Origin of the sequence: Bradyrhizobium sp. AUGA SZCCT0158 (assembly GCF_018130065.1) — a bacterium.
Taxonomy (GTDB): Bacteria; Pseudomonadota; Alphaproteobacteria; order Rhizobiales; family Xanthobacteraceae; genus Bradyrhizobium.
This window is the reverse complement of record NZ_JAFCME010000013.1, coordinates 1-56,645: the sequence shown is the minus strand read 5'-3', so window position 1 is coordinate 56,645 and position 56,645 is coordinate 1. Positions and strand designations below refer to the sequence as shown.

Annotated in this window: 56 protein-coding genes and 1 pseudogene (1 of these 57 running past the window's edge); 24 read left to right on the top strand and 33 right to left on the bottom strand. The window is 63.2% G+C overall.

The annotated features are described in order from the left end of the window. A protein-coding gene (locus tag JQ574_RS19660) for a tripartite tricarboxylate transporter substrate binding protein (RefSeq protein WP_212204672.1) crosses the window boundary here: on the bottom strand, positions 1-297 show its 5' portion. It extends 678 nt beyond the left edge of the window; only the first 297 of its 975 coding nucleotides appear in the window; its start codon is at positions 295-297; its stop codon lies off the left edge, out of view. A gap of 181 nt (positions 298-478) precedes the next feature. Between JQ574_RS19660 and JQ574_RS19655 the strand changes: the two genes are divergently transcribed. Further along, complete coding sequence (locus JQ574_RS19655; protein WP_212204669.1) at positions 479-940, top strand: DUF488 family protein; 462 nt, start codon at positions 479-481, stop codon at positions 938-940. A gap of 110 nt (positions 941-1,050) precedes the next feature. Here JQ574_RS19655 and JQ574_RS19650 read toward each other — a convergent pair whose 3' ends face one another. The 6 genes from JQ574_RS19650 to JQ574_RS19625 form a co-directional block, all read right to left on the bottom strand. Further along, entirely contained in the window at positions 1,051-1,965 is a 915-nt protein-coding gene (locus JQ574_RS19650; RefSeq protein ID WP_212204666.1) for a PhzF family phenazine biosynthesis protein, read from the bottom strand. Positions 1,966-1,975: 10 nt separating this feature from the next. Beyond that, positions 1,976-3,283: an adenylate/guanylate cyclase domain-containing protein gene (locus JQ574_RS19645; protein ID WP_212383782.1), complete on the bottom strand. Its 1,308-nt coding sequence runs from the start codon at positions 3,281-3,283 to the stop codon at positions 1,976-1,978. Between the two features lie 112 nt (positions 3,284-3,395). Beyond that, the gene (locus JQ574_RS19640; protein ID WP_212204660.1) at positions 3,396-4,562 is read right to left on the bottom strand and encodes an ABC transporter permease; all 1,167 of its coding nucleotides are present in this window, start codon (positions 4,560-4,562) and stop codon (positions 3,396-3,398) included. After that, positions 4,559-5,503 carry an ABC transporter ATP-binding protein gene (locus JQ574_RS19635; protein ID WP_212204651.1) on the bottom strand — a complete coding sequence of 315 codons (945 nt, stop codon included), beginning with the start codon at positions 5,501-5,503 and terminating at the stop codon, positions 4,559-4,561. The genes JQ574_RS19640 and JQ574_RS19635 overlap by 4 nt, the downstream gene beginning before the upstream one ends. Continuing rightward, a complete protein-coding gene (locus tag JQ574_RS19630) occupies positions 5,500-6,285 on the bottom strand; it encodes an HlyD family secretion protein (protein ID WP_212204642.1) in 786 nt (261 codons plus the stop codon). The genes JQ574_RS19635 and JQ574_RS19630 overlap by 4 nt, the downstream gene beginning before the upstream one ends. Continuing rightward, on the bottom strand, positions 6,282-7,016 hold the full coding sequence (locus JQ574_RS19625; protein ID WP_212204640.1) for a TetR/AcrR family transcriptional regulator: 735 nt from the start codon (positions 7,014-7,016) through the stop codon (positions 6,282-6,284). Before JQ574_RS19625 ends, JQ574_RS19630 begins: the two co-directional genes overlap by 4 nt. Positions 7,017-7,429: 413 nt before the next feature. On the opposite strand from JQ574_RS19625, the gene JQ574_RS19620 reads away from it, so the two are divergent. Further along, a complete protein-coding gene (locus tag JQ574_RS19620; protein WP_212204636.1) occupies positions 7,430-8,419 on the top strand; it encodes a tripartite tricarboxylate transporter substrate binding protein in 990 nt (329 codons plus the stop codon). A 161-nt stretch (positions 8,420-8,580) separates the two neighbouring features. Here JQ574_RS19620 and JQ574_RS19615 read toward each other — a convergent pair whose 3' ends face one another. The 10 genes from JQ574_RS19615 to JQ574_RS19570 all read right to left on the bottom strand — a co-directional run bounded on the left by JQ574_RS19615 (position 8,581) and on the right by JQ574_RS19570 (position 16,721). Then, the gene (locus JQ574_RS19615; protein WP_212204635.1) at positions 8,581-8,991 is read right to left on the bottom strand and encodes a DUF2000 family protein; all 411 of its coding nucleotides are present in this window, start codon (positions 8,989-8,991) and stop codon (positions 8,581-8,583) included. A 155-nt stretch (positions 8,992-9,146) separates the two neighbouring features. After that, positions 9,147-9,536: a DUF4189 domain-containing protein gene (locus tag JQ574_RS19610; protein ID WP_409363368.1), complete on the bottom strand. Its 390-nt coding sequence runs from the start codon at positions 9,534-9,536 to the stop codon at positions 9,147-9,149. A 247-nt stretch (positions 9,537-9,783) separates the two neighbouring features. Beyond that, positions 9,784-11,388 carry an NTP transferase domain-containing protein gene (locus JQ574_RS19605; protein WP_212204631.1) on the bottom strand — a complete coding sequence of 535 codons (1,605 nt, stop codon included), beginning with the start codon at positions 11,386-11,388 and terminating at the stop codon, positions 9,784-9,786. Next, complete coding sequence (locus JQ574_RS19600; protein WP_212204621.1) at positions 11,385-12,089, bottom strand: XdhC family protein; 705 nt, start codon at positions 12,087-12,089, stop codon at positions 11,385-11,387. The genes JQ574_RS19605 and JQ574_RS19600 overlap by 4 nt, the downstream gene beginning before the upstream one ends. Further along, entirely contained in the window at positions 12,086-12,415 is a 330-nt protein-coding gene (locus JQ574_RS19595) for an XdhC family protein (RefSeq protein ID WP_212036957.1), read from the bottom strand. The genes JQ574_RS19600 and JQ574_RS19595 overlap by 4 nt, the downstream gene beginning before the upstream one ends. A gap of 13 nt (positions 12,416-12,428) precedes the next feature. Next, positions 12,429-13,634, bottom strand: coding sequence for a VWA domain-containing protein (locus JQ574_RS19590; RefSeq protein WP_212204619.1), 1,206 nt, complete (start codon positions 13,632-13,634; stop codon positions 12,429-12,431). 121 nt (positions 13,635-13,755) lie between these two features. Beyond that, entirely contained in the window at positions 13,756-14,661 is a 906-nt protein-coding gene (locus JQ574_RS19585) for a MoxR family ATPase (RefSeq protein ID WP_192734113.1), read from the bottom strand. Between the two features lie 37 nt (positions 14,662-14,698). Beyond that, the gene (locus tag JQ574_RS19580) at positions 14,699-15,502 is read right to left on the bottom strand and encodes a xanthine dehydrogenase family protein subunit M (RefSeq protein WP_212204617.1); all 804 of its coding nucleotides are present in this window, start codon (positions 15,500-15,502) and stop codon (positions 14,699-14,701) included. A gap of 65 nt (positions 15,503-15,567) precedes the next feature. After that, positions 15,568-16,053, bottom strand: coding sequence for a (2Fe-2S)-binding protein (locus tag JQ574_RS19575; protein ID WP_192734115.1), 486 nt, complete (start codon positions 16,051-16,053; stop codon positions 15,568-15,570). A gap of 221 nt (positions 16,054-16,274) precedes the next feature. After that, positions 16,275-16,721 carry a carbon monoxide dehydrogenase subunit G gene (locus JQ574_RS19570; RefSeq protein WP_212204615.1) on the bottom strand — a complete coding sequence of 149 codons (447 nt, stop codon included), beginning with the start codon at positions 16,719-16,721 and terminating at the stop codon, positions 16,275-16,277. Between the two features lie 247 nt (positions 16,722-16,968). Between JQ574_RS19570 and JQ574_RS19565 the strand changes: the two genes are divergently transcribed. From JQ574_RS19565 to JQ574_RS19555, 3 genes are all read left to right on the top strand, one after another. After that, positions 16,969-18,324, top strand: a complete 1,356-nt coding sequence (locus JQ574_RS19565; RefSeq protein WP_212204614.1) for a 3-carboxy-cis,cis-muconate cycloisomerase — start codon at positions 16,969-16,971, stop codon at positions 18,322-18,324. Positions 18,325-18,422: 98 nt separating this feature from the next. Further along, the gene (gene pcaD / locus JQ574_RS19560) at positions 18,423-19,205 is read left to right on the top strand and encodes a 3-oxoadipate enol-lactonase (protein ID WP_212204613.1); all 783 of its coding nucleotides are present in this window, start codon (positions 18,423-18,425) and stop codon (positions 19,203-19,205) included. A 94-nt stretch (positions 19,206-19,299) separates the two neighbouring features. Continuing rightward, positions 19,300-19,692 (top strand): carboxymuconolactone decarboxylase family protein, encoded by a 393-nt coding sequence (locus JQ574_RS19555; RefSeq protein ID WP_212204611.1) that lies wholly within the window; start codon positions 19,300-19,302, stop codon positions 19,690-19,692. Here JQ574_RS19555 and JQ574_RS19550 read toward each other — a convergent pair. After that, positions 19,672-20,181, bottom strand: coding sequence for a hypothetical protein (locus JQ574_RS19550; protein ID WP_212204608.1), 510 nt, complete (start codon positions 20,179-20,181; stop codon positions 19,672-19,674). The genes JQ574_RS19555 and JQ574_RS19550 overlap by 21 nt on opposite strands. Positions 20,182-20,515: 334 nt before the next feature. Next, complete coding sequence (locus JQ574_RS19545) at positions 20,516-20,677, bottom strand: hypothetical protein (protein ID WP_212204606.1); 162 nt, start codon at positions 20,675-20,677, stop codon at positions 20,516-20,518. A gap of 285 nt (positions 20,678-20,962) precedes the next feature. On the opposite strand from JQ574_RS19545, the gene JQ574_RS19540 reads away from it, so the two are divergent. From JQ574_RS19540 to JQ574_RS19510, 7 genes are all read left to right on the top strand, one after another. Then, a complete protein-coding gene (locus JQ574_RS19540) occupies positions 20,963-21,880 on the top strand; it encodes an ABC transporter permease subunit (protein WP_057853065.1) in 918 nt (305 codons plus the stop codon). Between the two features lie 35 nt (positions 21,881-21,915). Continuing rightward, a complete protein-coding gene (gene livM / locus JQ574_RS19535; protein ID WP_212205004.1) occupies positions 21,916-23,217 on the top strand; it encodes a high-affinity branched-chain amino acid ABC transporter permease LivM in 1,302 nt (433 codons plus the stop codon). Beyond that, on the top strand, positions 23,214-24,047 hold the full coding sequence (locus tag JQ574_RS19530) for an ABC transporter ATP-binding protein (protein ID WP_212204603.1): 834 nt from the start codon (positions 23,214-23,216) through the stop codon (positions 24,045-24,047). The genes livM and JQ574_RS19530 overlap by 4 nt, the downstream gene beginning before the upstream one ends. Continuing rightward, on the top strand, positions 24,044-24,793 hold the full coding sequence (locus JQ574_RS19525) for an ABC transporter ATP-binding protein (protein WP_212204599.1): 750 nt from the start codon (positions 24,044-24,046) through the stop codon (positions 24,791-24,793). The genes JQ574_RS19530 and JQ574_RS19525 overlap by 4 nt, the downstream gene beginning before the upstream one ends. A gap of 314 nt (positions 24,794-25,107) precedes the next feature. After that, on the top strand, positions 25,108-26,226 hold the full coding sequence (locus JQ574_RS19520) for a branched-chain amino acid ABC transporter substrate-binding protein (RefSeq protein ID WP_212204597.1): 1,119 nt from the start codon (positions 25,108-25,110) through the stop codon (positions 26,224-26,226). Positions 26,227-26,619: 393 nt separating this feature from the next. Continuing rightward, positions 26,620-32,823 carry a HAMP domain-containing protein gene (locus tag JQ574_RS19515; RefSeq protein ID WP_409363561.1) on the top strand — a complete coding sequence of 2,068 codons (6,204 nt, stop codon included), beginning with the start codon at positions 26,620-26,622 and terminating at the stop codon, positions 32,821-32,823. A 14-nt stretch (positions 32,824-32,837) separates the two neighbouring features. Further along, entirely contained in the window at positions 32,838-34,340 is a 1,503-nt protein-coding gene (locus tag JQ574_RS19510; RefSeq protein WP_212205002.1) for an HWE histidine kinase domain-containing protein, read from the top strand. Between the two features lie 15 nt (positions 34,341-34,355). Here the strand turns inward: JQ574_RS19510 and JQ574_RS19505 are convergent, their stop codons facing one another. Then, on the bottom strand, positions 34,356-34,757 hold the full coding sequence (locus JQ574_RS19505; protein ID WP_212204593.1) for a response regulator: 402 nt from the start codon (positions 34,755-34,757) through the stop codon (positions 34,356-34,358). Between the two features lie 366 nt (positions 34,758-35,123). Here JQ574_RS19505 and JQ574_RS19500 point away from each other — a divergent pair, with 366 nt between their 5' ends. Together JQ574_RS19500 and JQ574_RS19495 are read left to right on the top strand one after the other, a co-directional pair. Continuing rightward, entirely contained in the window at positions 35,124-37,904 is a 2,781-nt protein-coding gene (locus JQ574_RS19500; RefSeq protein WP_212204591.1) for a PAS domain S-box protein, read from the top strand. An 82-nt stretch (positions 37,905-37,986) separates the two neighbouring features. Continuing rightward, on the top strand, positions 37,987-38,982 hold the full coding sequence (locus JQ574_RS19495) for a P1 family peptidase (protein ID WP_212204589.1): 996 nt from the start codon (positions 37,987-37,989) through the stop codon (positions 38,980-38,982). A 93-nt stretch (positions 38,983-39,075) separates the two neighbouring features. Here the strand turns inward: JQ574_RS19495 and JQ574_RS19490 are convergent, their stop codons facing one another. After that, complete coding sequence (locus JQ574_RS19490) at positions 39,076-39,828, bottom strand: EF-hand domain-containing protein (RefSeq protein ID WP_212204587.1); 753 nt, start codon at positions 39,826-39,828, stop codon at positions 39,076-39,078. Positions 39,829-40,086: 258 nt separating this feature from the next. Between JQ574_RS19490 and rpe the strand changes: the two genes are divergently transcribed. Then, a complete protein-coding gene (rpe, locus tag JQ574_RS19485; protein ID WP_212383781.1) occupies positions 40,087-40,788 on the top strand; it encodes a ribulose-phosphate 3-epimerase in 702 nt (233 codons plus the stop codon). A gap of 5 nt (positions 40,789-40,793) precedes the next feature. On the opposite strand, the gene JQ574_RS19480 is transcribed toward rpe, so the two are convergent. The 3 genes from JQ574_RS19480 to JQ574_RS19470 are packed head-to-tail and all read right to left on the bottom strand — an operon-like array spanning position 40,794 to position 41,811. Beyond that, positions 40,794-41,348 carry a PH domain-containing protein gene (locus tag JQ574_RS19480; RefSeq protein ID WP_212204582.1) on the bottom strand — a complete coding sequence of 185 codons (555 nt, stop codon included), beginning with the start codon at positions 41,346-41,348 and terminating at the stop codon, positions 40,794-40,796. Next, on the bottom strand, positions 41,332-41,514 hold the full coding sequence (locus tag JQ574_RS19475) for a hypothetical protein (protein WP_212204580.1): 183 nt from the start codon (positions 41,512-41,514) through the stop codon (positions 41,332-41,334). Before JQ574_RS19475 ends, JQ574_RS19480 begins: the two co-directional genes overlap by 17 nt. Before the next feature lie 3 nt (positions 41,515-41,517). Continuing rightward, entirely contained in the window at positions 41,518-41,811 is a 294-nt protein-coding gene (locus JQ574_RS19470; RefSeq protein ID WP_192734137.1) for an antibiotic biosynthesis monooxygenase, read from the bottom strand. Between the two features lie 117 nt (positions 41,812-41,928). On the opposite strand from JQ574_RS19470, the gene JQ574_RS19465 reads away from it, so the two are divergent. From JQ574_RS19465 to JQ574_RS19455, 3 genes are all read left to right on the top strand, one after another. After that, positions 41,929-42,486 carry a hypothetical protein gene (locus JQ574_RS19465; protein ID WP_249119456.1) on the top strand — a complete coding sequence of 186 codons (558 nt, stop codon included), beginning with the start codon at positions 41,929-41,931 and terminating at the stop codon, positions 42,484-42,486. A gap of 149 nt (positions 42,487-42,635) precedes the next feature. Next, positions 42,636-43,091 (top strand): hypothetical protein, encoded by a 456-nt coding sequence (locus JQ574_RS19460; protein WP_212204578.1) that lies wholly within the window; start codon positions 42,636-42,638, stop codon positions 43,089-43,091. A gap of 621 nt (positions 43,092-43,712) precedes the next feature. Continuing rightward, a complete protein-coding gene (locus JQ574_RS19455; protein WP_212205046.1) occupies positions 43,713-43,889 on the top strand; it encodes a hypothetical protein in 177 nt (58 codons plus the stop codon). 28 nt (positions 43,890-43,917) lie between these two features. Here the strand turns inward: JQ574_RS19455 and JQ574_RS19450 are convergent, their stop codons facing one another. From JQ574_RS19450 to JQ574_RS19440, 3 genes are read right to left on the bottom strand one after another with little or no spacing between them, the layout of a single operon-like run. Further along, complete coding sequence (locus JQ574_RS19450; RefSeq protein ID WP_212204577.1) at positions 43,918-44,271, bottom strand: Atu4866 domain-containing protein; 354 nt, start codon at positions 44,269-44,271, stop codon at positions 43,918-43,920. A gap of 12 nt (positions 44,272-44,283) precedes the next feature. After that, entirely contained in the window at positions 44,284-44,760 is a 477-nt protein-coding gene (locus tag JQ574_RS19445) for a carboxymuconolactone decarboxylase family protein (protein ID WP_212204576.1), read from the bottom strand. 10 nt (positions 44,761-44,770) lie between these two features. Then, positions 44,771-45,496 (bottom strand): SDR family oxidoreductase, encoded by a 726-nt coding sequence (locus tag JQ574_RS19440; protein ID WP_212204575.1) that lies wholly within the window; start codon positions 45,494-45,496, stop codon positions 44,771-44,773. 121 nt (positions 45,497-45,617) lie between these two features. Here JQ574_RS19440 and JQ574_RS19435 point away from each other — a divergent pair, with 121 nt between their 5' ends. Continuing rightward, complete coding sequence (locus JQ574_RS19435) at positions 45,618-46,508, top strand: LysR family transcriptional regulator (RefSeq protein ID WP_212204574.1); 891 nt, start codon at positions 45,618-45,620, stop codon at positions 46,506-46,508. Positions 46,509-46,512: 4 nt separating this feature from the next. Here the strand turns inward: JQ574_RS19435 and JQ574_RS19430 are convergent. The 3 genes and pseudogenes from JQ574_RS19430 to JQ574_RS19420 all read right to left on the bottom strand — a co-directional run. Then, positions 46,513-46,821 (bottom strand): annotated as a pseudogene (locus JQ574_RS19430) (universal stress protein); the annotation flags it as partial. 48 nt (positions 46,822-46,869) lie between these two features. Continuing rightward, positions 46,870-47,610, bottom strand: a complete 741-nt coding sequence (locus tag JQ574_RS19425) for a metallophosphoesterase (RefSeq protein ID WP_212204571.1) — start codon at positions 47,608-47,610, stop codon at positions 46,870-46,872. 110 nt (positions 47,611-47,720) lie between these two features. Then, positions 47,721-48,317 carry a TetR family transcriptional regulator gene (locus JQ574_RS19420; RefSeq protein ID WP_212204567.1) on the bottom strand — a complete coding sequence of 199 codons (597 nt, stop codon included), beginning with the start codon at positions 48,315-48,317 and terminating at the stop codon, positions 47,721-47,723. 487 nt (positions 48,318-48,804) lie between these two features. On the opposite strand from JQ574_RS19420, the gene purB reads away from it, so the two are divergent. The 3 genes from purB (at position 48,805) to murI (ending at position 52,323) form a co-directional block, all read left to right on the top strand. Further along, on the top strand, positions 48,805-50,112 hold the full coding sequence (gene purB, locus JQ574_RS19415; protein WP_212204566.1) for an adenylosuccinate lyase: 1,308 nt from the start codon (positions 48,805-48,807) through the stop codon (positions 50,110-50,112). 41 nt (positions 50,113-50,153) lie between these two features. Then, positions 50,154-51,326, top strand: a complete 1,173-nt coding sequence (locus tag JQ574_RS19410) for a M20 aminoacylase family protein (protein ID WP_212204565.1) — start codon at positions 50,154-50,156, stop codon at positions 51,324-51,326. A gap of 208 nt (positions 51,327-51,534) precedes the next feature. Next, positions 51,535-52,323: a glutamate racemase gene (murI, locus tag JQ574_RS19405; protein WP_212204564.1), complete on the top strand. Its 789-nt coding sequence runs from the start codon at positions 51,535-51,537 to the stop codon at positions 52,321-52,323. A gap of 105 nt (positions 52,324-52,428) precedes the next feature. On the opposite strand, the gene JQ574_RS19400 is transcribed toward murI, so the two are convergent. Beyond that, positions 52,429-53,076, bottom strand: a complete 648-nt coding sequence (locus tag JQ574_RS19400) for a glutathione S-transferase family protein (protein ID WP_212204563.1) — start codon at positions 53,074-53,076, stop codon at positions 52,429-52,431. A gap of 412 nt (positions 53,077-53,488) precedes the next feature. Here JQ574_RS19400 and JQ574_RS19395 point away from each other — a divergent pair, with 412 nt between their 5' ends. Then, positions 53,489-54,094: a GrpB family protein gene (locus tag JQ574_RS19395; RefSeq protein WP_249119455.1), complete on the top strand. Its 606-nt coding sequence runs from the start codon at positions 53,489-53,491 to the stop codon at positions 54,092-54,094. A 750-nt stretch (positions 54,095-54,844) separates the two neighbouring features. Here the strand turns inward: JQ574_RS19395 and JQ574_RS19390 are convergent. Continuing rightward, positions 54,845-55,021 carry a hypothetical protein gene (locus JQ574_RS19390; RefSeq protein WP_212204562.1) on the bottom strand — a complete coding sequence of 59 codons (177 nt, stop codon included), beginning with the start codon at positions 55,019-55,021 and terminating at the stop codon, positions 54,845-54,847. Further along, on the bottom strand, positions 55,018-55,221 hold the full coding sequence (locus JQ574_RS19385; RefSeq protein ID WP_212204559.1) for a hypothetical protein: 204 nt from the start codon (positions 55,219-55,221) through the stop codon (positions 55,018-55,020). The genes JQ574_RS19390 and JQ574_RS19385 overlap by 4 nt, the downstream gene beginning before the upstream one ends. A gap of 350 nt (positions 55,222-55,571) precedes the next feature. On the opposite strand from JQ574_RS19385, the gene JQ574_RS19380 reads away from it, so the two are divergent. After that, positions 55,572-56,279: a Crp/Fnr family transcriptional regulator gene (locus JQ574_RS19380; protein WP_212204557.1), complete on the top strand. Its 708-nt coding sequence runs from the start codon at positions 55,572-55,574 to the stop codon at positions 56,277-56,279. The last annotated feature ends 366 nt before the right edge of the window (positions 56,280-56,645 follow it).

The window sequence follows — 56,645 nt, the reverse complement described above, 5'->3', positions numbered from 1 at the left end:
GTTGGAGAGCCCGCCGACGACAAGCGTATAGCCGTCCGGCTCGCTCTGGCTCGCGGCCTGTGTCCCGACGACGGTGCCGGCGCCGGGCTTGTTCTCGACCACGAAGCCCTGCCCCATGCGTTTCACAAGCACGTCGGCAATCTGCCGCCCGACCAGATCGTAGCTGCCGCCGGGACCGATCGGGACGATGATTTTCACGGGCCGGTCGGGATAGGTGCCCTGCGCCCGCGCCGCGCCGCCGCAAACCAGCAGCGCGACTGCGGCCATCCACGCCAGCGAGCGGCAAAATCCATGCATCGTATTTCCCCCGATATAACCGGCCATCAACAGGCGCTGTTTTCGCGACTATGCGATATGGCGCCCCCGGCGGCAACGCATCTGGCAGCCGGGCAGCTGCGGCATAACCTCCGCGGTTATGGAAATCCGTTGCGGGGTGACTTAGCCTGACGTCGGGACGTAACGGCGCCGGGACACCGACATGGCACGCAAGAATCGCCTCTTCACCATCGGTTATGAGCAGACGCCGGCGAAGGCCGTGCTCGATGAGCTGGAGAGCGCCGGCGTCAAGCTGCTGGTCGACGTGCGCGCGGTGGCCGCGTCGCGGCGGCCCGGCTTTTCCAAGAACCAGCTCGCGGCCGGCCTTGACGAGCGTGGCATTTCCTATCTGCATCTGAAGGGGCTGGGTACGCCGAAGACCGGCCGCGAGGCGGCGCGCAGCGGCAAGTTCGATCTATTGCACAAAATCTATTCCGCGCATCTGAAGACCACGCAGGCCAAGGAAGAACTCGACGAATTGTCGGCGCTGGTGAAGAAGTCCGGTCCGGTATGCATTCTCTGCTACGAGCGCGACCATCAGCAGTGCCACCGGCAATGGATCGCCGAGATCATCGAAGATCGCGACGGCGTGAAGGTGGAGAATCTGGCGGCCAAACAAGTATGACCTTAGCCGTCATTGCGAGGAGCGAAGCGACGAAGCAATCCATCCATCCGCATATGCCGCACTATGGATTGCTTCGCTCCGCTCGCAATGACGAAGCGATGCCCAATCTCTCACCCCTCGCCCGCCAGCCGGAACGTGCCTTCCATCATCTGCACGCTGGCGCCGCCGACATGGATCGACGAAATTGCGCCGTTTTGCTTGCGCACGCGCGTCAGCAACAGGCTCGGCCGCCCCATGTCGACGCCCTGGCCGATCGTTAGTTTCAATTCGCCATCTTTCAACGGATCGATGTCCGCGAGCAGCGCCGCGCAAGCGGCGGTGGCGCTGCCGGTGGCGGGATCCTCGGAAAGCCCGCTGGCGCCGGGATGAAACATCCGCGCCTGCAACTCGCAGGGTTTTTCGCCAGGCGGCACGTCGCGCGTATAGAAATAGACCGCATCGCTGCCATCGCACGGGAAGGTCTTTGCGAATCCCTCCGCATTCGGCCTCGCGCGGCGCAGCGCCTCGCGTGAGGTGAGTTCGACGGCGAGGAACGCCAGCCCGACCGAGATGATCTGCGGCGGATGCCGATCAACCTTCACGTCGCTCGCCGACAGCGACAGACAGGAAGCCGCCTGTTCGGCGCCAAGATGCGACATCCGCTTCAGCGGCTGCGGTGCCGTGAATTCGGTGCTGACGACCCTACCCTGCTCGGTCGCAATTTCGACCGGGACGAGGCCTGCCCCTTCCTCGAACAGCAGTCGCGCCGGCGGTTTTGCGGCCTGCGTCGCCAGCACGTAGGCGGTTCCGACATTGGGATGGCCGGCAAACGGAAGCTCGCGGTTCACGGTGAAGATACGAACCTGCGCGTCATTGGCGCCGTCGGCCGGCGGCAGCACGAAGGTGGTCTCGGAATAATTGAACTCGGTGGCGATCGCCTGCATCTGCGCCGTCGAAAGCCCGCCGGCGTCGAGCACCACGGCAAGCGGATTGCCACCGAAGGCGCGATCAGTAAACACGTCGACGGTGATGTAACGCCGTTGCATTGATATTCTCCTATGCCACTTTCCAGACCGTCACTGGCCGCTCATAGCCTCTGACCGGCACCTCGCCGAGCGCGACGGCATCGCGACATTCCTCTCCGAGCGCGTCGTGAACCGCCGCCGAGATCAGGAACTGCGAATTGAAATCCTTGTTCAGCGCCTCGAGCCGGCTTGCGAAATTCACAGTGTCGCCGATCACGGTGTATTCCTTGCGCCGCGGCGAGCCGATATTGCCGGCGACGACCTCGCCGACGTGAATGCCGATGCCGATGCGCAGCGGCCAGCTGGACGCCTGGTTGGCGCGTTCGTTCGCCTCAAGCATTTCGCGCGCGGCGGCCACGGCGCGGTGCGCGGCGTTACCCGCGTCGAACGGGGCGCCGAACAGGGCCAGGAAGCCGTCGCCCAGAAACTTGTTCACGATCCCGCCGTGGCGGTCGAGGATGTCGACCAGCACGGCAAACGCACCATCGAGGCGGTCCACCACTTCCTGCGGGGTGCGGGTGCTGGCGCCCGCGGTAAAACTGCGAAAATCGACGAACATGACCGCGACACGCCGGACTTCGCTGCCGGTCGCCGCACCCTCGGCCATCAACCGCTCGACCACCTGCGGCGAGACGTGCCGACCGAACAGGTTGGTGATGCGGTCGCGCGCGGTCGCGGCGAGAATGCTGGCTTCGAACTGCCGGCGCAATTGAACGCCGACTGCGCCCGCCAGCATCCCGCAAATCAGGATGATGACGCTGCGCACCGAGTGATAATACAGGTCCGGCGGCGGATCGGCGCTGCCGGCGCGATGGTAGAGCATCGCCATGGCCAGCAACTGGGCTGCGGCAACGAATCCGGTGAAGGTCGAAAGCCAGAAATCCAGCCGCAGCGTCGAGAGAATGACGAAGATGAAATAGGTCAGCGGCACCGCGAAGCCGAGCGCGTCCACCGGACCCATGCTGTCGATATGCATCGCCAAAGCAAGCGTCGGCATCGAGGTTTCGACCAGCGCACCGATATAGCGCCGGTACACCGGCAGGTCATGGTCCGTGCCAAGGTGCCGGGTGATGACAAAGTGGACCCAGAGTTCAAACAGAACGAACGGGACCAGGACGATGAAGAGCTCGCTCGGATCGAAGCGACCATGCCAGAGCTTCTGTATCGCATCGGGATCGAGGGCATGGACAATGAGAATCAGTACCCCGATCAGGACGGTGGTCCCGATCAGCGCCTTGATCCGGATCAGCTCGGTGCGCAGGATCTGCTGCGTCAGCGCGCGCTGAAAATCAGCCGACACCACCGGCTTCTCGCTTGTGTTGCCCCAGAAACCAAACATTTCCCCACCCTGTCATTCCGGGGCGATGCGCAGCATCGAACCCGGAATCTCGAGATTCCGGGTCTGGTGCTGGCGCACCATCCCGGAATGACGTCGCGTATCACATTCTGCATCAATCGAGCGTGCGACGGAAGCGGGTCACGGCGATCGTCATCGCCAAAAGCATCAGTGCAATGAGGGCAATGGTGTCGTACTGCAAATTCTGGATGGTCGCGCCCTTCAGCATGATGGCGCGGACGATGCGAACGAAATGCGTCAACGGCAGGCACTCGCCGATATATTGCGCCCATCTCGGCATGCCGGCGAACGGAAACATGAAGCCGGACAAGAGAATGCTGGGCAGGAAGAACATCATCGACAGCTGCATCGCCTGCAACTGGTTCTGCACGATGGTCGAGAAGGTGTAGCCGATCGCAAGATTGGTGGTGATGAACAGCGTCGTCAGCAGCGCAAGCGTGGCCAGGCTGCCGAGAATGGGTACGCCGAACAACAACACGCCGATGCCGATGATCAGCGTTGCCTGAACGAAGCCGACGATCACGTAAGGGATGATCTTTCCGAACATCACCTCGACCGGCTTGATCGGCATCGACAGCAGGCTCTCCATCGTGCCGCGCTCGATCTCACGGGTCACCGAAAGCGCCGTGAAGATCAGCATGGTCATGGTCAGGATGGTGCCGACCAGGCCCGGCACGATGTTGAGCCGCGAGGACGCCGCCGGGTTGTAGCGCGAATGGGCGCGGATCTCGAACGGCGTCGATGGCGGGTCGCCCGCCTGCAGATCGTGCGCCAAGGCGGTCTGCACGATGCCGTTGAGCGTGCCCAGCGCCGAGCCCGCCGCCACCGGATCGGTCGCATCGGCGGCGACCAGCAATGCCGGGTGATCGCCGCGCCGCACCGCGCGCTCAAAGCCGCGCGGGATTTCGACGCCGAACAGCACCTTGCCCGATTGCAGGAGATCGTCGAACTCGGCGACGCTGTGGACCTCATGCGTAAAGCGGAAATAGGCAGTGTTCTCCATCGCCTTGAGAATCGAGCGCGCCAGGTCGCTGTCTTCCTGCAGCAACACCGCGGTCGGGAGATGGCGCGGCGTGGTGTTGATCGCAAAGCCGAACAGCACGAGCTGCATCACCGGCAGCATCACGATCATCGCGAACGAAACGCGGTCGCGGCGGAGCTGGATGAATTCCTTCACCAGCATCGCATAGCTGCGCCACCAGAAACCGAATGACGGCTCCCGGACATTGCGGCGTGCGCTGTTTGTGTCGGTCGTAGTCATTGGAAATTGTCCTTTGAGCGGCTCATCAGATCGATGAACACGTCTTCCAGCGACGGATCTCCATGCTGCCAGTTCCACCCCCTGTTGTCCCTGTAGGGCGCGACGCTGGATTCGAGTGCGGCCTGGTCGCGGCCGGAAACGTGCAGGCTGGTGCCGAACGGCGCCACCATGTCGACGCCGGGCTTGCCTGACAGTTCAGCGGCAAGACCATTGAGATCGTCGCCCGTGACCGTCCAGGTCGACAGCGCCGATTGCGCGATCACCTCGTCGACCGTGCCATGCGCCAACAGATTGCCGTAGGCGATATAGGCGATCTCGTGACAGCGCTCGGCCTCGTCCATGTAGTGGGTGGAGACCAGCACCGTCAGGCCGTCGGCTGCGAGCGCATGGATCTCGTTCCAGAAATCGCGCCGCGCCTTGGGATCGACACCGGCGGTCGGCTCGTCCAGCAGCAGCAATTGCGGGTTGGGCAGCGTGCAGGCGCCGAGCGCCAGCCGCTGCTTCCAGCCGCCGGAAAGCTCGCCGGCAAGCTGTTCCTCGCGGCCGCTCAGGCCGATGCGCTGGATCATGTCGCGCGCCGCTTGCCGCGCGTTGGGCAGGCCATAGAGCCGCGCCACGAACTCCAGGTTTTCGCGTACCGAGAGATCCTGATACAGGCTGAAGCGCTGCGTCATGTAGCCGACCTGGCGCTTGATCTTGTCCGCCTCGCGGCGGATGTCGTAGCCGAGGCAGGTGCCCTCGCCGGAATCCGGCGTCAGCAGGCCGCAGAGCATGCGGATGGTCGTGGTCTTGCCGGAGCCGTTGGGGCCGAGGAAGCCATAGATCGAGCCGCGCTTGACCTGCATCGAGAGGTTTTGCACGACCGCTCGGCCGCCAAACGATTTCGACAGACCCTCGACATTGATGGCAACATCCGGCGCGGTCGATGGGGCTGAATTCATCGCTTGTCCGCCACCGGTATCGGCGCATTGACGAACACGCTGATCGGCTGGCCGACGCGCAGACTGGCCGGCTTGTTCGGTCGCGCCTGGATCAAATAGACGAGCTTGTTGCGTTCATCGAGGCTGTAGATGACCGGCGGGGTATATTCCGCCGTCGTCGCGATGAAGTAGATCTTTGCGGTGAGATCCGCCGCGCAATTGTCGCAGGTCACCTTGACCTCGTCGCCGATCGCAAGCTTCGGCAATTGCGTCTCCGGCACGAAGAAACGCAGCTTCATGTTGCCGGGCGGCATGATCGACAGCACCGGCCGCTGCGCCGGCACCATCTCGCCTTCGCGGAAATATATCTGCTGAACGGTGCCGGAGACCGGCGCGAAACCGTTGCGCCGGGCCAGCCGCGTCTGCGAAGTGTTGACGCGCGCCTCCGCCACGCGCAGCGCCGAGACCGCGGAGTCGAGATTGGCCTGGGTGCCCGAACCGGTCTTGCTTAGCGATGCCGCGCGGTCATAGGTCTGCTGAGCATTGGCCAGCGTCGCATTGTTCTGGTTGAGATCGGCCTTCTGCAGATCGTCATCGACCGAATAAATCTGCATGCCGGGTTTCACCTCGTCGCCCTCCCGCACGCTGAGCTTGGTCACGCGCCCGGATTCGTCGGGGCTGACGAAGATCATGTCGGCTTCGACCCAACCCTGAAAGCCGGGATCCTTGCGCTCCTTGCAGCCGGCCAGCACGGCGGCCAGCACGAGCGCGGCGAAAAGGCTCGTTATCCGCGACGAGGTCATGTCGTCCTCCGCTCGCCAAAAATCAGATCGAGATGAACGCGAAACATCTCGTTCGCATCGAGTGGCGCGTGTTTGCTGAACAGGCTTTGCCAGATGATCGCGACGATGGCGGGCGCTACCAGGATCTGCGGAAAGCGCGCCAAATCCTTCTGCTGGATTTCGCCCCTGATGACGCCGAGTTCGATCAGCGCGCGCATGCCGGCGATCCCCTTCGAGACCACTTCGCGGTAGTAGAAATCGGCGATTTCGGGGAATCGCGGCCCTTCGGCAACGATCAGGCGCACGATGTCGCCGCGCCGCGTCGTCACCACGTCATGGATGAACGCCCGGGCGAAATTCTCCACCATGTCGCGGATCGAGGCACCGGCCGGCGGCGGCCCCGCCGTAGCAAGACGGTTGACCACCGGAACGATCGCCGTCCTGATCAATTCCTCGAACAGCGCTTCCTTGTCCTTGAAGTGCAGATAGATCGTGCCCTTGGCGACGCCTGCCCGCTTGGCGACGTCGTCGAGCCTTGTGGCCGCAAAGCCTCGCGCGATGAATTCATCCATCGCCGCCTCGATAATGGCCTCGCGGCGCTCGGCGGCGCGTTCGGCCCGGTTCGAAGCGGGCTTTGAGGGCTCAACCTTCGCCGAGACCACCTTTGGCGTCCTGGCGTCGGCAGCCCGGCTCACAACCCGCTTTTTGGCGGGCTTGGTCGGGCGTGGGGTGTTGGGGCGTATTTTGCTCATGATTTATATATGACTGACTGGTCAGTCATTGTCAATCCCGCATTGAAGCCGTCATTTTCACGTCGCCGTGAGTCCCCCTCCGCCGTCATACCCCGCGCATGCGGGGTATCCAGTACGCCGCGGCTCCTCGGTTCTATCGCTGACGTCTCTGGAATACTGGATCACCCGCCTTCGCGGGTGACGACAACTGGATGTGCGTCCGCCTTCTCGCGGCACGACATGTCCGAATTTTTGGCAATCGATCATCCTCGATGAGAGCGCAGGGGATACCGGGTGCACGCTGCACCCGCAGGCTCGTGCGCTAATCACGCAAAGAAGCACACCACTACGCCGCTGCGCCAATCTGTCCCGCCTTTCGCGCATGGCGGAAGCCCGACGATGCGATACCCTCTCCGCCAATTCAGGGAGGAATCATGTCAACGAAATTCAATCGCCGCCACTTCATCGCTGCCGGTACCGCCGCCGCCGCGGCGCCGTTCCTGTTGCGCGGGGCGTCGGCGCAGGGCGCGTGGCCGTCGCGGCAAATCCGGATGGTCTGCAGCTACCCGGCGGGCGGGCAGACCGACCTGTTGGCGCGCGGCTTCGGCGATTACATCTCGAGGCAAGTGGGCAAGACCGTCGTCATCGAAAACAAGGCAGGCGCCTCCGGTTCGATCGGCGCCCAGGAAGTCGCGCGCGCGGAGCCGGATGGCCACACCATCCTGTGCTCGATCTCGACGACCTTCGTGATGAACCGGGTCATGATGAAGAACCCCGGCTATGACATGGACAAGGACCTGGCGCTCGTCAGCATCATCCCGGGCGCCGGGCTGCTGCTGGTCGCGAGCACGAAATCCGGCATCAAGACATTCGACGACTTCGTCGCTTTCGCGCGCAAGAGCGGCAAGATGAACTTCGGCACCTACAGCGCCGGCTCATCCCCGCACATCACCATCAATGAACTCAACAAGCAGTATGGTCTCAACATCGAGCCGATCCACTACCGGGGTGAAGCGCCGATGTGGACGGGCATCGCGGACGGCACCCTCGACGTCGCGATGGGCAGCTACACGGCCGCGCAATCCGTGCTGCAAAGCAACGCCGGCGTCGTGTTCGCGGTGCATTCTAAGAAGGTCGATGCGATCCCGCACGTCAAGACGCTGCCTGAACTCGGCGCGACCTCGAAATTCTTCACCGTGAGCGGCTTCTCGGGCTGGGCGGTGCCGAAGGCGACGCCGCAGCCGATCGTCGATCGGTTGTCCGAACTCTGCGTGGCGGCCAATAATGATCCGAAGGTGAAGGAAATTCTGTCTACCTTCGTGCTCGAACCGGCGATCGGCTTCAAGGAAAGCAACGCCTTGTATCAGCGCGAATTGCCGGTCTGGATCGAGGCCGGACAGGCGCTCGGTTTGCCGCCGGCCTGAATTGGCCGCAGCCATCTTGCCGGAACCGTGAAATCCGGCACAGATGGTCGGCCTCGTTTGGCGTACCCTAGCGGCCTGAGGTGAGGATGATCCTCTCCAAAGGACGCATGGGGCGGCGCCGGCGATTCCGCCTGGCAGCAACGCTCCAAGTTCGACGCTTCCTAGCTGTGAAACTTCAGCCCGTCGACGATCTTGTCGATCACCTTGCGCTCGGCGCGCATGGCGAGCCCCACGAGATTGAGTTCGGCGCGGATCACCGCTTTCACCACTTCGCGGTTGGCGGCGTCATGCGTGGTCTTGAACATGTCCTCGGTATAGACCGCAGGCGTCACGTCCCGTGCCAGCGCGCGTTCGAGCGCGCGCGACAGCGCGGCGCGATCGGCGCCATAGATCAGGATCGGCTGGCCGATCAGCGACAGATATTTGGTGCCAGAGCCGTCGCCATAGGGCTCACCGATGCATTCGGGAAACGAAGCGGCAATGCCGCCAGCCAGGAACGAGGCCACGTTGAGCTTCTGCCACGGTTCAAGATCGGTCCGGATCACGACCGCGATTTTAGTGTCGAATTGCATGACTACTCCGAGGTCATTCCGAGGCGTGCCGAAGACACGAACCCGGAATCTCGAGATTAATAATAACGGGATAGCAATATCGAGATTCTCCGATGTGCAATAGCACATCGTAGTTCGATGCTAACGCATCGCCCCGGAATGACGATGGTGAAAAACTACCCCTTGGCGTCGCAGGCCCAGGCGCGGATCACGCATTCCTTGCCGCCGAATTCGTAGCACTTCTTGGTCGCGGCGTTGAGCGAGCTCGAAATCTTCGGTTTCACGGCATAGCCATGGGCGCCGCAGGGCTTGGCCATGTCGATGGCGAACGCGGCGCAGGCGCGCTTCATGGTCACGGCGGTGCAGTCGCCCTTGCATTGCTTCAGCGCGGCGGCACGCGCGGTCTCTTCGGCGGGATAGTCATAGGCCTGGCCATAGGCGCCGCATTTGCCGACCGCCAACGCGCCGGCCGCCCAGCTTTCAGTGACGAAACGCGACGCGCCGATCACCAAAGTGAGCGCGAGAATAAACAGCGCGCGGCGCTGCGCGGCAGCGGTCGAAACGATCAAGATCCCCATCCCCAAGACAGCGGGCGGAATCTAGCCGGGAGGGAGTTGAGACTTGGTGAACGGAAGGTTGAATTCGGGGGGTGGGATAACAACCGATCTATCGGTTTGTCGTCCCGGCCTTGAGCCGGGACCCATACGCCGCGGCGGTTGTGATTGTAGGAGGTGTCGGCCACCTTGCTTCAGCCGATAGCACAACGCGGTATGGGTCCCGGCTCAAAGCCGGGACGACGTGGATAGGGTTCGGCTAGGACCTGCGCGCCGCTTCCAGCGCCTGAGGGGTGTCGATATCGAGAAACGCGCTTTCGCCCTCGACCGGGACTTCGGCCACAGCCTCGGCGTGCTTGGCGATGAGGTGGCGGGCGCCGACGTCGCCATCCAGCGTCATCAATTCGCGGAAGAAACGCCGCGACCACAGCACCGGATTGCCGCGCCGGCCGTCGCTGACCGGGACTGCGATCAGATGCCCCCGATCCGGCTCGAACGCCTCGATCAGCCGGTCGATCAGTTTGGCATCGATCAGCGGCATGTCGCCGAGGCACACCAGCGCGCCGTCGGCATTCGCGGGCACCGCCGCGATACCCGCTTTGACCGAGCTTGCAAGACCGCCGGCGAAATCCGGATTGCGCACGAATTTCACTCTCAAACCGGCCAGTGCCTGCTCGACCAGATCGGCCTGATGGCCGGTGACGACGATCACCTCCATCGCCTTCGAGGCCAGCGCGTGCTCGGTCACGGTCCGCACCAGCTTGTTGCCGTCGAGTTCGGCGAGTAGCTTGTTGGGTCCGCCCATCCGCGTCGAACGTCCCGCCGCCAGCACGATGGCCGCGACGTTGCGGCTGGCTTCGGTGTCGGCAACGGTGCGCGGCTGCGGTCTTGTGACGATTTCCATCAACAGGCCACCGACGCCCATGCCGGTGAGTTCGGCGCGCGTCACCTTCAGGCCTGCGAGCAGGCGCATGAGCACCCAGTCGAATCCGTTCTCGACCGGCGAGCGCGCGCAGCCCGGCGCGCCCAATACCGGCACGCCGCCGGCGCTGCCGATCAGCAGCAGATTGCCGGGATCGACCGGCATGCCGAAATGCTCGATCGCGCCGCCGATTTCAGTGATCGCGGCCGGGATCACGTCGCGGCGGTCCGCGATCGCGGATGCGCCGAAAACGATCACGAGTTCGGCGCCGAGACCGAGCAACTCCTTGATCGAGGCGGCGAGCACGGTCTCGTCATGCGGTACGCGCCGCTCGGCGATGATGCTGGCGCCCGCCGGCGCCAGGCGCTCGGCGGTGACGCGCAGCGTTTTCTCGATCACCTTCGGCGCCAGCCCCGGCAGCAGGGTCGAGACCACGCCGACGCGCTTGATGCTATAGGGCGCAATCCGCAGCGCGCCCTTGCCTGCGACGGCAACGGCGGCGTCGCGCAGTTTCGCTTCGACGCCGAATGGAATGAGCTTGACGGTCGCGATCATCTCGCCTTCGACCACCGGCTTGAAGGCGGCAAGGGTTGCAAAGGTAATGGCTTCATCGACGCCGTTGATGCGGTCGACCGCGGCGCGGTCGACCACCAGCACGCCGGCCTGGGCGGCGAACAGATTGGAACGGCCGGTAAAGGCACGCTCGACATTGACGCCCTCGCCCGCCACCGCCTGCGCGATGCTGGCGGCCGCGACGTCTTCGGAGACGTCACCGTCTTCCAACCGCACTACGACGATTTCCTTGACGCCGGCCCTGGCCAGCGCATCGACTTCGCCGGGACCAATGGTCGTGCCTTTCTTGAGCACCAAGGCGCCCTGGCGCAGCGTATGCACGGTGACGCCGCCAATCGCGTCGGCCGGACTGGCGGGGCCGAACTTCATGCCGCCTGCTCTTTTGCAGCTTCCTTCGGCAGCCGCAGCTCGGCGGTGATCTCGGCCATGATCGACACCGCGATCTCGGACGGCGACACTGCGCCGATGTTGAGCCCGATCGGCGCATGGATGCGCGCGATGTCGGTATCGGAGGCGCCCTGCGCCTTCAGCCGCTCGGCACGCTTGGCATGGGTCTTTCGCGAGCCGAGCGCGCCGATATAGAAGCAGTCGCGCGCAAAGGCGTGCAGCAGCGCCGGGTCGTCGATCTTGGGATCGTGCGTGACCGCGACGAACGCGGTGTAGTGATCGACATTGAGCGGCGGCAGCGCCACGTCCGGCCATTCGGCGATCAGCGGCACATCCGGAAAACGCTCGGGGCTGGCGAACGCCGTGCGCGGATCCACCACTGTGACGTCGTAATCCAGCGAGCGCGCCAGCGGCGCCAGCGCCTGGCTGATATGAACAGCGCCGACGATCACGAGCCGCGCGGTCGGCGCGTAGACGTTGAGGAACAGTTTCTTGCCGGCGGCCTCGATCATGCCGCTCTTGCCCATGCGCAATTGCTTTGAAAGCTCGCCGCGCAGGGGATCGGATGCGATGTCTTTTGCCTTGACGAGGCGCTGGTCGCCATTGGCGGTATCGGTGATCACGATCACCGGCCGCCGCGCGGCGCGCTCGATGTTCACTTCGGAAAGAGTTTGGAGCTTCACGACTGCGCTACCTTCTCGACGAAGACACGGATGGTGCCGCCGCAGCTTAGCCCGACATTCCAGGCGGTCTCGTCGGCCACGCCGAATTCCAGCATTTTAGGCTGGCCGCTCGCGATCACGTCGAGCGCCTCGGTGACGACAGCGCCTTCGACGCAGCCGCCTGACACCGAGCCCAGGAACGTGCCGTCGTCATTGATGACCAGGCTGGAGCCGGCCGGGCGCGGCGCCGAGCCCCAGGTTTCGACCACGGTCGCCAGCGCAACCCCATGACCGGCCTTTTGCCAGGCCTCGGCGGCCTGCAGGATGTCTTCGTCGCGATTGAGCATAGCGGGCCTCGTTTCAAGCTGCCGATCGGATCACGCTGCGATGATGGGGCGGAGGCGGCGCCGAAAGCGCCTCGATCAGCCCTTCCATTGAACTCAAATTATGCACCGGGCGGAATTCGTCAACGTGCGGCAGCATCATTTTGATGCCCTGCGCCTTGGCCTCGAACCCGCCATAGCGCAATAGCGGATTGAGCCAGATCAGGCGGCGGCAAGATCTATGCAGCCGGTCCATCTCGAACGCCAGCTTGTCGTCGGCCTCGCGCTCCAGCCCGTCCGAGATCAAGAGCACGATGGCGCCCTGCCCGAGCACGCGGCGACCCCACAATTTGTTGAACGAGTGCAGCGAGGTGGCAATGCGGGTGCCGCCGGCCCAGTCCTCGACCGAGGACGAGCAGCGCGCCAGCGCCTCGTCGGGATCGCGTGCCCGTAAGCTGCGCGTCACATTGGTCAGGCGGGTGCCGAACAGGAACACCGAGACGCGCTTGCGCGCATCCGTGATGGCATGGAGGAAATGCAGGAACAGGCGGGTGTATTCGCTCATCGACCCGGAGATATCGAGCAGCGCCACGATCGGCGCGGGCTTGTCGATCCGCCCGAGCTTTCGGATGTCGATGATCTCGCCGCCGGTGCGCAAGGAGCCGCGCAGCGTCCGGCGCATGTCGAGCTTGAGCCCGCGCGCGTCCGGCTGATAGCGGCGGGTGCGCAGCTCGGCTTGCGGCAATCGCATGTCCGCAATCGCGCGCGTCACTTCGGCGATCTCGGCCGCGCTCATCTGCGCAAAATCTTTCTTCTGCAGGATCTCCTTGTCGGAGACGGAGAGCCGCAGCTCCTGCTCCTGGGCCTGCGGGGCCTCCTCGCGCATCGAGGGTTGCGCCAAAGCCTCCTGCACACGCCGCGAGGCCGGCGGCGGCTTTTTCTTGGCATGGTCCGGCAGCGGCACCGAATCCAGCATCGACTTCCACTCTTCGGCGGCGCGGAAGAACAGGTCGAAGGCCTGCTTGAAAATCAGCGCATGTTCGTGACGCTTGACGAAGATCGCTTCCAGCGTGGCGTAGACATCGGCGCGATTGCCGATCTCGATCACCTGCAGCGCGTTGAGCGCATCGATGACCGCACCCGGCCCGACCGGAACCCCGGCCGCGCGCAGCGCGCGGGCAAAGCCGACGACGTTGTCGGCCATTTGGCCGGTGGGCGGGTTGAGGTGATCGATGGTTGTCATGGAACCAATCTCTATCGTCATTCCGGGGCGTGCCCCTTGGCGCGAGCCCGGAATCCATTGAGCAGCGTGCGTGCTGGCGAATGGATTGCGGGTTCACGCTTTGCGTGCCCCGGAATGACGGCTAGTCGCTCGTCGCTTCCTTCAAAACCTTTTGCAGCGTGTCGCCCTGCATCCGCGCGATGTCGTCCTGGTATTTCAGGAGCGCGCCCAGCGTGTCGCCGACGACTTGCGGCGTCAGCGAGCGGGCGTCGAGTTCGGTCAGCGCGGTGGCCCAGTCGATGGTCTCGGCGACGCCGGGCGACTTGTAGAAATCCTGATCGCGCAGCGCCTGCACGAAGCGCACCACCTGCTGCGAGAGCTTTGCGGAGATATCCGGCACGCGCGATTTGACGATCGCCAGCTCGCGCTCGGCATTGGGATAATCCACCCAATGATAGAGGCAGCGGCGCTTCAGCGCGTCGTGGATTTCGCGGGTGCGGTTCGAGGTGATGATCACGATCGGCGCTTGCGGCGCCTTCACGGTGCCGAATTCGGGAATCGTCACCTGGAAGTCCGAGAGGATTTCCAGAAGGTACGCCTCGAACGCCTCGTCGGCGCGGTCGAGTTCGTCGATCAACAACACCGGCGCGCCGGCCACATCGGGCTCCAGCGCCTGCAGCAGCGGCCGCTTGATCAGGAAGCGCTCGGCGAAAATATCGCTGGAAAGCTGGTCGCGGTCAGTGTCGCCGCCGGCTTCCGCGAGCCGGATCGCGATCATCTGCGCTGCGCTGTTCCACTCGTAGACCGCGGAGGCAACGTCGAGGCCTTCGTAGCACTGCAGACGGATCAGCTTGCGGCCAAGGGCGGCCGACAGCACCTTTGCGATTTCGGTCTTGCCGACGCCGGCCTCGCCTTCGAGGAACAGCGGTCGGCCCATCCGCAGCGACAGATAGGTCACCGTCGCCAGCGACCGCTCGGCGAGATAGCCGCGCGAGGTCAGCAACTCCTGCATCGCATCGACGGATTTCGGTAGCGCCGATGCACTCATGACAAAGCCAATCTTGCTGAGCCGGGAAACGGCAAACTTACTTCGCCGTCGCGGCTTCGACGGCGCGGCGCGTCAGTACGCCGATCAGATGCGCGCGATACTCGGCGCTGCCGTGCAGGTCGCTGTTCAGCCCTTCGGCCGGAACGGAAACGCCATCGAGCACCTTGTGCGAGAAGCGCTTCTTCAACGCCTCTTCGAACGATTCGGCGCGGAATACGCCGTCCGAACCGGCACCGGTGACGGCGACGCGGACATCCGACGGACGCTTGGCGACGAACACACCGACCAACGCGTAGCGCGAGGCCTGGTTGCGGAATTTGATATAGGCCGCCTTCTTCGGCACCGGGAACATCACCTTGGTGATGATCTCGTCGCTCTCGAGCGCCGTCGTGAACAGGCCCTGGAAGAATTCTTCGGCCTTCAGCCGGCGCTTGTTGGTGACGATGGTGGCGCCGAGCGCCAGAACGGCTGCGGGATAATCCGCGGTCGGATCGTTGTTGGCGAGTGAGCCGCCGATGGTGCCTTTGTGGCGCACCGCAGGATCGCCGATCATACCGGCGAGTTCGGCCAGCGCCGGAATGGCTTCGCCGACGACGGCCGATGTGGCGACCGCGGCGTGCCTGGCGGTGGCGCCGATCACCAGCGAACGGCCCTTCATCTCGATGCCGTCGAGGCCATCGATATGGGAGAGATCGACCAGATGCGGCGGGCTCGCGAGCCGCTGCTTCATGACCGGCACCAGCGTGTGGCCGCCGGCGATCACCTTGGCGTCTTCGTTCTTCACCAGGAGATTGGCGGCCTGACGCACGGTCGCGGGGCGATGATATTTGAATTCGTACATGAGGACTTCCTGATCGCGGTCGCGATGAATTCGATGATGCGAGGCGGACTTAAGCCAGGTCGGATTTAAGCAAGGTCGGATTTGGCCATCGCCTTGGCGCCGGCGGCGATCGAGGTCACGATGTTCTGATAGCCGGTGCAGCGGCACAGATTGCCTTCGAGCTCTTCGCGAATGACGTGGTCCGAAAGGTCGTTGCCTTTGCGGTGCACCAAATCGACCGCGGTCATGATCATGCCGGGGGTGCAGAAGCCGCATTGCAGCCCGTGGTGCTCGCGGAAGGCTTCCTGCATCGGATGCAACGGTGCGCCGTCGGCGGCCAGGCCCTCGATGGTCCGCACTTCATGGCCGTCGGCCATGACCGCCAGCGTGGTGCAGGATTTGACCGCCTTGCCGTCGAGATGGACGACGCAGGCGCCGCACTGCGAGGTATCGCAGCCGACATGGGTGCCCGTCAGCCGCAGGTTTTCGCGGAGAAACTGGACCAGGAGGGTACGGGGGTCGACATTGGCGTTTACGGGATTGCCGTTCACGATCAGGGAAATCTTGGCCATCAGCACTCTCTTGAGCTGCACTGCCGCATATCGGCTGCGCAGGCGTTTAAAATCGTTCCAAGGCCATAATATGGGCCATCCCGGCAATGAGCAACCTTGGCAGTCACTCACTTCCGGCATGGCCAGATGCGGCTTAGCGGGACTCTTGACGGGATATTCGGGCTGGACTTGAGGCGGGAATCTTGGACGGGGCCAGGAGGCTGCCAAGCCTCAATCCGGGATCAACCCTGCACCGCCTTGGCGAAATTGGCGAAGAATTCGTCGGCCAGTTTCTTGGCCGAACCATTGATCAGGCGCTGTCCGAGCTGGGCCAGCTTGCCGCCGATCTGGGCCTCGACATTATAGCTCAGCAAGGTGCCGCCATCCTTTTCGGCCAGCGCCACCGTGGCGCCGCCCTTGGCGAAACCGGCCACGCCACCCTCGCCCTCGCCCGAGATCTTGTAGCCGTTGGGCGGGTCGAGATCGCTCAGCGTGACCTTGCCCTTGAAGCGGGCGGAGACCGGCCCGACCTTCATTTTCGCGGTGGCGCGGAAGCCATGCTCGTCGGTCTTTTCCAGCTCCTCGCAGCCGGGGATGCAGACCTTCAGCACTTCCGGATCGTTCAATTTGGCCCACACGGCCTCGCGCGACGCCGCAAGCTGGACTTCGCCGTTCATCGTCATGGCCATGGTGGTGTCTCCCGTAACGCTTCAAAACTGTTCTCCCAAGTAATGCACGGCCGCGCAGAAGGAAAGGCCGCCCTGGGACAATGAGCGATGCATATTCGCAAAGCCCAACCGGGATCGCCGCAATGCCGCAAATTTTGGCGGCCGGTGTTGTGACCGGGATACCGCCAACCGGGTTGCATTTGCCAACCCAGGTTGGTGTGACCAACCGGGTTGGCAACGCCAACTTGGGATGGTTAGGTCCGCACAGATGAGCACATCCCTGTCCCCACTGCTTGCCCCGATGCTGTCGAGCGCCGCGATGCGCGCGGTGTGCGACGATGCCGCATGCCTGCAGAACATGCTGGATTTCGAGGCCGCGCTGGCCCGCGCCGAAGCCGTGATCGGCGTTATTCCGAACCAAGCGGCGGGCCCGATCGCGAACGCGTGCCGGGCCGAATCATTCGACCTTGCCGCATTGGCCGAGGCCGCGACGCGGTCCGGCAATCTCGCGATCCCGCTGGTCAAGGCGCTGACGGCTGATGTGGCGAAGCTGGACGCCGACGCCGCGCGCTACGTGCATTGGGGTGCGACCAGTCAGGACGTGATCGATACCGGCGCCATGCTCGGCCTGCGCGCCGGCATCGATGCGCTGCTCACTGACATCGCCCGCGCCATCGCCGGCTTTGCCAAACTGGCGCGCCAGCACCGCAACACCGCGGTGGTCGGCCGCACCTGGCTGCAGCATGCACTGCCGATGCCGTTCGGCCTCAAGCTTGCCGAATATGCCGCGGCTCTGCACCGCTCGGAGAAGCGGCTGCGGCGATTGCGCAGCGAGACGCTGGCGCTGCAGTTCGGCGGCGCCGCCGGCACGCTCGCCGCGCTCGGCGACCAGGGATTGCTGGTCGCCGAAAAACTGGCGCAGGAGCTGAAACTCCCGCTGCCCGAGGCGCCCTGGCACACCCACCGCGACCGTATCGCGGAGGCCGCATCCGTGCTCGCCATTCTCGCCGGCACTTGCGGCAAAATCGCCCGCGATGTGTCCCTGATGATGCAGACCGACGTCGGCGAAGCCTTTGAGCCGTCGGGCGAAGGCCGCGGCGGCTCCTCCACCATGCCGCACAAGCGCAACCCCGTGGCGGCCGCGACCGCGCTCGCCGCCGCCACCATGGCGCCCAATCTGGCGGCGACGATTTTTGCCGCCCAGGTCCAGGACCACGAACGCAGCGCCGGCCCCTGGCACGCGGAATGGCCGACCCTGCCGACCTTGCTGCTGGTCACCTCGGGAGCTCTTGCAGCCATCGTCGACATCGCCGAGGGGCTGGAAGTCGATGCCGTCAGGATGCGCGCCAATCTCGACGCAACCGATGGGCTGATCATGGCCGAAGCGGTGACGTTCGCGCTGGCCGAGAAAATCGGCAAGAGCGACGCACATCATGTGATCGAGGCGGCCAGCAAGAAAGCGGTCGCCGAAAAGAAGCATCTGCGCGACGTAATTGGCGCGGACTCAAATGTCACCGCGCAGCTCAGCACGGACACAATCGCAAAACTGTTCGAGCCGATGGCCTATCAGGGCGACTCGCAAGCCCTGATCGACCGCCTGCTCGCTTCACTGGACATTCAATAGATGTCATTGCCGGGCTTGACCCGGCAATCCATCTTCTTGAATAGAATCTTTTTTGATGGATGCGCGGGTCGAGCCCGCGCATGACGAGGGAAAACACCATGCCGATGATCGACGCCGACGGGTGCCTGCTCAACGTTTCCGTCGAAGGCCGCGACGGCGGGCCGACGCTGATGCTGTCGAATTCGCTGGGCTCGACCATGCAGATGTGGGAGCCGCAGATGAAGGCGCTCACGGAGGTGTTTCGCGTCATCCGCTACGACCGGCGTGGCCACGGCAAATCCAGCGTGCCGCCCGGCCCCTATTCGATGGAGCGGTTCGGCCGCGACGTGCTGGCGATCCTCGACGATCTGAATATTGCCAAGACGCATTGGTGCGGGCTGTCGATGGGCGGCATGGTCGGGCAATGGCTGGGCGCCAATGCGCCGGAGAGATTCGGCAAACTCATTCTCGCCAACACCGCCTGCCACTATCCGGACCCGACCAACTGGCACAACCGCATCAAGGCGGTGAAGGAAGGCGGCATCGCCGCGGTCGCGGACACCGTGATCGGCGGCTGGCTGACGGCGGATTTTCGCGAACGCGAGCCGCAGATCACCGCCAACATGAAGGCGATGATGCTGTCGACGCCGGTCGAGGGCTACCTCGCCTGCTGCGAGGCGCTGTCGACGCTGGATAACCGCGAGATGCTGCCGAAGATCAAGAGCCCGACCCTGGTGATTGCCGGACGCCACGACATGTCGACGCCGGTTGCGGCGGGTGAATTCATCCGCAGCCAGATTCCCGGCGCCAGCATGACGATTTTGGACGCCGCGCATATTTCCAATGTCGAGCAGCCGCACGCCTTCACCGACGCGGTGGTCGGCTTCCTGACGCAACGCTAACGATCGTCATTGCGAGCGCAGCGAAGCAATCCATACTTCCTTGGTTGCACGATGGATTGCTTCGCTGCGCTCGCAATGACGGAAGGAGACAGCAATGGACGACGACAAGCGCCGCGAGAACGGCATGACCCAGCGCCGAAAAGTGCTCGGCAATGAATGGGTCGACAAATCGATCGCGGGCCGCAATGCGTTCAACAGCGATTTCCAGGACCTGATCACCCGCTATGCCTGGGGCGATATCTGGACCCGGCCGCATTTCGACCATCGCACCCGCCGCGTGCTGGTGATCGGCACGATGGTCGCGCTCGGGCAGTGGGATGAATTCCGCCTGCATGTGCGCGCGGCCCTCGCCGAAGGCGGCTTCACGCCTGACGATATCAAGGAGATCATCCTGCAGCAGGCGATCTATTGCGGCGTGCCCGCGGCCAACCACGCCGTCAAGGAAGCCGCAGGGATCGTCGCCGAACTAGGTCTGCTGAAGGGATAGCTCGCCGGATGTAACGCCGGCATCCGCCGGCTTTTGCGCCGGCGCCTCGACCAGCATCACGATCACGGTGCCGAGCATCATCAACAGTTCGGCCGCATGCATCCGAAGGGCGGCGGTCTCACCGGCCTGCGACGCCATCAGCACGCCCGCAAAGCTGATAACGCTGCCGATCGCCAGCGCCATGCCGAGCGCCTCATTGCAGCCGCCACTCTTGCGGATCGCAGCGCGGGTCACGAACACCAGGAAGACCGCAAAGAACGCCACCACCGTCATCCGCCCGAGCGCCAACAGCCAGGCGAAACGCACGGTCGCCGCGCCCGCCAGTTGCAGATGATCGCTGACGAACAGCGCCAGCGAAATGTTGGGCCGGTCGTAGAGGCCGTGGATCGGCGAAACCATGATCTTGAACGCGATCAGGGTCCAGGCCGGAATGAAATACGCCGCCAGCAGCACGCCGCTGAGTGAACTGAGCCGCCAGTGTTTGGCCATGTCGCTTCCCGTTGGTCCCGCCGCGCTTCGAGGCGGCGGGCTGACGGCGACGTAACTCCCTTAAACGGCGAGCGGCAATTTAAACCCTTTGTTTACCTTAATTGCCCCGGCAGCCGGCCGGAGTACACATGTCATTGCCGGGCTTGACCCGACAATCCATCGCCCTTGAAAAAAGATGGACCCCCGGGTCACCTAGCGCGAAGACGCGCTTCGCGCTTCTGCCCGGGGGTGACAAGTAGCACAAGGCCTCCCCGCATACGGGAAAAGCCCCGCCTTTCGGCGGGGCCTTCCTTCGTTTTCGCTTATGTTCGAACCAGCGGTCCTGAGAACTAGTCTAGCGGTCCTGATCCGGCATCTCGCCGGGTCGCTCGCCCTGACGGCGGCTCGGATCCTGCTGCTGCTGACCGGGCTTTTGACCACCGCCCTGCTGCTGCTGGCCGGGCTTCTGACCCGGGTTCTGGTTCTGCTGGCCCGGCTTTTGGGTCGGGTTGTTCATATGGGAATCTCCCTTGTTGAACGTCGTCGCAGTCAACGAGAAGTCGGGAGTTTGGTTGCGGGGGAACACCGGTTCCAGCGGGATGATTGCGCGGCAAAGCCGTGTTGGCATTGTGACCCAAGGAACTCCCTGGGAACCGGCAGTTCAAAACTAGCTCTGTACAAGCCCTTTAAGCCGCAGCCGCCACTGTTGCCGCCCCCGGTTCCAAACTGTAAGAAAACGATACGACGCGTCGATCAAGGCTGCCGGTGGCCTCGGCGCGTTGACCTCTAGATACGGCAGCGCATGGATTATTTCGCCCAGCAACTGATCAACGGCCTCGTGCTCGGCTCGATCTACGGCCTGATCGCCATCGGCTACACCATGGTCTATGGCATTGTCGGCATGATCAATTTCGCCCATGGCGATATTTTCATGATCGGCGGCTTCATTGCCCTGATCACGTTCCTGATCCTGGTTTCGTTCGGCCTGACCGCGATCCCCCTGATCCTGCTGGTCGTACTGTTGGTATCGATGGCGATCACCGCGCTGTATGGCTGGACGGTGGAGCGCATCGCCTACCGGCCGCTGCGGCATTCGTTCCGCCTCGCCCCGATGCTGTCAGCCATCGGTATGTCATTCGTGCTGACCAATTATTCCCAAGTCGCGCAGGGCGCGCGTGTCAAACCGGTGCCGCCGATCATCACCGGCGGCTACACGCTGCATGAGGGCGCCGGCGGCTTCGTGGTGCAATTGTCCAACATCCAGATCATCGTCGTGATCACGACCGTCGTCTTGCTCGCGCTGTTCACCTGGCTGGTATCGAGCACGCGGCTCGGCCGCGACATGCGCGCCTGCGAGCAGGACCAGACCATGGCCTCGCTGCTCGGCGTCGACGTCGACCGCACCATCTCCATGACCTTCGTGATCGGCGCGGCGCTCGCCGCGGTCGCCGGCATGATGTACCTGCTCTATTACGGCCTGGTCGATTTCTTCATGGGCTTCGTCGCCGGCATCAAGGCGTTCACCGCCGCCGTGCTCGGCGGCATCGGCTCGCTGCCCGGCGCGATGCTGGGCGGACTCCTGATCGGGCTGATCGAGACGCTATGGTCGGCCTACTTCTCGGTCGAATACAAGGACGTCGCGGCGTTTTCGATCCTGATCGTCGTCCTGATCTTCCTTCCGACCGGCCTGCTCGGCCGGCCTGAAGTCGAAAAAGTCTGACGGGCCGCCGCGTGAGCGCAAACCCCGCCGCCGCCATGCAAACCTCACGCGCACCGGGCGTCGCCTTCATCTTCAAGAAGGCCCTGATCAGCGCGCTGGTAGCATTGGTGCTGTTCTCGCTGATGATCGGCGTGCGCACCGAAGCAGGATCAGACGGCCAACTGACCTACTGGACCCGCTTCGGCGACCTCGCCATGATGGTCGCAACCGTGTTCGGCGGCAGCATCGTCGTCGAGTTGCTGCGGCAATGGTGGGGACCGGTCGGCACCGTGCGCGTCGTGCCGCCACAGGTGACATCGGCGCTCTCGCTCGGGGCTCGCCTCGTCGCGCCGGTGCTCTTGATCTTCACCTTTCTGGTGCCGGTGATCTTCTACAATGAGCGCTACATTCTGGATCTCGGCATCCTGGTGCTGACCTATGTGATGTTGGGATGGGGGCTGAACGTCGTGGTCGGCCTCGCCGGCCTGCTCGACCTCGGCTATGTCGCGTTCTATGCGGTGGGCGCCTATTCCTACGCGCTGCTGGCGACCAATTTCGGGCTGTCGTTCTGGATCTGTCTGCCGCTGGCCGGCATCCTCGCCGCCTTCTGGGGTGTGCTGCTCGGCTTTCCCGTGCTGCGACTGCGCGGCGACTATCTCGCCATCGTCACCCTCGCCTTCGGCGAGATCATCCGCCTCGTCCTGCTCAACTGGCAAAGCGTAACCGGCGGTCCGAACGGCGTCACTGGCATTCCCCGGCCGACCATGTTCGGCATTCCGCTCTCGCCCGGCGACGACGGGCTCGCGGCCATGCTCCGCATCGAATTCTCGCCGACCCACCGCATCGTGTTTCTGTTCTATTTGATCCTGGCGCTGGCGCTGCTCACCAACTGGGTGACGATCCGGCTGCGCCGCCTGCCGATCGGCCGCGCCTGGGAAGCCCTGCGCGAGGACGAAGTCGCCTGCCGCGCGCTCGGCATCAACACGACAACGACAAAACTGACGGCGTTTGCGACCGGTGCGATGTTCGGCGGGCTCGCCGGCGCGTTCTTCGCGACCAGACAAGGCTTCATCAGCCCGGAATCCTTCACCTTCCATGAATCGGCGCTGGTGCTGGCGATCGTGGTGCTGGGCGGCATGGGCTCGCAGCTGGGCGTGGCGCTGGCGGCGCTTGCCATGATCGGCGGCTTCGAACTGTTCCGCGGGCTCGACCAGTATCGCATGCTGGTGTTCGGCATGGCGATGGTGCTGTTGATGATCTGGCGCCCGCGCGGCCTGATCGGTCACCGTGCGCCGACCGTGTTCCTGGAACGCAACCAGGCGATCTCGTCCGACCTTGTCAAGGAGGGGCACGGATGAGCGCCGACCACATCCTTTCCGTCGATCATTTGTCGATGCGCTTCGGCGGCATCGTCGCGGTCAACGACCTCTCCTTCGGCGCCGAACGGCGCAAGATCACGGCGCTGATCGGACCGAACGGCGCCGGCAAGACCACCGTCTTCAACTGCATCACCGGCTTCTACAAGCCGACCAGCGGCAGCATGCGGCTGGCGCATGATGACGGCCGCAACATCCAGCTCGAGCGGCTGAACGATTTCCGGATTTCCAAGCAGGCGAAAGTCGCGCGCACCTTCCAGAACATCCGGCTCTTTCCCGGCATGACGGCGCTGGAGAATTTGATGGTGGCACAGCACAATGCGCTCATGCGCGCCTCCGGCCTCACCCTGCTCGGACTGATCGGCGCGCCGTCGTGGCGCGTCGCGGAGAAAGCGGCGATCGATCTGGCGCGAACGTGGCTGGAGCGCATTGGCCTGCTCGACCGCGCCGACGATGCCGCCGGCAACCTGCCCTACGGCGACCAGCGCCGCCTCGAAATCGCGCGCGCGATGTGCACTGAACCGGCGCTGCTCTGCCTCGACGAGCCGGCCGCCGGGCTGAATGCGCGGGAGAGCGCAAGCCTGAGCGAGCTGCTGCTCGCTATCCGCGCGAATCAGGGCACCTCGATCCTCCTGATCGAGCACGACATGTCGGTGGTGATGGAAATCTCCGACCACGTCGTCGTGATGGACTACGGCGTCAAGATCGCCGAGGGCACGCCGCAACACGTCCGCGACGACCCCAAGGTGATCGCCGCCTATCTCGGCGCCGACGAGGAGGAAGCCATCGCGGTGATGGAGAGCGGAACGTGACCGCATCGTCCCCGACAACGCCCCTGCTCGCGATCCGCGGCTTGCGCGCGGCCTATGGCAAGATCGAGGCGCTGAAAGGCGTCGATATCGAGGTCGGCGCCGGCGAGATCGTCGCCCTGATCGGCGCCAACGGCGCCGGCAAATCGACCCTGATGATGACGGTGTTCGGCAGGCCCCGCGCCCGCGCCGGCCGGATCGAATATGACGGCCAGGACATCACCGGCGTGCCGACGCACGAGATCGCGCGGCTGCGCATCGCCCAGTCCCCGGAAGGCCGCCGGATTTTCCCACGCATGAGCGTGGCGGAAAACCTGCAAATGGGCGCCGACGCGACCAATTCCAGCGAGGCCGACCGCGCCAGCGGCCTGGAGCGCATTTTCAACCTGTTCCCGCGGCTCAAGGAACGCATGACCCAGCGCGGCGGAACCTTGTCGGGCGGCGAGCAGCAGATGCTGGCGATCGGCCGAGCCCTGATGAGCCGGCCGCGCCTGCTGATGCTCGATGAGCCGTCGCTCGGCCTCGCCCCCCTGATCGCGCGGCAGATTTTCGACGCCATCCGGACCCTGAACCGGCAGGACGGCCTGACCGTGCTGATCGTCGAGCAAAACGCCAATCACGCGCTGAAACTCGCCCATCGCGGCTATGTCATGGTCAACGGCCTGATCACGCTCTCCGGCACCGGCAGCGAATTGCTGCAGCGCCCCGAAATCCGCGCCGCCTATCTGGAGGGCGGCCGGCGGGGCTAGCCTCCCGCGTCGTCCCGGCCTAGTGCGCAATTGCGCACGGGGGGCCGGGACCCATACCGCGTGATCTCACGATTTGCGCTGAAGTTAGACGTTTCACCCCAACTAAAGCCTGTGGTTATGGGTCCCGGCCCCCCGTGCGCAATTTGCGCACTAGGCCGGGACGACATAGGTCTGCGGCAAGATGCTGCGAACGGACCGTGGACTTGCCCGAATTTTGCCGATGACTTCGCCGCAAAATCAGCGGACAATGGCCCCGGTTTGCGTACCCGGTTCGCCGGGTGCGTCCCGTAGCGATTATCCCCGCGAGGACACTCATGAAATCACTGAAACTCATCGGCCTGGCATTGGGCGCATCATTCGCGCTATCGGCGAGCGCGCTGGCGCAGGACATCAATATTGCAGTGGCGGGCCCGATGACGGGCGGCGAATCCGCATTCGGCCGGCAGATGAAAAACGGTGCCGAACAGGCGGTGGCCGACATCAACGCCGCCGGCGGCGTCGCAGGCAAGAAGCTGGCGCTGCAGGTCGGTGACGATGCCTGCGATCCCAAGCAGGCGCGCTCGGTGGCGGAAAAGTTCGCCAGCGCGAAGATCCCGTTCGTCGCCGGTCACTTCTGCTCGTCCTCGTCGATCCCGGCGTCGGAAGCCTATGCCGACGGCAACGTGCTGCAGATTACGCCGGCCTCGACCAACCCGCTGTTCACCGAGCGCAAGCTCTGGAACGTGGCGCGCGTCTGCGGCCGCGACGATCAGCAGGGCCTGGTCGCCGCCGATTACATCGTCAAGAACTACAAGGGCAAGAACGTCGCCATCCTCAACGACAAGACCACCTATGGCAAAGGCCTCGCCGACGAAACCAAGAAGGCGCTCAACAAGGCCGGCGTCACCGAGAAGATGTTCGAATCCTACAACAAGGGCGATAAGGATTTTAACGCGATCGTGTCGCGGCTGAAGCGCGACAATATCGATCTGGTCTTTGTCGGTGGTTATCATCAGGAATCCGGCCTGATCCTGCGCCAGATGCGCGACCAGGGCCTGAAGACGGTGTTGATGGCGGGCGACGCATTGAACGACAAGGAGTTCGCCTCGATCGCAGGTCCCGCCGCCGAAGGCACGCTGTTCACCTTCGGTCCCGACCCGCGCAACAAGGCGACCGCCAAGGAGATCGTCGCCAAGTTCAAGGCCAAGAACATCGATCCCGAAGGCTACACCCTCTACACCTACGCCACGATTCAGGTCTGGTCGAAGGCGGTGGCAAAGGCCGGTACGACCGACCCGAAGAAGGTGATGGAAACCATCAAGGCCGGTGAGTGGGATACCGTGCTCGGCAAGATGGGCTTCGATGCCAAGGGCGACATCAAGGCGATCGACTATGTCGTCTACAAGTGGGATGCCAAGGGCAACTACACCGAGATCAATCCGAAGGGTTCTTAAGACCCCTCCCAAGCTTTGTCAGCAACCAACGCCCCGGCTTTGCCGGGGCGTTTTTTGTTTGCGGCGCGTTCATCAAGGAAAGCCCGAAGCCCGCAATGGTTAACGGCCTTTCACAATATGGAACTTTTTTCCCGGGGCGGTGGAACCAAAAGCATCCGAGCGGTTTTAAACAGTTCGGGCTGGGTTCCATGTCATTGATTTTGCTGCATCACCTGCTGTTCCACCTTGATCTCCGATCGGGCGGCACGTCTTATGGCGCAATCGCATGCCAGCGGCCAGATTCGCGCGAAATCGCCTCGAGGAGACACCATGAGTGATCTTTCCCCTGGAGCATCACCTCCGGTCCGCCGCGTCTCCAAAGCCAAGGCGCAAGCCAACGGCACGCCCGACCCGATGCAGGACCTGCTGCACGCGCTGCAGGCGATGCGCTCCGGCGATTTCTCGGTGCGGATGACCGGTGATCATCTCGGCATCGAGGGCAAGATCGCCGATACATTCAACGAGATCGTCGCCGCCAATCAACGAATGGCGCAGCAGCTGGAGCGTGTCGGACAGGTCGTCGGCCGCGAGGGCAAAACCCGCCAGCGCGTCAAATTCGATCTTTCGAGCGGCTCGTGGGCGGACATGGAAGGGTCGGTCAATACGCTGATCGACGACCTGCTATGGCCGACCCGCGAGGTGACCCGGGCGGTCGCCGCCGTGGCGCAGGGAGACCTGCTGCAGACCGTGCAACTTGATGTCGATGGCCGCCCGCTGGGCGGCGAATTTTTGCAGTCCGCCAACATCGTCAACACGATGATCAAGCAGCTCAGCGTGTTCACCTCGGAAGTGACGCGCGTGGCGCGCGAGGTGGGCACCGAGGGCAAGCTCGGCGGCCAGGCGCAGGTGCCGGAAGTGACCGGCGTGTGGAAGGATTTGACCGAGAGCGTCAACTCCATGGCCAACAACCTCACCGGCCAGGTCCGCAACATCGCCGAAGTCACCATCGCGGTCGCCAATGGCGACTTGTCGAAAAAGATCACGGTCGACGTCCGCGGCGAGATCCTGCAGCTGAAGGAAGCCATCAATACGATGGTGGACCAGTTGCGCTCGTTCGCTTCCGAAGTGACGCGTGTGGCCCGCGAAGTCGGCACCGACGGCAAGCTCGGCGGTCAGGCGATCGTGCCCGGCGTCGCCGGCACCTGGAAGGATCTCACCGACTCCGTCAACGCGATGTGCGGCAACCTCACCGCGCAGGTCCGCAACATCGCCAACGTCACCACCGCGGTGGCCCGCGGCGACCTCTCGCGAAAAATCACGGTGGACGTCCGCGGCGAAATTCTGGAATTGAAAGACACCATCAACACGATGGTGGACCAGCTCAACTCGTTTGCCTCCGAAGTGACGCGCGTCGCGCGCGAGGTCGGCACCGAGGGCAAATTGGGCGGTCAGGCCCAGGTGCCCGGCGTCGCCGGTACCTGGAAGGACCTCACCGACAACGTCAACTTCATGGCCTCCAACCTGACCGCGCAGGTCCGTAACATTGCCGACGTCGCGACCGCGATCGCGGGCGGCGACCTTTCCAAGAAGATCACCGTCAACGTATCCGGTGAAATCCTTCAGCTGAAGGAAACCCTCAATACGATGGTCGACCAGCTCAACGCGTTTGCCGGCGAAGTCACGCGCGTCGCGCGCGAAGTCGGTACCGACGGGCGGCTCGGCGGTCAGGCCAACGTGCTCGGCGTCGCCGGCACCTGGAAGGATCTCACCGAGAGCGTCAACTCGATGGCGAGCAACCTGACGGCTCAGGTCCGCAACATCGCCGAAGTGACGACGGCGGTCGCCAATGGCGACTTGTCGAAGAAGATCACGGTGGACGTGCGCGGCGAAATTCTGGAGCTGAAGGACACCGTCAACACGATGGTCGACCAGCTCAATGCGTTTGCCGGCGAAGTCACCCGCGTAGCGCGCGAGGTCGGCACCGAAGGCAAGCTCGGCGGCCAGGCCCTGGTGCGCGGCGTCGCCGGCACCTGGAAGGACTTGACCGACAGCGTCAACTCGATGGCCAGCAACCTCACCGGCCAGGTCCGAAACATCGCCGAAGTCGCCACCGCCGTCGCCAAGGGCGACTTGTCCAAGAAGATCACCGTCAACGTGTCAGGCGAAATCCTTCAGCTGAAGGAAACGCTGAACACGATGGTCGACCAGCTCAACGCCTTTGCCGGCGAAGTGACCCGCGTGGCGCGCGAGGTCGGTACCGACGGCAAGCTCGGCGGCCAGGCCGAAGTGCCCGGCGTCGCCGGCACCTGGAAGGACTTGACGGACAGCGTGAACTCGATGGCCGGCAATCTGACCGCGCAGGTCCGCAACATCGCCGAAGTCGCGACCGCGATCGCCGGCGGCGACCTGTCGCGCAAGATCACCGTGGACGTGCGCGGCGAGATCCTGCAGCTCAAGGAAACGCTCAACACGATGGTCGACCAGCTCAACCGTTTCGCGGGCGAAGTGACCCGCGTGGCGCGCGAGGTCGGCACCGAAGGCCGGCTCGGCGGTCAGGCCAACGTGCCCGGCGTCGCCGGCACCTGGAAAGATCTTACCGACAACGTCAACTCGATGGCCGGCAACCTCACCGGCCAGGTCCGCAACATCGCCGAAGTGACCACGGCGGTGGCGAAGGGCGACCTGTCCAAGAAGATCACCGTGGACGTCAAGGGCGAGATTCTCGAGCTGAAGAACACCGTCAACACGATGGTCGATCAGCTCAACGCCTTCGCCTCCGAGGTGACGCGCGTGGCGCGCGAGGTCGGCACCGAAGGCAAGCTCGGCGGCCAGGCGCAAGTGCCCGAAGTCGCCGGCACCTGGAAGGACCTCACCGACAACGTCAACTTCATGGCCTCCAACCTGACGGCGCAGGTCCGCAACATCGCCGAGGTCGCGACCGCGATCGCCGGCGGCGACCTGTCCAAGAAGATCACCGTGGACGTGCGCGGCGAAATCCTGCTGCTCAAGGACACCTTGAACACGATGGTCGAACAGCTGCGCTCGTTCGCGGCCGAAGTGACCCGCGTCGCGCGCGAAGTCGGCACCGAGGGACGCCTCGGCGGCCAGGCGGTGGTGCCCGGCGTCGGCGGAACGTTCAAGGACCTGACCGACAACGTCAACCTGCTGGCAGCCAACCTGACGACGCAAGTCCGCAACATCGCCGAGGTCACCACGGCGGTGGCGCGCGGCGACTTGTCGCGCAAGATCACGGTCGACGTGAAGGGCGAAATCCTCGAACTCAAGAACACCATCAACACGATGGTCGATCAGCTGAACGCGTTCGCCGGCGAAGTAACCCGCGTCGCGCGCGAGGTCGGCACCGAGGGCAAGCTCGGCGGCCAGGCGCAGGTGCCCGGCGTCGCCGGCACCTGGAAGGACCTCACCGACACCGTCAACTTCATGGCGGCCAATTTGACCGAACAGGTCCGCGGCATCGTCAAGGTGGTGACCGCGGTCGCCAACGGCGATTTGAAGCAGGACCTGACGGTGAAATCGAAGGGCGAAGTCGCCGCGCTCGCCGATACCATCAACAACATGACCGAGACGCTGGCGACCTTCGCCGATCAGGTCACCTCGGTGGCGCGCGAAGTCGGCGTCGAAGGAAGGCTCGGCGGCCAGGCCAACGTGCCCGGCGCTGCCGGCACCTGGAAGGACCTTACCGGCAACGTCAACCTGCTCGCCGCCAATCTGACCTCGCAGGTGCGCGCCATCGCCGAGGTCGCGACCGCGGTGACAAAAGGCGACCTTACCCGCTCGATCCAGGTCGACGCACGCGGCGAACTCGCCGAACTCAAAGACAACATCAACACCATGATCGGCACTCTCCGCCTGACCACGGACGTGAACTCGGAACAGGACTGGCTGAAGACCAACCTCGCCAAATTCACCAACATGCTGCAGGGCCAGCGCGATCTCACCACGGTCGGCCGGCTGCTGCTTACCGAACTGACGCCGCTGGTGAACGCCCATATGGGCGTCATCTACCAGGTCGAGAACGAGGAAAATCCGCAGCTGCGCCTGCTCTCGGCCTATGCCGGCGACGGCGCCAGCCCGCACAAGGAGGTCGTGCAGTTCGGCCAAGGGCTGGTCGGGCAAGCTGCGATGGACAAGCGCCAGCGCATTCTTTCCGACATTCCCGCCGACGCCACCCCGATCAACTCCGCCCTTCTTCGCGTGGTCCCGCGAAATCTCGTCGTGCTTCCGGTGCTGTTCGAAAGCCAGGTGAAGGCCGTCATCGAACTCGGATCGATCAGCTCGTTCACGACCTCGCAGATGACCTTCCTCGAACAGCTCACCGACTCCATCGGCATCGTGCTCAATTCGATCGAGGCCACGATGCAGACCGAAGGCCTGTTGAAGCAGTCGCAGCAGCTCGCCGGCGAATTGCAGACCCAACAGAAGGAACTGCAGCAGACCAACGAACAGCTCGAGCAGAAGGCCCAGCAGCTCGCCGAACGCAACGTCGAGGTGGAAAGAAAGAACCAGGAAATCGAACAGGCGCGGCGCGCGCTCGAGGAGAAGGCGACCGAGCTTTCGCTGACCTCGAAGTACAAGTCCGAATTCCTCGCCAACATGTCGCACGAGCTGCGCACGCCGCTCAACAGCATCCTGATCCTCGGCCAGCAGCTCACCGAAAACCCCGACGGCAATCTGTCGGCCAAGCAGGTCGAGTTCGCCCGCACCATCCACGGCGCCGGCACCGACCTGCTCAACCTGATCAGCGACATCCTCGACCTGTCCAAGATCGAATCCGGAACGGTGACGGTCGATGCCGAGGAAATCCTGACCTCGAACCTTTTGGAAACCGTCGGCCGGCCGTTCAGGCACGAAGCCGACAACCGACAGCTCTCGTTCAACATCAGCGTCGACGAGAACCTCGCCCGCAGCATGGTGACCGACTCCAAACGCCTGCAGCAGGTGCTAAAGAACCTGCTGTCGAACGCGTTCAAGTTCACCGCCGAAGGCGGTGTGCGGCTGACCGTGTCGGCCGCGCTCGGCGGATGGAGCACCGAACACCCCATCCTCAACCATGCCCCCGCCGTCGTGGCCTTCGAGGTCACCGATACCGGCATCGGCATTCCGCCGGAAAAACAGAAGCTGATCTTCGAAGCGTTCCAGCAGGCCGATGCCGGCACCAGCCGGAAATATGGCGGCACGGGTCTCGGCCTCGCCATCAGCCGCGAACTTGCGAGCCTGCTCGGCGGCGAGATCCATCTGCGCAGCGCGCCGGGCAAGGGCAGCACCTTCATCCTGTATCTGCCCTTGAAATATTCCGGGCCCACCGTCGCGCCGCGCACCCCTGCCCCGTCGCCCTATCTGACCGCGCCGGCGCTGCAGGTTGCCGCGACCCAGGAGCGGGTGATCGAGCAGCTGCCGGATGACCGGCTCAATCTCGAGGCCGGCGACACCATCCTCCTGATCGTCGAGGACGATCCGCACTACGCGCGGGTGCTGATCGATCTCGCCCGCGACAAGGGCTTCAAGGTCCTGGTCGCCAATCGCGGCGCCGAGGCGCTTGAACTCGCCAAGCAGTTCCAGCCCACGGCGGTGTCGCTCGACGTGTTCCTGCCGGACATGCTGGGCTGGACCGTGCTGAGCCAGCTCAAGCATAATCCGCTGACCCGGCACATTCCGGTGCAGATCATCACGCTCGACGAGGATCGCCAGCACGCGCTGGCACGCGGCGCGTTTTCCTTCGTCAACAAGCCGACCACCACCGAAGGCGTCAGCGCCGCACTGTCCCAGATCAAGGAATACGCCAAGCCGCGGCGCAAGCGTCTTCTGATTGTGGAAGACAACGCCGCCGAGCAGATGAGCATCAAGGCCCTGCTCGATCACGTAGATATCGAGATCCTCACCAGCGATACCGGCGCCGGCGCCCTCTCGACCCTGCGCGACAACCCCTGCGACTGCGTCGTGCTGGATCTGCGGCTACCGGACATGAGCGGTTTCGAGGTACTCGACCAGATCCGCAACGACGAGGCGCTGTCGAACGTGCCGGTGGTCGTGTTCACAGGGCGGGAACTTTCCGCCGAGGAAGACGCGGAACTCCACACCATGGCCCGCAGCATCGTGGTCAAGGGCGTGGAATCGCCGGAACGCCTGCTCGACGAAACGTCGCTGTTTTTGCACCGTGTGATCACGGAATTGCCGGTCGAAAAGCAGAGGATGCTGGAGAAACTCAATAGTTCCGATGAGGATCTCGTTGGCAAGACCGCGCTTCTGGTGGACGACGACGCCCGGAACATCTTCGCGCTGTCGAGCGTGCTGGAACGGCGCGGCATGAAGGTGCTGACGGCGACCACCGGCCATGAGGCCATTGCGCTGGTCGAATCCAATCCCAAGATAGCGATCGTGCTGATGGATATCATGATGCCGCAGATGGACGGCTACCAGACCATCGGGGTGATCAGGCAAAACCCGTCGTTTGGCCGCCTGCCCATCATCGCGCTGACCGCCAAAGCGATGAAGGGCGACCGCGAGAAATGCCTCGAGGCCGGAGCCTCGGATTATCTGGCAAAACCAGTCAACACCGAGCAGTTGCTCCTTGCCATCCGTATGTGGCTCCACCGTTGATCGGCGCGCAGATGATGGACCAAGAGAAAGTAAACATACTTCTGGTGGACGATCAGCCGGCAAAGCTGCTCGCCTATGAGGTCATTCTGAAGGAGCTTGGAGAGAACCTGGTCTCGGCGGCCTCGGGGCGCGAGGCGCTCGAGTTCCTGCTGAAGAACGACGTCGCCATCATCCTGGTCGACGTTTGCATGCCGGAACTGGACGGTTTCGAGCTCGCCGCGATGATCCGCGAACATCCCCGTTTCCAGAAGACCGCGATGATCTTTATCTCCGCGATCCAGGTCAGCGATCTGGACCGCCTGCGCGGCTACGAGATGGGCGCGGTCGACTACGTTCCGGTGCCGGTGGTGCCTGAAGTGTTGCGCGCCAAGATCAAGGTGTTCGCCGAACTCTATCGCAAGACCCGTCAGCTGGAGCGGCTCAACGTCGAGCTCGAGGACCGGGTTCGGGCCCGCACCGCCGAACTGGAAGAATCCCATGCGCGGCTGTTGGAAAGCGAGCAGCGCCGGAGCCTGGCGATCGCCGCGGGAAAGATGGGGTCGTGGGACTGGGACTGGGTCAATGGCGACTGGATGTGGGACGAGGGCCAATATCAAATTCTCGGCGTCGATCCCGGCAGCATTGAGCTGACACCGGCCAATATTCAGGCCCTGATCCATCCGGACGACGTCCTGGAACTGCACGATGCGTGGGCGAGTTTCGCCCGAGGCGCGAAATCCTACGAAGCGGAATTTCGCATCATCCGCCCCGATGGCGAAGTGCGCTGGTGCGCGGGAACAGCCGCAGCGAGCACCGACAAGGACGGCCGTGTCATCCGCGTCAGCGGCGTGACGGTCGACATCACCGAACGCAAGCAGGCCGAAGAGCGCCAGACCCTGCTCGCCCGCGAAGTCGACCACCGCGCCAAGAACGCGCTGGCGCTGGCTCAGTCGATCGTTCGGCTGACGCGCGGCGAAAACGTCAAGAGCTACATCCGCTCGGTCGAAGGGCGCATCACCGCGCTCGCACGGGTTCACACCGTGCTTTCACTGTCGAGCTGGCAAGGCGCCGAAATAGGCAAGCTGATCGACGAAGAGCTGGCGCCATATTCGATGGGCGATCAGATCGCATTGCGCGGCGCCGAGGTGCAGCTGCAACCGGCGACCGCACAGACAGTGGCCTTGGCGCTGCACGAGCTCGTCACCAATTCGGCCAAATATGGCGCGCTGTCGGCGTTGACGGGCCGGCTATCGGTGAAGTGGGAACTCGAGTCGGGGCTCCTCGACCTCGTCTGGATGGAGACCGGCGGGCCTGTGGTTGAAAAACCGATATCAAGGGGATTTGGCACACGGAGCGTTATCGCCAGCATCGAGTCGCAGCTCGGCGGAAAGGCCGAATTCGATTGGCGCCCGGAAGGTCTCGTTTGCCGGCTCCTGGTTCCGCTGGCGCGCCAGACCGCGCCCGATCCGGCTCCGCCTCGGGAAACCGTGGCGGGTGATGCCGGCAGCCGGCGCGTTGGACAGTCAGCCCGGCCGTGACGGCTGACGGGCGGATTACCGCGCCGCCGCCCCGGCAACGGCGCCCGCCGATGGCCGCATCGCTTCCCCGGCCGCTTCGATCGCGCGGATCAGGTCGGTCGGACGAAACGGCTTTTGCAGGCAGACCACGCCAGCCAGTTCAGGTGATTTCGACAGGAAGTCGAGCGCCGTCATGCCGGATATCGCGACGACAGGCAGGTCGGGCACCCGCTCGCGCATCGTCGCGATCACATCGGAGCCGTTCGAACCTTGCAGGAAGATATCGACGATCGCGAGGTCGAAATCCTCAGCTTCGAATGCCTTCAATCCCGCTTCGGCGGTGGCGGCCTCGACGATTTCGAATTGGTTGATCCGCAGCACGATCGAGATCATCGTGCGCACGTCGGACTGGTCGTCGATCACAAGAACACGGGGCATGAAAAAAATTCCCGAACGGCCGCGCAGATAGCCTATGATAAAAGTACCCGACGAAGACGCAGTGCCGCGTAGAATATTCAGCGTTTGGGTAAAGGGCCGGTTACCCGGGACCTGTCTTTCCGGCCATGAATTGAATGGGTAGTATGTAGCCTGGGGTTGATTCCATCCGGCCCGACCTCATTGTAGACTTGGCGTGCCCATTTCGGCCCCTGAGCAGCTCCGCGTCGCCTGCTGTTTTTAGTCTGTTAGTCCTCCCGATCGATATCCGCCTATCGGCTAGATACGCCACTTCAGTGGATAGGTTAATGTTCGCGCATTTGGTACTGGTCCGATGGCGCGTTCGATGCCAGTTTGCCAGGGACAACGATGCTGACGGCTGACGAACGCAACATCTTTCTATCGACCCTGCCGGCGAGCAGCCGTGATCGCGCGCGGGCTCTCGCCGTCGTCGCGGTCTCGTCGATTCTGTTCGTCATCGCTGCGGTTTATGCCACGGTGCCACTGACCCCGGTGCCGGCTTTCATTGCCAGTTATCAATCCGCGCTCGCGATCAACGATCTCATCACGGCCATCCTGCTGTTTTCGCAGTTCACTATTCTGCGCTCGCGGGCGCTGCTGCTGCTCGCAAGTGGATATTTGTTCACCGCGGCCGCTGCGATCGTCCACGGCCTGAGCTTTCCAGGTGTCTTTGCTCCGACCGGGCTGCTCAATGCCGGCCCGCAGACAACCGCCTGGCTTTACCAGATCTGGCACATCGTATTTCCGGCTCTCGTGCTCGGCTATGCGTTCCTGAAGGACAAGGATGGCGGCCCGAAAATCCCGGGATCCGAGGTACGGGCGATCCTGGGCAGCATCATCGCGGTCGCGGCGGCGATATCCTTTGCTGCCTGGTTCGTCACCGCCAGACATGACCTGCTGCCTGTCATGATCCGTGGCGGACATTTCACCTACACGCTGATCGGTACCCTGTCGGCGGAAGTGCTTCTCAGCTTCGCGGCGCTGCTGATCCTGTGGCACCGGCGACCGCATTCCGTGCTCGACGTCTGGCTGATGGTCGTGATGTGTGCCTGGATGTACGACATCGCACTGTCCGGAATTCTCAACGCGGCCAGGTTCGATCTGGGCTTTTATGCCGGCCGGCTCTACGGACTTTGTGCGGCCAGTTTCGTCCTCGCAGTGCTGTTGATCGACAATATGTCCCTGCAAGGCCAGTTGGCGCGGCTGCTCGAAAAGCTGCGTCGCCAGGCCGCTTCCGAGCGCAGCCTCCACACCGAGCGCGAACGCCTTTTCAGCGCGGTCGTGGAATCCTCCAACGACGCCATCATCACCAAATCGCTCGACGGCATCATCACCGCCTGGAATCGCGCTGCCGAACGCTTGTTCGGCTTCACTTCAATCGAAGCCGTCGGCAGGCGCATCGACATCATTGTTCCACCGGATCGCCGCGCCGAGGTTGGCAACATCCTCGAACAGGTCGGCCGCGGCGAGAGGATGGAAGACTACGAAACGGTGCGCTTGCACAAGGACGGCCGCAACGTGGATGTCCTGCTGAGCATCTCGCCGATCCGGTCGGCCTCGGGCGAAATTGTCGGCGCCTCCATGATCGCGCGCGACATCACCGAAAACAAGCGAACAGAGAAGGCGCTCAATCAGGAGATCGAAGAGCGGCAGCGCATCTTCGAGACCTCGCATGACCTCATCCTGGTATCCGATAGCAAAGGGAATCTCATCCAGGTCAGTCCGAGCGCCAAAGTCATCCTTGGTTATGACCCTTCGGAAATGGCCGGCCAGAGCGCCCTGCTATTCATTCATCCCGACGATCTCGAGAGCACGCGCGCAGAGATGCGTGCCGCGCGCCGCGGAAATGAAATGCGAAACTTCGAGACCCGTTACGTCCACAAGGACGGACAGTCCGTCACATTGAACTGGACCGGCACCTGGTCGGAGCCGGTGAGACGGCATTTCTTCATCGGCCGCGACCTCACCGAGAAGCAGGCGGCGGAAGCCCAGTTGCGGCACATCCAGAAGATGGACGCGATCGGCCAGCTGACCGGCGGCGTCGCGCACGACTTCAACAACATCCTGACCGTGATCACCGGGACCATCGGAATCCTGGAGGAATCGGTTGCCGACAAGCCCGAACTCGTCGCCATTACCAAATTGATCGACGAAGCCGCCGAACGCGGCGCCAACCTGACCAAGCATCTGCTTGCCTTTGCCCGCAAGCAGCCGCTGCAGCCCGTCGAAGTCGACGTCAATGGGCTGGTGCTGGAGGCCGCCAAACTGCTGCATCCGACGCTCGGCGAGAACGTCGAGATCACGCCGCTGCTGGCCGAGGATGCATGGACGGCCCTGGTCGATCCGAACCAGCTCTCGACGGCGGTGCTCAACCTTGCCCTCAACGCGCGCGACGCCATGCCCAATGGCGGCAAGCTCGCGCTCGAGACCGGCAACATCTATCTCGACGAGAACTACGCCGGTATGCACAGCGACGTCGTGCCCGGCCATTATGTGATGGTCGCGGTGAGCGATACCGGCACCGGAATCCCCGCAGCGCTGATCGAGCGGGTGTTCGATCCCTTCTTCACCACCAAGGAGGTCGGCAAGGGCACTGGCCTCGGGCTCAGCATGGTGTTCGGTTTCGTCAAGCAGTCGGGCGGCCATATCAAGATCTACAGCGAGGAAGGCCACGGCACGTCTGTCAAGATGTACCTGCCGCGCGCCACGGGATTGAACCAGACCGCCGCCGAAGCCGCGATATCAGCCAATGTCGAGGGCGGCACCGAGACCGTTCTCGTCGTCGAAGACGATTCGCTGGTGCGCCGTTACGTGATGACGCAGATCGAAAGCCTCGGCTACACCACGCTGGAGGCGGCCAATGCCAGCGAGGCCCTGCAGATCATCGATACCGCCCCGACCCTGCATTTGCTCTTCACCGACGTCATCATGCCCGGCATGATGAATGGCCGCCAGCTGGTCGACGAAGCGCTGAAACGGCGCCCGTCGCTGAAGACGCTGTACACCTCAGGGTATACCGAGAACGCCATCGTTCACCACGGCCGCCTCGATTCCGGCGTGCTGCTGCTCGCCAAGCCGTACCGCAAGTCCGAACTCGCCAGGATGTTCAGATTGGCGCTTGGCAGTTGAGCCTTGTTGACGGCCGATATATCGGCGAGGATGAAAAGATATCGATGGCCGCAATCGGCGCGGACTTGAACGGACCGGCATCTTGAAAAACCTTCTCACCGACATCTCCGGCGTCCGCGTCGGCCACGCCGAAGACGCTTCCGTCGCATCCGGCGTTACCGCGATCATTTTCGATACCCCCGCGACCGCGTCGATCGATGTCCGCGGCGGCGGCCCCGGCACCCGCGATGAAGCCCTGCTCAAGCCTGAAGCCACGGTCGAGGCCGTCGACGCGATTACGCTCTCCGGCGGTTCGGCGCTTGGGCTGGATGCCGCGGGCGGCGTACAGGCCTGGCTCGCCGAACAGGGGCGCGGCCTGCGGATCCGTGAAGCGGTTATTCCGATCGTGCCCGGTGCGATCTGCTTCGATCTTCTCAACGGCGGCAACAAGGCCTGGGGACGTTTCCCGCCCTATCGCGATCTCGGCTATGCCGCCGCCTGCGCGGCGGGCACCGATTTCGCGCTCGGCAGCGTCGGCGCCGGCCTTGGCGCCACCACCGCCAATTTCAAGGGCGGCCTTGGTTCGGCCTCCGCGCAAACCGAAGATGGCGTCATGGTGGCGGCGCTTGCGGTGGTCAACGCCGTCGGCAGCGTGACGGTCGGCGACGGGCCGTGGTTCTGGGCGGCGCCGTTCGAAATCGGCGACGAGTATGGCGGACGCGGACTGCCGCCGTCATTCACGAAAGACATGCTGAAGGCGCGGCTCAAGGGTGCCCCGGAACCGATCTCCGGCGAAAACACCACGCTGGTCGTCGTCGTCACCGATGCGGTGCTGACGAAGGCGCAGGCCAAGCGCCTAGCGATGATCGCGCAGACCGGCATGGCACGCGCGATCTATCCCGTGCATGCGCCAACCGACGGCGACGTGGTGTTTGCGGCGGCGACCGGCAAGAAGCCGGTCGATCCGCGGCATGGCCTCACCGAACTCGGGATGGTGGCGGCCAATGTGGTTGCCCGCGCGATTGCGCGCGGCGTCCATCAGGCGACCGCGCTGCCCTTTCTGGGCGCGCTACCGGCGTGGGGGGATCGCTTCGGCTAGGTCGCGACTACCGAAGCGTCGCCGGGTCTCTTAGAGCGTTTTCAAGCGAAGTGGAGCCCGTTCGCGTGAAGAAAACGCGTCAAACAAAAAAGATCAGGCGCTCAGCGACAGCGATGCCGTGGCCGAAGCTGAAATCGCCTGGGCCTGACGCTGGATCATCTTCTCGATGATATTATACGACGATGTTGCGGCGCTCGAAGCGCTTGCCGATGCGGCCGACGTCATCGTGACCTTGGAACCGTCCGCATAGGTCAGCGATGTCGTGACTGACCCATCGCTGTTGGTGACGGACGTGCTGGAGGCGCCCTGCAGCGCCTGCATCAGGGGATCGGAATTCGATCCGTTCTCGCCGGAACCGCTGGCTTCGTGATGGTGGTGGCGGCCCTTGCCGCCCTTCAGCGCCGATGCCAGTTCGCCAAGACTGACCGAGCCGTCGCCGTCCTTGTCGAGCTTGCCGAAGACGCTGCCGGCCTGATCCAGATTGGTGCCGCCCGCGCCAAGCGCATCGTTGAATTCCGATTTGGTGATCTTGCCGTCGCCGTTGCCGTCGATCTGCGAGAACAGGCTCTTGAGCGAGTCCGAGCGGCTCGTCGACGCCTGTGACGTCGATCCTGTCGAGGACTGGCTTTGCGCAGCCAGCAGCGCGCTCATGGTTGCCGGCGAGATCTGCGAACCGCCGTTACCTCCGGCGCTGCTGCTCGAACCGGTCGAGGCCGAGGCACTCGCGAAAGAGTCGAACAGGCTTGCCTTGCTCGTTCCGGTGGCTTTTGCGGACGACGACTTCGAGGACGTCAGCGCCTGCAGGGCATCGATCGCCGATGACGCGGCACCAAGAGCAAGCAACATGACAGAACCCCAACAACGCCGCTCAGAGCGGCCCCTCGTTCATGCCGGTTCCTCAGCAAGCGCCGTGCCACGGCGAGAAACCCAACAAAACCGCGGCTTTCCTGATCCTGTCCGGGCCGCCAAGTCGGGAACATGCCCGGCAATAGCTGCCCGCGACGGCAGATTTTTCCGCCCGACCGGAGCCATTCGCAGCCGCATTGCCCCCGGCCGCCCTGCATGATACGCGGGGAAATCCGTCCCTTGTGCACCGGAGCGCACATGTCCCAGCAATTTGCGTCGCGTCCGCTCATCATTGCCCCGTCGATCCTCGCTTCGGATTTCTCCAAGCTGGGCGAGGAAGTCCGCGCGGTGGACACCGCTGGCGCCGACTGGATCCATCTCGACGTGATGGACGGGCACTTCGTGCCGAACATTTCCTACGGCCCCGACGTCATCAAGGCGATGCGCCCGCATACCAAGAAAATCTTCGACGCGCATTTGATGATCGCACCGTGCGATCCCTATCTCGAAGCCTTCGCCAAGGCCGGCTGCGACCAGATCACCGTCCACGCCGAAGCCGGTCCGCATCTGCATCGCTCGCTGCAGGCGATCCGCGCGCTCGGCAAGAAGGCCGGCGTCTCGCTCAATCCGGGCACGCCGGTAAGCGCACTCGAATACGGGATCGACCTGATCGACCTCGTGCTCGTGATGTCGGTCAATCCCGGCTTCGGCGGCCAGGCCTTCATCCGCTCGGCGCTCGGCAAGGTGCGCGACATCAGGGCGATGACCGCGGGCCGTCCGATCGATATCGAGGTAGACGGCGGCGTCGGCCCCGACGTCGCGGGCGAACTCGCCGCCGCCGGCGCCAACGCGCTGGTGGCGGGCTCCGCGGTGTTCAAGGGCGGCACCGTGGAGGCCTACAAGACCAACATATCAGCGATCCGCAATGCGGCAGCATTGGCGCGCGGCGAAGCCGTGTAAATTTGTCAGGCCGGCGTCGACGACGCCTTGCGGATGATGTCGTACACCACTCGCACATCGGGCACGGCCTCCATTTTGGTCGCCGTGTAGCTCACCCCGTCCCCGGAATGGTCGGCTTTGGTTTCACCAAACTGGATCGTCCCGCTCGCGTCCGATTTTTCCGTCAAGGTGAGCGTCGGGATCTTGCGATACTCAATCGATTTGGTCGTCGTGCTGAAGATGCCGGAACGCACGATCACGCGCTGGTTCGTGACCGCGTATTCGGTATGTTTCCGGCAAAGCGCGCTCCAGAAGAAATGTCCGACGAGCAAATAAAATCCGACCAGCACGAACGGGACACCGAATAAGGGGAAGAGCGTATTCTGCGCCGAACTGGAGGCGGACGATTGGCTCCAGGCTCCATGAACCCAGAAGACGGAAAAGCTGAAAAAGATCAGCCCGAACCCCGACTTTGAGAGGTCCGCGCTTTCAAAGCGCAGGCCCCGCACGGGTAATCCGCTCCACAGCACACGTTCCCCCGGCGCAAGCTCTTTCTTGATAGCCTCAGTCGGAATTTTCATTGGACCACTTGAGATTGAACGAATGCCGGATCATGCCAAATGGCAAAGCAATATTCCAGCCGATCGCGCTGAAACGGCGACCGGACGCGGCCGGGTTGATGCAAGCCCGATGAAGGCGCGGTTTTTGAACACGCCCTGGAGCGTTCTCGTCCTTGAAAGCGGCCAATCCTCAAGCCAGCGTATGAACAATCACCGGGCCGGCAACCGCCGTCGCCGGTCCCGTGAGCAACGGCGTCAGGTTCTGCTCGATCCAGGCGATCCCGCGCCGGTTCGACTCCTCGGCGCCTGCGTAATTGTTGAAGATGCTGATCGCGGTCACGGTGTCGTCGGGCGCATAGACCACGTAGTAGGCCATGAAACCTTCGACATCGCTGATGATCGGAATCGCACCTTCCTTGATCCTGCGTGCCAGTTCTTCGGCCATGCCGGTCTTAGCCTTGCCCTGACGAATGGCGGCATACATGGAAATCCTCCTTCACCGGTAGCAGAAGCCCCACGCGGCATATTACGCCATCCCCAACAACCGCGCCATCCAACGTTGCGATCCGAACCATTCCTGCACCGCAAGCGACCAACAGACATGAGCTTGGATGAAATTCGATCGACGCTGTTTTCCGCGAAGCTGCGGCGGCTGCTGGCCGAGGCGCTGCAGCACGGCGAGCGCGTGCTCTGGCAGGAACAGCCCGACGCTGTCGCCAACATGCTGATGTGGCGGTTTCTGTGGTGGATCGGATTTCCCTGGCTGGCTCTCACCGCGATTGCGATCTCCAGAGGCTGGATCGATCAGGCAGCGATGTTTCTTCTGCTGTTCGGCGCCATGATGATCGCAGCACCCTTGGTGATGCTGCTGTACGATTCGCAGACGCTATGCGTGATCACCAATCGCCGCGCGCTGATTTTGCGCACGGCCTGGGGCAAACCGACCGTCAGGGGCACTTCGTTCGAGGACATGGACGCGACGTTCGAAATCCTCGACATTGGCCGCGGCGCAGGCCACCTGAATTTCGCATCAGGTATTTCGACCCGGTCGCCCGATACCGACTACACCGGCCGCTTCGGGTTTCGTTGCATTCGAAATCCCGCGGCGGTGCGCGATATCCTCGAGCGCGCGCGCGCCGGGACTACGCAGCGCGACTAGCGAGTTTCCGTCAGGGTTCCGCTCGCGGCTGATGGAACCCGAGGTGTCATCGTCTTGACCTTTAAGCTTCATCGTCTGGCCACGAAGCTTCATGGTCTGGCCATAAAGCCGTAACACCGTCGAACCCTGATATTCGACGGAACCACGCCATGACCAAAGCCCTCACCGCAGCTGCCATCATCCTGATGCTTGCGCCGTCCGTAGCCTTTGCGCAGCACCGGGCCAGTGACGCCGCACTGGGTGCGGTATCGGGCGCGGTGGTGCTGGGACCGATCGGCGCCGTGGCCGGGGCCTTCATCGGCTATTCCGCCGGGCCCGCGATCGCGCGGTCTTGGGGAATTGAAAGGTCAGGCCCGCCGCGACAGCGCCGGCAGGCCTCGAAAGAGCGCGTGCGTGGCGCGAGAGCGGAAGCTGTCGGTAGCGCTGGAACCAGACCGGCCGCCGCTCGCGTCGAAAAAGACGCGCGTGTCGCGACGACCAGGAACGATGTAAGTCCTGCGACGCCAAGCAGGCCATCGCCACCTGCGGCAACGACATCGGCGCCTGCGGCAACGGCACCAGCGCCTGTGGCAACGACACCGCCGCCTGTGCAGACACTCGAGTGAATCAGGCGCGTAGACTGACGTCGACAATCCGAGGCCCGCGAATGATGCCGCCACGCAGGTAAGCACCGCATCTGCAACAATTCATGTTGCGCCGCCGCATGCACAGACTTCGTGCGACCTACCGTAGAAGTCCGGTCTTCACGGAGAACGGCAAATCGAGCACAACGCGCTTCCCGGATTTTTGGGAGTGCGGCACGATGACGATGACATGGGTCTGGACTGGTGTGGCGCTGTGGCTTGCGTTCAATGCAGCCGTCACCGTTTGCCTGCTGGCGGCGGAACCAGGAACCAGGAAGAGAGCATACGCTCGCGCTCGCGCCCGCAAGTGAGTTGATGGAAAGCGGTCGCGAGGCGATCGATGAGGCGCAAGCGCCTCGCGCGGTGTGTTCGTCCTGATCTCGAATTCTTCTTCAGCCGATACGAGTGGCGCCGGCCGACGATGAACCGGCTCGATAGCGGTTCCCGGTCCGATCTTTACGAATTGGAAAGCCGGACGCGGTTACAGGATCGCCGCTAAACACCGTTCCCCAAATTGAAGCCGGCCTGTTCGCATTTTATTGCGCCGTGCGTGGGAACTGTCGCTGCCGCCGAATATTACAGCATCAGAATTTCGAGACCGCTATGAATCCGCTTTGCCCGAACTGTCTGAATGAGATGTCGAAGTCGGCGTCGTCGCGCAACATGTTCCGTTGCGAACCCTGCCGCGAAATCATCCAGTTCTTCGACGTCTGGCAGGATCGCGACACCAAGCCGCCACGTGACGCGAAGCGCCCGATCGATCAGGTTCGCGCCGCCTGACGCAAGGCTGCTTGTGCGTCGGGCGCGGCTATTCCTTCCGACGCAAGATCATGCCGCCGTGATACAGCACGCCGTCGATGAAGTCGCCATCGGCGGTGAAACCGGTGTCATCCCAATAGTCGATGTGATTGCCGCGGATCTCATAGCGTCCCTGGTAGGCGCTCTCGCGATTGCCGCGCGCTTCGTCGTAGCGGCCGTTCGGGAGCAGGTTGTGGCGGATGGTGCCGTCGGCCGTGACCCACATGCCGGCGTAGGAATGGTTTTGTGCCGGCTGGGCGGCAGATTTCCGATCGGAGTTCATCTGAGCGAGACCTTTCTTTACGGGCAAGGCAGCCGCGCCCGCGAGAAGCGTGACAGCCGCAAATATCAATGGATGCTTCATGGGCTGGCCTCCTCAGGGTTGCCTGCCTGGCGTTGCACGACGCGCGGCGAACAGCTCGGACAGCGCTTGCGACGCCGAAATTGCCCGAGGGAAGCCAGCCGGAACTGTCACCATGTAGATGACTTCCTTCAACTCATCCTCGGATACGCCGACATTGAGCGCATAGCCGGCATGGACCTTCATGAAGACCACCTCTCCGATTGCCGCAAATGCGGCGACGGCGGCAAGCTGGCGCGTTCGGTTGTCGAGGCCCGGTCGGGACCAGACATCGCCCAGCGCATAGCCCTGGGTGGCTTCGGCCAGGAATGGAAACTCGAGCCGCATGCGCTCCAGGGTGGGCTGCGGCTGCCCGTTGTTGAGGCTTCGCACGACAGCGTCCCCGCGTTGCAGGCGCTCTTCGGTTGTCTGCGAGTTGGCCGCCGCCGGAATCCCACCGAGCATAACCGCTACAGCGATTGCTCTGTACGAACGGTGAAAACGAAAACCCATTTCTGCCTCCTTATTTGCAGGCTGTCGGCCGGATGACGATCTCGTTCACGTCGACGTCGTCGGGCTGTTCGATGGCGAAGCGGACGGCGCGAGCGATCGCATCGGGTTGCAGCGCAATGGCGCGGTAGGTCTTCATCGCTTCCGCCGCTATCTGATCGGTGATTGTGTCGGCAAGCTCGCTCTCGACCACACCGGGATGGATGCAGGTGATGCGAATGTTGTCGTGTTCCTGCCGCAATCCATCCGAGATCGCGCGCACCGCATATTTGGTCGCGCAATAGACTGCAGCGGTTGGGACAACCGAAAGCGCGCCGATCGAAGCGATGTTGACGACATGGCCGGAGCCGCGGGCCGTCATCTCCGGCAGCACCGCGGCAATGCCGTGCAGCACGCCCTTGATGTTGACGTCGACCATGCGGTCCCACTCATCGACCTTCATCGAGGCCATCAACGAAAGCGGCATCACGCCGGCATTGTTGACGATGACGTCGACGCGGCCCCAGGCCTGCCGCGCGCCTTCCGCAAACGCCGCGACGTCGGCGCGGTCGGTGACGTCGACGCGGCGCGGCATCGCCTCTCCTCCGCTGGCCCTGATTTCATCCGCGAGCGCGTCCAGCCGGTCGAGGCGGCGCGCACCGAGCATGACCTTGGCGCCGGCGGCGCCGAGTTCCCGGGCGATGGCGGCGCCGATGCCGCTCGAAGCGCCCGTGACGAGGATGACTTTGTTGAGCGACATATCTGGTCTCTTTCCTGGCTGGTTTGCGAACCGCCTTTGAGCGGTTGCCAGCAAGTTAGATCTGGCCCATTGTCGCCGGAAGGCGACCATTTCTTCCCAATATGGAAAGAAAATCTAACCAATGGAACCGGACCTCAATGCGCTGGCCGTCTTCGCCCTCGTGGCCGAGGAGCGGAGTTTTCGCGCGGCGGCCGACCGCCTGGGGGTCACGCGCTCGGCGGTCAGCCAGACCATCCGGCGGCTGGAAGAGACGCTTGGCATTGCACTGGTGCAGCGCACGACGCGCAGCGTCAGCCTGACCGAGGCCGGCGAACGCCTCTTTGCCGAGACGGCGCCCGCGATTGCAGAGATGCGCGCGGCCATCGAGACCACCGGGAACCTGCGCGGGCTGCCGCGCGGGCAGCTGCGGCTGGCCGTCTCATCGATCGCGGAGCGCTTTCTCGCAGGCCCGTTCCTGGCGACGTTTGCCGAGGCCAATCCGGAAATCCAGATCGACATCACCGTGACCGACGAGGAATTCGATATCGTCGCCGAGGGATATGACGCCGGCGTCAGACTCGGCGAAGTGATCGAGCAGGACATGATCGCGGTGTCCGTCGCGGGCGACGAGCGCCAGCTTGCGGTTTGCGCCCCGGCCTACCGCGACCGGTTCGGAGTGCCGTCACATCCAAGCGAGCTTGCAGGTCATCGCTGCATCGGCTGGCGCCCCGCGCCCAGGGTCGCACCCTATCGCTGGGAATTCGCCGAGCACGGCAAGGAGTTCAGCGTCGCCGTCGCGCCCGAGATCACGACCAACGACATGGCGCTGATGATCAAGCTCGCCGTCGCCGGCTATGGCATCACCTTTGGCATGGAAGCGAGCTTTCGCCCCTCGATCGAGCGCGGCGAACTCGTGTCTATCCTGGAAGAATATTGCCCGCGCTTCGCCGGCTTCTATTTGTATTATCCAAGCCGGCGCAACACGGCCCCGAAACTGCGCGCGCTGATCGATCACGTCCAGCGCTTCAGATGAACCCTTAAGCCTCGATCGCCTTCGGCTTGCCGCCGCTTTTTTCTTCCTGCTCGGCCGCCTCGGTCGCCACCTTGGCCGAGACGCTGCCCAGAAACGTCCGCATCATCGAATTCTGCCGCGCGCCGATGACGATATGGTCGACCTGATTGACTGCGGTAAATTCCAGAATCGCGGATGCCGGATCGATCGCTTCCAGCACATGCACGGTGAGCCGGCTCTCGTCGAGTTTTAATGGCGAGGCCCAGTGCCGCAGCGCGACCAGCCGGTCGATGTGTTTGTTGTTGCCCTGTTCGTCGAGCGTCCGGTCGATGGTCCTACCGTCGAGTTCGGCGCCCGGCTCGATCGAAGGCTTCGCCATTGCTCACCGCCCCTCAAGCAGGCGATCGGCCAGCCAGCGCGGCAAGCCGTTGGCGCGGATCCGGTCCGCCGCAGTCTCGACGTCGTAGGGCACCCGGCAATAGGTGATCTCGCGCGTCGCGGTATCGAGCATCGCAAACGCCGCCGCCGGATTGCCGTCGCGCGGCTGCCCGACCGAGCCGACAACGGCCAGCCAGCGCCGGCCCCCCAGCAGTTGCACCGGGACATCAGAGGTCGGGACGAAGCTCGTCATCTTCGCCGCCGAGGACATCGAATAGAGCGCGGGCTGGTGGATGTGCCCGCAGAAGGTAACGTGAGCCTCGGTGGCCTCGATACTTCGGGCGGCTTCCGAGGTGCCCTCGACGTAGCGCCATCGCGCCGGATGACTGGCTTCGGAATGCACGTAGAGGCGATCGTCTTCCTGCTGCGTCAGCGGCAATTCGGCGAGGAACCGCCGCTGCGGTGCGCTCAGCCGCCCGCGCGTCCACTCGATCGCGGCCTGAGCCGCGGCATTCATGGTCTCGGACGGCGTGCCGATCGCGTTGTCGTGATTGCCGCGCACGGCGATAGCGCCGCCATGGACGAGGTCCATCACGGTCTCGACCGCCCATTCGGGGTCGGCGCCATAGCCGACGATGTCGCCGAGGCAGATGATCCGCTCGGCGCCCCGCGCGCGCGCCGCCGCAAGACAGGCGCTGAACGCCTGCCGGTTGGCATGGATATCCGCAAACATCGCAAGACGCACATCTCCCTCCGCGCCGTCGTCAGGCACATGGTTTGAAAGATATCAAACTACGGGAGGCTTGCGCCCCGCAATGATGCGGAAGGCGGAACAAGGTAACGATGCGCGCGGGATCAGCGCTTCTTTGGCGCTTCCAGGCCCCTGAGCAGCAGAGCCAGCAGCGCGTCGATGCGGGCCGGCGTCTCCGGATCGCGCCATTCGTCGGCATGCGCGGGATGATGGTAGCGCGTGGTGGCGTCGAACAGCGCACGCGCCGTCACCTTGACGTCGGCGATCTGGAAGACGCCCTGCTTGACGCCTTCGGACATGATATCCGTGACCTGGCCGATCAGGCGCTCCCGGTGCGCATGCACCGCCTCGCAGGCCTCGCGTGCCAGCGTCAAATAGGTCTGGAACATCTCGGGATCTTCCGAAACCTTCTTGTATTTGATCTCGAACATCGTGCGCAGCCACTTCTCGAGCCTGGCAGGCGCCGGTCCGGAGGATTCCGCGATCTTCTGCAGCGGCGCGTTGGCGCGGTCGAGCCAGCGTTTGGCAACCGCCTGGCGTAGCGACGCCTTGCTGGGGAAATGGCGGTAGACGCTGCCGTGGCTGACATCCAGCGCACGGGCAACGTCGACCACCGTGGCCTTGGCCAGCCCGTAGCGGCGCAATACGTCCTCGGTCACCTCCAAAATTCGCTCAGGGGTCAAAACCACGACTTCGTTCATGCGCGCACCTGCGGAATGATGGAATGGGTGGTCATTTGATCCCTTTGTAACCCCTGGAGCCTTGGTAACCCCTGGAGCCTTGCAAGGTTCAGCTCTTCAACGGTCCCAAACGGGTGGCCTGGGCTTCCAGATGGCGGGCCACCTGGGCGTTCAGCCAGCGGGAGATTTGTGTCGTCAGATTAATGATTTCGATTGTCATGGCTTAAGTCCTCTCAAGTACCCAGGCTCAGTGCCAGCGAACCCGGATGACGCCCCTATCCGTGGCGTCGAAGAAGGATATAGCATGTCTCGCTGACAGATTTCAATATCTGTCATTCAGTTTTCCGTGATTGGGGCCCTTCCGTCCGCCCGCATCCGCCGGGCACTCGGCCCAAGCCTGCCCGAGGCTATTCCAGCCGTTTTTCCCGGGCGTTTGTCTCGCTTTGTTTGTCTCATTTGGGCGGCCCTGCTAAAGCACGGCGTAAAAAACAATTCGCCGGAGTCGTCGATGATCCCCCGCTACACCCGCCCGGAAATGGCCTCCATCTGGGAGCCGCAGACCCGTTTCAAGATCTGGTTCGAGATCGAGGCGCATGCGGCCGACGCGCAGGCGGAACTCGGCGTCATCCCGAAGGAAGCCGCCAAAACCGTCTGGGACAAGGCGCGTAACGTCACCTTCGACATCGCTCGCATCGACGAGATCGAACGCGAGACCAAGCACGACGTCCTCGCCTTCACGACCCATCTGGCCGAGATCGTCGGCCCCGAGGCGCGCTTCATTCATCAGGGCATGACCTCCTCCGACGTGCTCGACACCTGCTTCAACGTCCAGCTCACCCGCGCCGCCGACCTGCTACTCGCCGACATCGACAAGGTGCTGGCAGCGCTGAAGAAGCGCGCTTTCGAACACAAGATGACGCCGACCATCGGCCGCTCCCACGGCATCCACGCCGAACCCGTGACGTTCGGCCTCAAGCTCGCTTACGCCTATGCGGAATTTTCCCGCGCCCGCGAGCGCCTGGTCGCCGCCCGCAAGGAAGTCTCGACCTGCGCGATCTCGGGCGCCGTCGGCACCTTTGCGCAGATCGATCCGCGTGTCGAAGAACATGTCGCGAAGGCGATGGGACTGACGCCGGAGCCGATCTCGACGCAAGTGATCCCGCGCGACCGCCACGCGATGTATTTTGCAACGCTTGGGATCATCGCCTCCTCGGTCGAGCGTCTCGCCACCGAAATCCGACACCTGCAGCGCACCGAAGTACTGGAAGCCGAAGAGTTCTTCTCCGAGGGCCAGAAGGGTTCTTCGGCGATGCCGCACAAGCGCAACCCGGTGCTGTCGGAAAACCTCACCGGCCTGTCGCGCATGGTGCGCGCCTATGCGATGCCGGCGATGGAGAACATCGTGCTCTGGCACGAGCGCGACATCTCGCACTCGTCCGCCGAACGCATGATCGGGCCGGACGCCACCGTGACGCTCGACTTCGCGCTGATGCGCCTCGCCGGCCTGGTCGAAAAACTGCTGGTCTACCCCGAGAACATGCAGAAGAATCTCGACCGCCTCGGCGGCCTCGTGCATTCGCAGCGGATTTTGATGGCGCTGACGCAAAAGGGCGCCAGCCGCGAGGACGCCTACAAATACGTGCAGCGCAACGCCATGCCGGTATGGCGCGGCGAAGGGGATTTCCTGACGCTGCTGAAGAAAGACCCCGACGTGAAGAAGCACCTGAGCGACGCCGAAATCGAAGAACGCTTCGACCTCGGCTATCACTTCAAGCACGTCGACACGATCTTCAGGCGCGTGTTTGGGGCAGCGTAGAATTACAGCCGCAAACGAACAACGCAAGAAACGGATCTCCCATGCCCATCGTCAACCGCATCGCCGCTTTGTCAGATGAAATGGCCGCCTGGCGCCATGACTTCCACGAGAATCCGGAATTGCTCTACGAAGTCCACCGTACCGCCGGCATCGTAGCCGACCGCTTGCGCGAATTCGGCTGCGACGAGGTGGTGACGGGCATCGGCCGCACCGGCGTCGTCGGCGTGATCCGCGGCCGCAAGAGCACGTCCGGCAAGACCATCGGCCTGCGCGCCGACATGGATGCGCTGCCGATCGAGGAGACTTCGGGTGTACCCTACGCCTCCAAGATTCCCGGCAAGATGCACGCCTGCGGCCATGACGGGCACACCGCGATGCTGCTTGGCGCGGCCAAATATCTCGCCGAGACGCGCAATTTCGACGGTACGGCTGTGGTCATCTTCCAGCCGGCCGAAGAAGGCGGCGCCGGCGGCAAGGCGATGGTCGACGATGGATTGATGACCCGCTGGGGCATTCAGGAGGTCTATGGCCTGCACAACATGCCGGGCTTGCCCGAAGGGCACTTCCACACCACGCCGGGCGCAATGCTCGCTTCAGCGGATAAGATCGAGATTACGGTGCACGGCAAGGGCGGCCATGCGGGCTCCGGTCCGCACAACGCGGTCGACAGCGTGTTGGTCGGCTCGCAGATCGTCAACGCGTTGCAGTCGATCGTATCGCGCAACGTCGATCCGCTCAAATCGGCCGTGATCTCGATCACCATGTTCCAGGCCGGCACCGCCTTCAACATCATCCCGGAGACCGCCAGGCTCGGTGGAACGGTGCGCACGCTCGATCCTGCAATCCGCGATCTCGTCGAGCGCCGCATCAGCGAGGTTGCCGACAGCGTGGCGCGGGCTTACGGCGGATCTGCCGAGGTCAAATACACACGTTCGTATCCGGTGACGGTCAATCACGCGCGAGAGGCCGGCATCGCCGCAGAAGTGGCCCGCGATGTCGTCGGCGCCGACCGCGTCAACGAGCGCGCGTTGCCACTGATGGGTTCGGAAGATTTCGCATTCATGCTGGAAGCGCGCCCCGGCGCTTTCATCTTCCTCGGCATGGGCGACGGCAATGAATGCCACCACCCCGGCTACACGTTCAACGACAATATCCTCGGCCACGGCGCATCGTACTGGGTGCGGCTGATCGAGAAGTCGATGCCGGCGGGTTGACGACGCGCCACGGCGTTCGGCGGGGAAAAAGGATCAGTCTGCAGCGGTTCTGGCGGCAGCTGAGACGGCGCGCTCTGAGGGCTCTCCGCCCTTGCCAAAGCGATTTGAATCACTCCAAATTGCCCTCAGCTGGCGATGGCCCGATGGACGGGCTGCCGCGGCCCTCACGTCAACCCAACGCTAACCGCGGATCGGCTAAAGTCGCAGCGTGGCAGGTCCTCCAACGATTCTCGTCTTCGATTCCGGCCTTGGCGGTCTCACGGTCCTGCGCGAGATCGTGGGCGCGCGGCCCGACGCCCACTACGTCTATGTCGCCGACGACGCGTTCTTCCCCTATGGCCACCATACCGAAGAGCAGATCATCGCCCGCGTGGTGCCGCTGGTCGGCGAACTGATCGCGGCCCACGCCCCCGATCTGGTGGTGATCGCCTGCAATACCGCCTCCACGCTGGTTATGTCGCATCTGCGCGGCGCCTATTCCGTGCCGTTCGTCGGCACCGTGCCCGCGATCAAGCCGGCCTGCGCCAGTTCCAGAACAAAACGCGTGTCGGTGCTCGGCACCAAGGGCACGGTGAAGCGCGAATACACGCGAAAACTGATCGACGATTTCGCGCAGGGCTGCGAGGTGACGCTGGTCGGCTCGGGTGAACTGGCCTCGCTGGCCGAACGCGCGCTCAACGGCTTTTACGTCAGCGACAAGGACATCTCGGCCGAACTCGCGCCCTGCTTCGTCGATCGCGGCAACGCCCGCACCGACACCGTCGTGCTGGCCTGCACCCACTATCCGCTGTTGCTGGACCGCCTGGTGAAGTTGGCGCCATGGCCGGTCGACTGGATCGACCCCGCGCCCGCGATCGCGCGTCGCGTCTCCGACCTGCTCGGCGGCCCCGGCCGCGAATCCGACACCGCCGGCGCCGAGATGGTGTTCACCTCAAAGCGACCGCACACGCTGAGCCAGGCCTTGATGCCGTTTTTCGGCGGGCGGGTGCCGGCGTAGCGGATAGCCTGTAGGATGGGTAGAGCGCAGCGAAACCCATCACCTTCCTTCAATGACAAAAATCGATGGGTATCGCTGCGCTCCACCCATCCTACGGGATACGGCTCAACCTTTCGATGCCGTAAAAACCGCCAATTGAGCATCGAAGGCGCGCCTGAACGCCGGCCGCGCTTCGCCGCGGGCTACATAGGCGGAGAGGTTTGGATATTCGTCCAGCATATCCGATCCATCCAACCGGCGCAGCACGGTGACCATCATCAGGTCACCGGCGCTGAACGCGCCATCGAGCCAGTCGGCATTGCCAAGGCGCCGGGAAAGCTGGCCCAGCCGATCGCGGACGGGAGCCTCGACCATCGGCAGGCGCTGCTCGTACCAGGCTTCGTCGCGCTCCAGGAGAAAAGCAATTTCCAGATCAACGATTGGCGGCTCCATCGTGTTCAGCGCGGCGAACATCCATGTGATCGCGCGCGCCCGGGCATTCGCATTCTCCGGCAGCAGTCCAGCATGGCGCTGCGCGATATGGAACACGATCGCCCCCGTCTCGAACAGGGCAAGATCGCCTTCTTCATAAGTCGGAATCTGCCCGAACGGATGAAGCGCACAATGCGCGGGTTCCTTCATCGCGCGGAACGACACCAGACGAACGTCGTAAGGTTGGCCCACTTCTTCGAGCGCCCAGCGAACGCGCATGTCACGTGCCTGTCCCTCGCCGCGATCGGGCGAATTCTCAAAGGCCGTGATGGTGGGGATCATCGGGAAGCTCCGGTTGATTGCATGACGCCGTCAAGATTTGCATCCGTAGGACGAACGACCAACGCGGCTCCCGACAACCGGCCTCGCTTTTTTTAACGCGAAGCCCGTAGCCCGTAGGGCGGATTGGAGCCGAAGGCGTAATCCGCCATTTGAGCCAATCGCACCGGATCATCGCTCATCGCCACACAGGTGCGCGAGCTACACAATTCGACATGTGGCGCCGGATTGCACAAACCCTCGTTCGCGACCTAGCCGAAATAGCGGATTACGCCTTCGGCTCCAATTCGCCCTACACGCTAGGCGCTGATATGATATTGCTCACCGACATGGGACGGAAAATTCTGCCCTCCAGAGGTCACCTGGGCGGATTGCATTTTGAAGCCGGGAAAAGGGCTTTCGAAAAGGAGTATCGATGCCTCCTCCGTTCAAGGTCGAGTTGAAATCTCACGATCCCAAGTGGGCCAGCAAAGCTGAAGATGAAGGTCAGGCGCTTGCAGCCAGGATGGGGGCATGCCTGCTGAACGTTCATCATATCGGCTCAACCGCCATCCCCGACATTCATGCTAAGCCCATCCTCGACCTCATGCCGGTTGTGACGAGCCTGGCGGAGCTGGACGAGCGCAAGCCGCACATCGAGACGCTGGGTTATGAATGGTGGGGAGAGTTTGGCCTTCCCGGCCGGCGCTACTATACGAAATCCGATCCTGATACAGGGCGCAGGCTCGTGCAGCTTCATTGTTATGCCCGGGGTTCGCCGGAGATCACGCGGCACCTTGCATTCCGGGAGTATCTACGAGGGCACCCTGAGGTCGCGCGTACGATCGCGAGAAGATCCGATGCCAGGCACGGCATCCTGATGATTCCCACGCTTACGGCGACTGCAAAGGCCGATGGATCGAAACAGTCGAAGCCGAAGCGCTCAAATGGTTTCCCGGCAAGTAGCCGTATAGGCGAACGCCCTCACTCTCGACCCTCGTCAATCAGCCTATCCGCCGTCCATCCGGGCCGCAATAACTAAACTTCCCGTAGCCTGGTCTTCAGGGTGTGATCCCGTAACCACTAACCGCGCCCCCCATCCCGCCCTGATCGACGCGCCTGCAGTATCAACGAATACGCGGGTCTTCGTCGGCGGCCAACTCGTCCGCCGTGGCTCAAAGAGCGACCTGTCCGCCGTAGCTCGAAGGTAGAAGGCGTTGTCCGCCGTTACAGGCTCACAGAGCCCGTTCCTACTCGTCTATCTCCTGCAGCTTCCGCTCGACCAGCTTCAACTCTGCCTGAATTTCCTTGATGGTATCGTCGTCCGAAGCCGCCTGTCGCAACTTGCGTCGCAATTCCAGAATTTGCATTGCGAGTTCTACGCGCTCGTTCGGATGAGACATCAAGTCTAACCGCCGTATCTCACTAATGTTGCACGAGATTGACGTTTGAAACCTCCAAAGATTCCGGCTTGGCTTGATCTGTCCGGTCTCCGACATTAGCACGCGACCCGGCAGGGATCGTATTTTGCAGGGTGGGCCGTGAACAAGGCGCGAGAGTTCATAGATCTCTGGATTGAGAACACAGCGTTCATGCGGTAGAGCAATTCCGGACCCCCGGAGCGTCGCAGAACGTCAGCGAACTGGCTGCGCGCTGCATCGAGAATGCGAAAGCCCAAGGCATCTCGGATGCCGATATGGAGGCCGAGATTGGCGACGTTGCCGAGTACATCAGGGACAAGCTCAGAGAGGCCAACAAGGCCGAGAGCGACCGCCAGTAAAATAGCCGCTAGTTATTCTGCCGCCTTGATCAGTCCGACTTTCCTCTCCAACTGCCAGATCTCTACATCATGGCCGTCGACGAGCCGCCTCGCCTTCTGGAGAGCCTCTTCATCATCAGCGGCGTTGAAGCCTTCGGCACCGGATATGTGCCCGTCCTGACCGATGGTGAAGGCGCGGTAGTCTTTCACGTCGGCGCACGGAGACCTGGAGACCGCAGCCAGTCGCTCATGTGAGCGCCTGTCTCCGCCTGACGTGCCCTGCGAATGGTTTCGTCGCGCACCTTGCCGGGCGGAAGCAGTGCGGCTTCCTTGCGGAGGCGCTTCGCCTCTTGCGCGAGACGTTCTTCTAGGGAGAGTGTTTGCTCGAAACGGCGTCGCTGCTGCTGCATGGCGCTGCTCCCTGTTTTGAATGGGGCGGGAGCGCAACCGGCGTTCTCATCACAGATATAGGCCACGAACCGCGCTGTGATGGTTGAGTGTCCGATACCGGACAAAGAAATGCCAGCAGAAAATATTAGTTTTTCCCGGGAACGTAATCGGTCCGCAGATTTTGGCTTATGAGGGGGCTTTTCCATCGGAAGCCCGACTTGATCTGCACCGGCTTTGGCGCGGTTGTGACGGAAACCGGAGCGACAGGCCCACCTATAAGTTCCATATAAGCTATTCCCCTTTGGTGCGTGCTCTCGGAGCGCACCCCTTCCCGCGGAGATGCGGCCCGACCGACCGGGCGGGAACCGCAGTGCCAGAACGCAACGCTTCGGCGGAACAAGCTAACAATCTCCTCGCGTCTTTGCCTCATGCCCAGTTCAGCTTGCTTTCGCCTTACATGGCCGTTGAGCAATTGGCGCAGGGTGCCGTTCTGACCGAGGCCGGCGAAGAGACCGAAAACGTCTACTTCCCACACCGGGGTATGCTGTCACTGCTGGCTGTGTTGAAGGACGGCAGGGCCATCGAAACCGCCACCGTTGGACGCGAAGGCGTTGTTGGCGCGATGGCCGGGCTTGGCGTGCACATTTCGCACGTCAGGGTGGTTGTGCAGCTTCAAGCCGAGGTTACAAGAATTCCGGCAAGCCGATTTCGGAAGGCGACGGGAGATAGCATCCCCCTTCGAAACCTCTGCGTGGGCTACAACGAAATCCTGCTGTCCCAGGCTCGAATTAACGCAGCTTGCAACGCCGTTCACCTCATCGAGGCCCGCTTTTGCCGGTGGCTCCTGCAAACGGCTGATACGGCTGGAAGCAATACCATCAATCTGACACAGCAATACTTGGCGGAAATGCTGGGCGTGCGGCGCACTTCGGTAACCGAAGTCGCGAAAAAGATCCAGGATAGCGGCGCAATTCATTACTCTCGCGGAGAAATACAGATTCTCGATCGCCATGTTTTGGAGCGTCTATCTTGTGAATGCTATGCGACCCTGCTGGAGCAGTCGAAGCGCATTCGGTAGACCGACGCTTACCCCTCCTTCAGCCCCTTGAACGAGCTTTGCCGAGCGTCGTGGATCACGCTTCCTTGTCGCGAAACTCCCACCTTGATTGCTCGAAGCAGGTATCGCTAAACGCCAACTGCGGTCGCCCCCCACGCAAGCGCAATCTTGCGACCCGCATGTGACAAATCAACCCGACGGGCAAATCAGTTCTGATTTGCGGAAATAGTGTCAAGCCCCAAAATAAAAAATATTTCTGTTTACCGGAAGGACAATCAGGTGCATATGTTTGGCCATCCCGTCCTACTCAGAAGGGCGTCGGCCGTCGTCACGGACGTTGGGCGGGTTGCGGTGGACGCTGGTTTACGCTGAGACGACGGCGTGGAT

Coding starts and splice junctions, on each gene's coding strand:
- JQ574_RS19655 (WP_212204669.1), top strand. CDS start 479: ATGGCACGCAAGAATCGCCTCTTCACCATCGGTTATGAGCAGACGCCG.
- JQ574_RS19650 (WP_212204666.1), bottom strand. CDS start 1,965: ATGCAACGGCGTTACATCACCGTCGACGTGTTTACTGATCGCGCCTTC.
- JQ574_RS19645 (WP_212383782.1), bottom strand. CDS start 3,283: ATGTTTGGTTTCTGGGGCAACACAAGCGAGAAGCCGGTGGTGTCGGCT.
- JQ574_RS19640 (WP_212204660.1), bottom strand. CDS start 4,562: ATGACTACGACCGACACAAACAGCGCACGCCGCAATGTCCGGGAGCCG.
- JQ574_RS19635 (WP_212204651.1), bottom strand. CDS start 5,503: ATGAATTCAGCCCCATCGACCGCGCCGGATGTTGCCATCAATGTCGAG.
- JQ574_RS19630 (WP_212204642.1), bottom strand. CDS start 6,285: ATGACCTCGTCGCGGATAACGAGCCTTTTCGCCGCGCTCGTGCTGGCC.
- JQ574_RS19625 (WP_212204640.1), bottom strand. CDS start 7,016: ATGAGCAAAATACGCCCCAACACCCCACGCCCGACCAAGCCCGCCAAA.
- JQ574_RS19620 (WP_212204636.1), top strand. CDS start 7,430: ATGTCAACGAAATTCAATCGCCGCCACTTCATCGCTGCCGGTACCGCC.
- JQ574_RS19615 (WP_212204635.1), bottom strand. CDS start 8,991: ATGCAATTCGACACTAAAATCGCGGTCGTGATCCGGACCGATCTTGAA.
- JQ574_RS19605 (WP_212204631.1), bottom strand. CDS start 11,388: ATGAAGTTCGGCCCCGCCAGTCCGGCCGACGCGATTGGCGGCGTCACC.
- JQ574_RS19595 (WP_212036957.1), bottom strand. CDS start 12,415: ATGCTCAATCGCGACGAAGACATCCTGCAGGCCGCCGAGGCCTGGCAA.
- JQ574_RS19590 (WP_212204619.1), bottom strand. CDS start 13,634: ATGACAACCATCGATCACCTCAACCCGCCCACCGGCCAAATGGCCGAC.
- JQ574_RS19585 (WP_192734113.1), bottom strand. CDS start 14,661: ATGAGTGCATCGGCGCTACCGAAATCCGTCGATGCGATGCAGGAGTTG.
- JQ574_RS19580 (WP_212204617.1), bottom strand. CDS start 15,502: ATGTACGAATTCAAATATCATCGCCCCGCGACCGTGCGTCAGGCCGCC.
- JQ574_RS19575 (WP_192734115.1), bottom strand. CDS start 16,053: ATGGCCAAGATTTCCCTGATCGTGAACGGCAATCCCGTAAACGCCAAT.
- JQ574_RS19570 (WP_212204615.1), bottom strand. CDS start 16,721: ATGGCCATGACGATGAACGGCGAAGTCCAGCTTGCGGCGTCGCGCGAG.
- JQ574_RS19565 (WP_212204614.1), top strand. CDS start 16,969: ATGAGCACATCCCTGTCCCCACTGCTTGCCCCGATGCTGTCGAGCGCC.
- pcaD (WP_212204613.1), top strand. CDS start 18,423: ATGCCGATGATCGACGCCGACGGGTGCCTGCTCAACGTTTCCGTCGAA.
- JQ574_RS19555 (WP_212204611.1), top strand. CDS start 19,300: ATGGACGACGACAAGCGCCGCGAGAACGGCATGACCCAGCGCCGAAAA.
- JQ574_RS19550 (WP_212204608.1), bottom strand. CDS start 20,181: ATGGCCAAACACTGGCGGCTCAGTTCACTCAGCGGCGTGCTGCTGGCG.
- JQ574_RS19545 (WP_212204606.1), bottom strand. CDS start 20,677: ATGAACAACCCGACCCAAAAGCCGGGCCAGCAGAACCAGAACCCGGGT.
- JQ574_RS19540 (WP_057853065.1), top strand. CDS start 20,963: ATGGATTATTTCGCCCAGCAACTGATCAACGGCCTCGTGCTCGGCTCG.
- livM (WP_212205004.1), top strand. CDS start 21,916: ATGCAAACCTCACGCGCACCGGGCGTCGCCTTCATCTTCAAGAAGGCC.
- JQ574_RS19530 (WP_212204603.1), top strand. CDS start 23,214: ATGAGCGCCGACCACATCCTTTCCGTCGATCATTTGTCGATGCGCTTC.
- JQ574_RS19520 (WP_212204597.1), top strand. CDS start 25,108: ATGAAATCACTGAAACTCATCGGCCTGGCATTGGGCGCATCATTCGCG.
- JQ574_RS19515 (WP_409363561.1), top strand. CDS start 26,620: ATGCAGGACCTGCTGCACGCGCTGCAGGCGATGCGCTCCGGCGATTTC.
- JQ574_RS19510 (WP_212205002.1), top strand. CDS start 32,838: ATGGACCAAGAGAAAGTAAACATACTTCTGGTGGACGATCAGCCGGCA.
- JQ574_RS19505 (WP_212204593.1), bottom strand. CDS start 34,757: ATGCCCCGTGTTCTTGTGATCGACGACCAGTCCGACGTGCGCACGATG.
- JQ574_RS19500 (WP_212204591.1), top strand. CDS start 35,124: ATGCTGACGGCTGACGAACGCAACATCTTTCTATCGACCCTGCCGGCG.
- JQ574_RS19490 (WP_212204587.1), bottom strand. CDS start 39,828: ATGTTGCTTGCTCTTGGTGCCGCGTCATCGGCGATCGATGCCCTGCAG.
- rpe (WP_212383781.1), top strand. CDS start 40,087: ATGTCCCAGCAATTTGCGTCGCGTCCGCTCATCATTGCCCCGTCGATC.
- JQ574_RS19480 (WP_212204582.1), bottom strand. CDS start 41,348: ATGAAAATTCCGACTGAGGCTATCAAGAAAGAGCTTGCGCCGGGGGAA.
- JQ574_RS19470 (WP_192734137.1), bottom strand. CDS start 41,811: ATGTATGCCGCCATTCGTCAGGGCAAGGCTAAGACCGGCATGGCCGAA.
- JQ574_RS19465 (WP_249119456.1), top strand. CDS start 41,929: ATGAGCTTGGATGAAATTCGATCGACGCTGTTTTCCGCGAAGCTGCGG.
- JQ574_RS19460 (WP_212204578.1), top strand. CDS start 42,636: ATGACCAAAGCCCTCACCGCAGCTGCCATCATCCTGATGCTTGCGCCG.
- JQ574_RS19455 (WP_212205046.1), top strand. CDS start 43,713: ATGAATCCGCTTTGCCCGAACTGTCTGAATGAGATGTCGAAGTCGGCG.
- JQ574_RS19450 (WP_212204577.1), bottom strand. CDS start 44,271: ATGAAGCATCCATTGATATTTGCGGCTGTCACGCTTCTCGCGGGCGCG.
- JQ574_RS19445 (WP_212204576.1), bottom strand. CDS start 44,760: ATGGGTTTTCGTTTTCACCGTTCGTACAGAGCAATCGCTGTAGCGGTT.
- JQ574_RS19440 (WP_212204575.1), bottom strand. CDS start 45,496: ATGTCGCTCAACAAAGTCATCCTCGTCACGGGCGCTTCGAGCGGCATC.
- JQ574_RS19435 (WP_212204574.1), top strand. CDS start 45,618: ATGGAACCGGACCTCAATGCGCTGGCCGTCTTCGCCCTCGTGGCCGAG.
- JQ574_RS19420 (WP_212204567.1), bottom strand. CDS start 48,317: ATGAACGAAGTCGTGGTTTTGACCCCTGAGCGAATTTTGGAGGTGACC.
- purB (WP_212204566.1), top strand. CDS start 48,805: ATGATCCCCCGCTACACCCGCCCGGAAATGGCCTCCATCTGGGAGCCG.
- JQ574_RS19410 (WP_212204565.1), top strand. CDS start 50,154: ATGCCCATCGTCAACCGCATCGCCGCTTTGTCAGATGAAATGGCCGCC.
- JQ574_RS19400 (WP_212204563.1), bottom strand. CDS start 53,076: ATGATCCCCACCATCACGGCCTTTGAGAATTCGCCCGATCGCGGCGAG.
- JQ574_RS19395 (WP_249119455.1), top strand. CDS start 53,489: ATGCCTCCTCCGTTCAAGGTCGAGTTGAAATCTCACGATCCCAAGTGG.
- JQ574_RS19385 (WP_212204559.1), bottom strand. CDS start 55,221: ATGCAGCAGCAGCGACGCCGTTTCGAGCAAACACTCTCCCTAGAAGAA.